This window comes from Candidatus Paralachnospira sp. LCP21S3_A2, from assembly GCF_052118925.1.
Lineage (GTDB): Bacteria > Bacillota > Clostridia > Lachnospirales > Lachnospiraceae > Lientehia.
The window spans coordinates 1-57,671 of sequence record NZ_JBQKGG010000004.1 but is presented as its reverse complement, the minus strand read 5'-3'; the positions used below and the strand labels follow the sequence as shown (position 1 = coordinate 57,671).

General features: G+C 51.8%; 56 protein-coding genes, 1 tRNA gene and 2 pseudogenes (1 of these 59 running past the window's edge). 5 read left to right on the top strand and 54 right to left on the bottom strand.

The window, feature by feature from the left end; translation table 11 throughout:
* The 16 genes from dnaJ to ACTQ3K_RS04895 form a co-directional block, all read right to left on the bottom strand.
* Window positions 1-589, bottom strand: partial view of a molecular chaperone DnaJ gene (dnaJ, locus tag ACTQ3K_RS04970; RefSeq protein ID WP_441566140.1) — the 5' portion only. 566 nt of this gene lie to the left of the window's left edge; the window shows 589 of its 1,155 coding nt (coding positions 1-589); it begins with the start codon at window positions 587-589; the stop codon falls past the left edge of the window.
* A gap of 97 nt (window positions 590-686) precedes the next feature.
* Window positions 687-2,558 carry a molecular chaperone DnaK gene (dnaK, locus tag ACTQ3K_RS04965; protein ID WP_441566139.1) on the bottom strand — a complete coding sequence of 624 codons (1,872 nt, stop codon included), beginning with the start codon at window positions 2,556-2,558 and terminating at the stop codon, window positions 687-689.
* 35 nt (window positions 2,559-2,593) lie between these two features.
* On the bottom strand, window positions 2,594-3,214 hold the full coding sequence (grpE, locus tag ACTQ3K_RS04960; protein ID WP_441566138.1) for a nucleotide exchange factor GrpE: 621 nt from the start codon (window positions 3,212-3,214) through the stop codon (window positions 2,594-2,596).
* A gap of 15 nt (window positions 3,215-3,229) precedes the next feature.
* Entirely contained in the window at window positions 3,230-4,285 is a 1,056-nt protein-coding gene (hrcA, locus tag ACTQ3K_RS04955; RefSeq protein ID WP_441566137.1) for a heat-inducible transcriptional repressor HrcA, read from the bottom strand.
* 480 nt (window positions 4,286-4,765) lie between these two features.
* Window positions 4,766-5,968 carry a radical SAM family heme chaperone HemW gene (gene hemW, locus ACTQ3K_RS04950; protein WP_441566136.1) on the bottom strand — a complete coding sequence of 401 codons (1,203 nt, stop codon included), beginning with the start codon at window positions 5,966-5,968 and terminating at the stop codon, window positions 4,766-4,768.
* Entirely contained in the window at window positions 5,969-7,780 is a 1,812-nt protein-coding gene (gene lepA / locus ACTQ3K_RS04945; protein WP_441566135.1) for a translation elongation factor 4, read from the bottom strand.
* An 87-nt stretch (window positions 7,781-7,867) separates the two neighbouring features.
* The gene (gene brnQ / locus ACTQ3K_RS04940) at window positions 7,868-9,220 is read right to left on the bottom strand and encodes a branched-chain amino acid transport system II carrier protein (protein ID WP_441566273.1); all 1,353 of its coding nucleotides are present in this window, start codon (window positions 9,218-9,220) and stop codon (window positions 7,868-7,870) included.
* A gap of 63 nt (window positions 9,221-9,283) precedes the next feature.
* Window positions 9,284-10,564 (bottom strand): nucleotidyltransferase domain-containing protein, encoded by a 1,281-nt coding sequence (locus ACTQ3K_RS04935; RefSeq protein ID WP_441566134.1) that lies wholly within the window; start codon window positions 10,562-10,564, stop codon window positions 9,284-9,286.
* 158 nt (window positions 10,565-10,722) lie between these two features.
* A tRNA-Leu gene (locus ACTQ3K_RS04930) sits at window positions 10,723-10,803 on the bottom strand.
* Between the two features lie 71 nt (window positions 10,804-10,874).
* On the bottom strand, window positions 10,875-11,291 hold the full coding sequence (locus tag ACTQ3K_RS04925) for a CBS domain-containing protein (RefSeq protein ID WP_441566133.1): 417 nt from the start codon (window positions 11,289-11,291) through the stop codon (window positions 10,875-10,877).
* Window positions 11,292-11,384: 93 nt separating this feature from the next.
* On the bottom strand, window positions 11,385-11,579 hold the full coding sequence (locus tag ACTQ3K_RS04920; RefSeq protein WP_441566132.1) for a small, acid-soluble spore protein, alpha/beta type: 195 nt from the start codon (window positions 11,577-11,579) through the stop codon (window positions 11,385-11,387).
* 141 nt (window positions 11,580-11,720) lie between these two features.
* On the bottom strand, window positions 11,721-11,909 hold the full coding sequence (locus ACTQ3K_RS04915) for a PspC domain-containing protein (RefSeq protein WP_441566131.1): 189 nt from the start codon (window positions 11,907-11,909) through the stop codon (window positions 11,721-11,723).
* Window positions 11,910-11,936: 27 nt separating this feature from the next.
* Window positions 11,937-12,704, bottom strand: coding sequence for a hypothetical protein (locus tag ACTQ3K_RS04910; RefSeq protein ID WP_441566130.1), 768 nt, complete (start codon window positions 12,702-12,704; stop codon window positions 11,937-11,939).
* Entirely contained in the window at window positions 12,701-13,540 is an 840-nt protein-coding gene (locus tag ACTQ3K_RS04905) for a DUF1700 domain-containing protein (RefSeq protein WP_441566129.1), read from the bottom strand. Before ACTQ3K_RS04905 ends, ACTQ3K_RS04910 begins: the two co-directional genes overlap by 4 nt.
* Window position 13,541: 1 nt before the next feature.
* A complete protein-coding gene (locus ACTQ3K_RS04900) occupies window positions 13,542-13,856 on the bottom strand; it encodes a PadR family transcriptional regulator (RefSeq protein WP_441566128.1) in 315 nt (104 codons plus the stop codon).
* A gap of 286 nt (window positions 13,857-14,142) precedes the next feature.
* On the bottom strand, window positions 14,143-15,000 hold the full coding sequence (locus ACTQ3K_RS04895) for a rhomboid family intramembrane serine protease (RefSeq protein ID WP_441566127.1): 858 nt from the start codon (window positions 14,998-15,000) through the stop codon (window positions 14,143-14,145).
* Between the two features lie 424 nt (window positions 15,001-15,424).
* On the opposite strand from ACTQ3K_RS04895, the gene ACTQ3K_RS04890 reads away from it, so the two are divergent.
* Window positions 15,425-19,675, top strand: a complete 4,251-nt coding sequence (locus tag ACTQ3K_RS04890) for an acyl-CoA dehydratase activase-related protein (RefSeq protein WP_441566126.1) — start codon at window positions 15,425-15,427, stop codon at window positions 19,673-19,675.
* A gap of 172 nt (window positions 19,676-19,847) precedes the next feature.
* Here ACTQ3K_RS04890 and ACTQ3K_RS04885 read toward each other — a convergent pair whose 3' ends face one another.
* The 10 genes from ACTQ3K_RS04885 to rsxC all read right to left on the bottom strand — a co-directional run bounded on the left by ACTQ3K_RS04885 (window position 19,848) and on the right by rsxC (window position 29,184).
* Entirely contained in the window at window positions 19,848-20,957 is a 1,110-nt protein-coding gene (locus tag ACTQ3K_RS04885; RefSeq protein ID WP_441566125.1) for a hypothetical protein, read from the bottom strand.
* A 4-nt stretch (window positions 20,958-20,961) separates the two neighbouring features.
* Window positions 20,962-22,416 (bottom strand): DUF3502 domain-containing protein, encoded by a 1,455-nt coding sequence (locus tag ACTQ3K_RS04880; RefSeq protein ID WP_441566124.1) that lies wholly within the window; start codon window positions 22,414-22,416, stop codon window positions 20,962-20,964.
* Window positions 22,417-22,645: 229 nt separating this feature from the next.
* Window positions 22,646-23,809, bottom strand: a complete 1,164-nt coding sequence (locus ACTQ3K_RS04875) for a hypothetical protein (RefSeq protein ID WP_441566123.1) — start codon at window positions 23,807-23,809, stop codon at window positions 22,646-22,648.
* 286 nt (window positions 23,810-24,095) lie between these two features.
* Complete coding sequence (locus ACTQ3K_RS04870; protein ID WP_441566122.1) at window positions 24,096-24,392, bottom strand: hypothetical protein; 297 nt, start codon at window positions 24,390-24,392, stop codon at window positions 24,096-24,098.
* 435 nt (window positions 24,393-24,827) lie between these two features.
* On the bottom strand, window positions 24,828-25,316 hold the full coding sequence (locus ACTQ3K_RS04865; RefSeq protein ID WP_441566121.1) for a Gx transporter family protein: 489 nt from the start codon (window positions 25,314-25,316) through the stop codon (window positions 24,828-24,830).
* A gap of 29 nt (window positions 25,317-25,345) precedes the next feature.
* The gene (locus tag ACTQ3K_RS04860; RefSeq protein ID WP_441566120.1) at window positions 25,346-25,711 is read right to left on the bottom strand and encodes a NusG domain II-containing protein; all 366 of its coding nucleotides are present in this window, start codon (window positions 25,709-25,711) and stop codon (window positions 25,346-25,348) included.
* A 34-nt stretch (window positions 25,712-25,745) separates the two neighbouring features.
* Window positions 25,746-26,495 carry a hypothetical protein gene (locus ACTQ3K_RS04855; protein WP_441566119.1) on the bottom strand — a complete coding sequence of 250 codons (750 nt, stop codon included), beginning with the start codon at window positions 26,493-26,495 and terminating at the stop codon, window positions 25,746-25,748.
* Window positions 26,496-26,510: 15 nt separating this feature from the next.
* Window positions 26,511-26,909, bottom strand: coding sequence for an FMN-binding protein (locus tag ACTQ3K_RS04850; RefSeq protein WP_441566118.1), 399 nt, complete (start codon window positions 26,907-26,909; stop codon window positions 26,511-26,513).
* A gap of 2 nt (window positions 26,910-26,911) precedes the next feature.
* Entirely contained in the window at window positions 26,912-27,838 is a 927-nt protein-coding gene (locus tag ACTQ3K_RS04845; RefSeq protein WP_441566117.1) for an RnfABCDGE type electron transport complex subunit D, read from the bottom strand.
* Window positions 27,835-29,184 (bottom strand): electron transport complex subunit RsxC, encoded by a 1,350-nt coding sequence (gene rsxC / locus ACTQ3K_RS04840; protein WP_441566116.1) that lies wholly within the window; start codon window positions 29,182-29,184, stop codon window positions 27,835-27,837. The genes ACTQ3K_RS04845 and rsxC overlap by 4 nt, the downstream gene beginning before the upstream one ends.
* An 85-nt stretch (window positions 29,185-29,269) precedes the next feature.
* Here rsxC and ACTQ3K_RS04835 point away from each other — a divergent pair, with 85 nt between their 5' ends.
* Window positions 29,270-30,295 carry an FAD:protein FMN transferase gene (locus tag ACTQ3K_RS04835; protein ID WP_441566115.1) on the top strand — a complete coding sequence of 342 codons (1,026 nt, stop codon included), beginning with the start codon at window positions 29,270-29,272 and terminating at the stop codon, window positions 30,293-30,295.
* A 42-nt stretch (window positions 30,296-30,337) separates the two neighbouring features.
* Here ACTQ3K_RS04835 and ACTQ3K_RS04830 read toward each other — a convergent pair whose 3' ends face one another.
* The 20 genes from ACTQ3K_RS04830 to ACTQ3K_RS04735 all read right to left on the bottom strand — a co-directional run bounded on the left by ACTQ3K_RS04830 (window position 30,338) and on the right by ACTQ3K_RS04735 (window position 51,239).
* A complete protein-coding gene (locus ACTQ3K_RS04830; protein ID WP_441566114.1) occupies window positions 30,338-31,081 on the bottom strand; it encodes an RnfABCDGE type electron transport complex subunit B in 744 nt (247 codons plus the stop codon).
* A 15-nt stretch (window positions 31,082-31,096) separates the two neighbouring features.
* Window positions 31,097-31,675, bottom strand: coding sequence for an electron transport complex protein RnfA (locus ACTQ3K_RS04825; RefSeq protein WP_441566272.1), 579 nt, complete (start codon window positions 31,673-31,675; stop codon window positions 31,097-31,099).
* On the bottom strand, window positions 31,675-32,370 hold the full coding sequence (gene rsxE, locus ACTQ3K_RS04820; protein ID WP_441566271.1) for an electron transport complex subunit RsxE: 696 nt from the start codon (window positions 32,368-32,370) through the stop codon (window positions 31,675-31,677). The genes ACTQ3K_RS04825 and rsxE overlap by 1 nt, the downstream gene beginning before the upstream one ends.
* Window positions 32,371-32,381: 11 nt before the next feature.
* The gene (locus tag ACTQ3K_RS04815) at window positions 32,382-32,972 is read right to left on the bottom strand and encodes an FMN-binding protein (protein ID WP_441566113.1); all 591 of its coding nucleotides are present in this window, start codon (window positions 32,970-32,972) and stop codon (window positions 32,382-32,384) included.
* A gap of 2 nt (window positions 32,973-32,974) precedes the next feature.
* The gene (locus ACTQ3K_RS04810; protein WP_441566112.1) at window positions 32,975-33,907 is read right to left on the bottom strand and encodes an RnfABCDGE type electron transport complex subunit D; all 933 of its coding nucleotides are present in this window, start codon (window positions 33,905-33,907) and stop codon (window positions 32,975-32,977) included.
* 102 nt (window positions 33,908-34,009) lie between these two features.
* Window positions 34,010-34,231: a hypothetical protein gene (locus ACTQ3K_RS04805; RefSeq protein WP_441566111.1), complete on the bottom strand. Its 222-nt coding sequence runs from the start codon at window positions 34,229-34,231 to the stop codon at window positions 34,010-34,012.
* Window positions 34,232-34,312: 81 nt separating this feature from the next.
* Window positions 34,313-35,128: a hypothetical protein gene (locus ACTQ3K_RS04800; protein ID WP_441566110.1), complete on the bottom strand. Its 816-nt coding sequence runs from the start codon at window positions 35,126-35,128 to the stop codon at window positions 34,313-34,315.
* A gap of 231 nt (window positions 35,129-35,359) precedes the next feature.
* A complete protein-coding gene (locus tag ACTQ3K_RS04795) occupies window positions 35,360-36,562 on the bottom strand; it encodes a S41 family peptidase (RefSeq protein ID WP_441566109.1) in 1,203 nt (400 codons plus the stop codon).
* A gap of 68 nt (window positions 36,563-36,630) precedes the next feature.
* Complete coding sequence (locus ACTQ3K_RS04790; protein WP_441566108.1) at window positions 36,631-38,097, bottom strand: murein hydrolase activator EnvC family protein; 1,467 nt, start codon at window positions 38,095-38,097, stop codon at window positions 36,631-36,633.
* Window positions 38,098-38,113: 16 nt separating this feature from the next.
* Entirely contained in the window at window positions 38,114-39,022 is a 909-nt protein-coding gene (gene ftsX, locus ACTQ3K_RS04785) for a permease-like cell division protein FtsX (protein WP_441566107.1), read from the bottom strand.
* Complete coding sequence (gene ftsE, locus ACTQ3K_RS04780) at window positions 39,012-39,710, bottom strand: cell division ATP-binding protein FtsE (protein WP_441566106.1); 699 nt, start codon at window positions 39,708-39,710, stop codon at window positions 39,012-39,014. The genes ftsX and ftsE overlap by 11 nt, the downstream gene beginning before the upstream one ends.
* Before the next feature lie 97 nt (window positions 39,711-39,807).
* Window positions 39,808-40,896 (bottom strand): PucR family transcriptional regulator, encoded by a 1,089-nt coding sequence (locus ACTQ3K_RS04775; RefSeq protein WP_441566105.1) that lies wholly within the window; start codon window positions 40,894-40,896, stop codon window positions 39,808-39,810.
* 269 nt (window positions 40,897-41,165) lie between these two features.
* Window positions 41,166-42,128: an ABC transporter ATP-binding protein gene (locus ACTQ3K_RS04770; protein ID WP_441566104.1), complete on the bottom strand. Its 963-nt coding sequence runs from the start codon at window positions 42,126-42,128 to the stop codon at window positions 41,166-41,168.
* Between the two features lie 296 nt (window positions 42,129-42,424).
* Window positions 42,425-44,266 carry an aminopeptidase P family protein gene (locus ACTQ3K_RS04765; protein WP_441566103.1) on the bottom strand — a complete coding sequence of 614 codons (1,842 nt, stop codon included), beginning with the start codon at window positions 44,264-44,266 and terminating at the stop codon, window positions 42,425-42,427.
* Complete coding sequence (gene hemL, locus ACTQ3K_RS04760; RefSeq protein WP_441566102.1) at window positions 44,253-45,533, bottom strand: glutamate-1-semialdehyde 2,1-aminomutase; 1,281 nt, start codon at window positions 45,531-45,533, stop codon at window positions 44,253-44,255. The genes ACTQ3K_RS04765 and hemL overlap by 14 nt, the downstream gene beginning before the upstream one ends.
* A gap of 14 nt (window positions 45,534-45,547) precedes the next feature.
* Complete coding sequence (gene hemB, locus ACTQ3K_RS04755; protein WP_441566101.1) at window positions 45,548-46,531, bottom strand: porphobilinogen synthase; 984 nt, start codon at window positions 46,529-46,531, stop codon at window positions 45,548-45,550.
* The gene (hemC, locus tag ACTQ3K_RS04750) at window positions 46,519-48,945 is read right to left on the bottom strand and encodes a hydroxymethylbilane synthase (RefSeq protein WP_441566100.1); all 2,427 of its coding nucleotides are present in this window, start codon (window positions 48,943-48,945) and stop codon (window positions 46,519-46,521) included. Before hemC ends, hemB begins: the two co-directional genes overlap by 13 nt.
* On the bottom strand, window positions 48,927-49,400 hold the full coding sequence (locus ACTQ3K_RS04745) for a precorrin-2 dehydrogenase/sirohydrochlorin ferrochelatase family protein (protein ID WP_441566099.1): 474 nt from the start codon (window positions 49,398-49,400) through the stop codon (window positions 48,927-48,929). Before ACTQ3K_RS04745 ends, hemC begins: the two co-directional genes overlap by 19 nt.
* Window positions 49,401-50,663 (bottom strand): glutamyl-tRNA reductase, encoded by a 1,263-nt coding sequence (gene hemA / locus ACTQ3K_RS04740; protein WP_441566098.1) that lies wholly within the window; start codon window positions 50,661-50,663, stop codon window positions 49,401-49,403.
* Window positions 50,664-50,849: 186 nt separating this feature from the next.
* Complete coding sequence (locus ACTQ3K_RS04735) at window positions 50,850-51,239, bottom strand: hypothetical protein (RefSeq protein ID WP_441566276.1); 390 nt, start codon at window positions 51,237-51,239, stop codon at window positions 50,850-50,852.
* Here ACTQ3K_RS04735 and ACTQ3K_RS04730 point away from each other — a divergent pair.
* From ACTQ3K_RS04730 to ACTQ3K_RS04720, 3 genes and pseudogenes are all read left to right on the top strand, one after another.
* Window positions 51,207-51,341 (top strand): spore coat associated protein CotJA, encoded by a 135-nt coding sequence (locus ACTQ3K_RS04730; protein ID WP_441566270.1) that lies wholly within the window; start codon window positions 51,207-51,209, stop codon window positions 51,339-51,341. The two genes, ACTQ3K_RS04735 and ACTQ3K_RS04730, sit on opposite strands and share 33 nt — an antisense overlap.
* A complete protein-coding gene (locus ACTQ3K_RS04725) occupies window positions 51,338-51,577 on the top strand; it encodes a spore coat protein CotJB (protein WP_441566097.1) in 240 nt (79 codons plus the stop codon). Before ACTQ3K_RS04730 ends, ACTQ3K_RS04725 begins: the two co-directional genes overlap by 4 nt.
* Window positions 51,578-51,579: 2 nt before the next feature.
* A pseudogene (locus ACTQ3K_RS04720) lies at window positions 51,580-51,675 on the top strand (manganese catalase family protein); the annotation flags it as partial.
* A gap of 60 nt (window positions 51,676-51,735) precedes the next feature.
* Here the strand turns inward: ACTQ3K_RS04720 and ACTQ3K_RS04715 are convergent.
* The 8 genes and pseudogenes from ACTQ3K_RS04715 to ACTQ3K_RS04680 form a co-directional block, all read right to left on the bottom strand.
* A complete protein-coding gene (locus ACTQ3K_RS04715) occupies window positions 51,736-52,785 on the bottom strand; it encodes an N-acetylmuramoyl-L-alanine amidase (RefSeq protein ID WP_441566096.1) in 1,050 nt (349 codons plus the stop codon).
* Window positions 52,786-52,788: 3 nt separating this feature from the next.
* Window positions 52,789-53,055: a phage holin family protein gene (locus ACTQ3K_RS04710; protein ID WP_441566269.1), complete on the bottom strand. Its 267-nt coding sequence runs from the start codon at window positions 53,053-53,055 to the stop codon at window positions 52,789-52,791.
* Window positions 53,056-53,076: 21 nt separating this feature from the next.
* The gene (locus tag ACTQ3K_RS04705; RefSeq protein ID WP_441566095.1) at window positions 53,077-53,406 is read right to left on the bottom strand and encodes a hypothetical protein; all 330 of its coding nucleotides are present in this window, start codon (window positions 53,404-53,406) and stop codon (window positions 53,077-53,079) included.
* A gap of 33 nt (window positions 53,407-53,439) precedes the next feature.
* Window positions 53,440-53,817, bottom strand: a complete 378-nt coding sequence (locus ACTQ3K_RS04700) for a hypothetical protein (RefSeq protein ID WP_441566094.1) — start codon at window positions 53,815-53,817, stop codon at window positions 53,440-53,442.
* A 19-nt stretch (window positions 53,818-53,836) separates the two neighbouring features.
* Complete coding sequence (locus tag ACTQ3K_RS04695) at window positions 53,837-54,259, bottom strand: hypothetical protein (RefSeq protein WP_441566093.1); 423 nt, start codon at window positions 54,257-54,259, stop codon at window positions 53,837-53,839.
* Between the two features lie 10 nt (window positions 54,260-54,269).
* Window positions 54,270-56,201, bottom strand: coding sequence for a hypothetical protein (locus ACTQ3K_RS04690; RefSeq protein ID WP_441566092.1), 1,932 nt, complete (start codon window positions 56,199-56,201; stop codon window positions 54,270-54,272).
* Window positions 56,202-56,216: 15 nt separating this feature from the next.
* Window positions 56,217-57,434, bottom strand: a complete 1,218-nt coding sequence (locus tag ACTQ3K_RS04685) for a siphovirus ReqiPepy6 Gp37-like family protein (protein ID WP_441566091.1) — start codon at window positions 57,432-57,434, stop codon at window positions 56,217-56,219.
* Between the two features lie 23 nt (window positions 57,435-57,457).
* Window positions 57,458-57,671 (bottom strand): annotated as a pseudogene (locus ACTQ3K_RS04680) (hypothetical protein); the annotation flags it as partial.

Genomic DNA, 57,671 nt, shown 5'->3' with positions numbered 1-57,671 from the left:
AGTTCTGGACATTCCGCACCATGCCGAACATGGACTGCTGGGTGTAGACCACCTGGCCCTTGCCGTTGCACTTCGGACAGGTCTCCGGCTGAGTTCCGGGCTTTGCACCGGTTCCGTGGCACTGAGCACACTCATCCTTTGTGGTGATCTCCAGCTCCTTTTCACAGCCGAACAGCGCTTCCTCAAAGGTAATACGAATACTGGTCCGCAGATTGGCTCCCCGCATGGGGCCGTTGTTTGCCCGGCTTCTGCTTCTTCCTCCGCCGAACAGATCTCCGAAGATATCTCCGAAAATATCTCCCATATCCGCACCGCTGAAATCAAAACCGCCGAAGCCGCCGGCTCCTCCTGCTCCGCCGTCAAAGGCTGCATGACCAAACTGATCATACTGACGCCGTTTTTCCGGATCGCTTAAAACCGCATACGCCTCACTCGCTTCCTTGAACTTTGCTTCTGCCTCCGGATTTCCCTGGTTGGTATCCGGGTGATATTTCTTTGCCAGCACACGATATGCCTTTTTTAATGCTGCCTCGTCAGCATCCTTCGGGACACCGAGCACCTCGTAATAATCTCTTTTATTATCAGCCACTTGTTCCACCTCTCCAAAATCTCCCCGGACACACCAAAAGATTCAAGGCGCCCCCTTTCGGGGGCTGCCCTGAATCCCTGGAAAAACGGAAGAGTTTTTATACCTCTTTGTAATCTGCGTCTACAACGTCATCGTCTGCTGCCTGGCCTGCTCCTGCACCGGCTTCAGGACCTGCGCCCTGTGCGCCCTGTGCTCCCTGTGCACTCTGAGCCTGCTCATACATCTTGGCGAAAAGCGCCTGAGCACTGTTCATCAGTTTCTCTTTGCCGGACTTCAGTTCATCAAGCTGTGCGTCAGAGATCTCACCGTTTGCCGTTGCATCCACAACAGCCTTCAGAGACTTGATATCCTCTTCCACTGCGCTCTTCTGAGCAGGATCGATCTTGTCTCCTGCTTCCTCCAGTGCCTTCTCGGTCTGGAATACCATGGAGTCTGCTTCGTTTCTTGCATCAATGCCCTCTTTACGCTTCTTGTCCTGAGCCTCGAACTCAGCTGCTTCCTTTACCGCCTTGTCGATATCAGCCTCGGACATGTTGGAGCCTGCGGTAATGGTGATGTGCTGCTCCTTGCCGGTACCAAGATCCTTCGCAGATACATTTACGATACCGTTTGCATCAATATCAAAGGTTACCTCGATCTGAGGAACGCCTCTTCTTGCAGGCGGGATTCCGTCAAGACGGAACTGGCCTAAGCTCTTGTTGTCCTTTGCGAACTGTCTCTCACCCTGAAGCACGTTGATGTCTACGGCTGTCTGATTGTCGGCAGCTGTGGAGAATACCTGGCTGTGCTTTGTAGGGATCGTTGTGTTTCTCGCGATCAGCTTCGTTGCAATGCCGCCCATGGTCTCGATCGACAGGGACAGGGGAGTTACATCCAGAAGAAGGATGTCGCCTGCACCGGCGTCGCCGGCAAGCTTGCCGCCCTGAATGGAAGCACCGATAGCTACGCACTCATCGGGATTCAGATTCTTGGAAGGCTCCTTGCCTGTAAGCATCTTTACCTTTTCCTGAACCGCAGGAATACGGGTGGAACCGCCGACCAGAAGAACCTTTCCAAGATCGGAAGCATTCAGGCCTGCATCACGCAGAGCGTTCTGAACAGGGATTGCAGTTCTCTCAACCAGATCGTGAGTCAGTTCATCGAACTTTGCTCTTGTTAAGTTCATATCAAAATGCTTCGGTCCTTCACTGGTTGCAGTGATGAACGGAAGGTTGATGTTTGTGGTGGTTGCGGAAGAAAGCTCTTTCTTTGCCTTCTCGGCAGCTTCCTTTAATCTCTGAAGTGCCATCTTATCCTTGGACAGATCCACGCCCTCGGCCTTCTTGAACTCGGAGATCATGTAATCAACGAGAACCTGATCGAAATCATCGCCGCCTAAGTGGGTATCGCCGTTGGTGGACAGAACCTCAATGACACCGTCACCGATCTCGATGATGGAAACATCGAAGGTACCGCCGCCCAGGTCGTAAACCAGGATCTTCTGTTCTTTCTCATTATCAAGGCCGTAAGCCAGAGCTGCTGCGGTAGGCTCGTTGATGATACGCTTTACATCAAGGCCTGCGATCTTTCCGGCGTCCTTTGTTGCCTGACGCTGTGCATCATTGAAGTAAGCAGGAACCGTAATAACTGCTTCCGTTACTTTCTCACCAAGATAGCTCTCTGCATCTGCCTTTAACTTCTGCAGGATCATGGCGGAGATCTCCTGAGGAGAATATTTCTTTCCGTCAATGTCTACCTTATAATCCGTTCCCATATGTCTCTTGATGGAGGCAATGGTGCGTTCGGAGTTGGTTACAGCCTGACGCTTTGCCGGCTCGCCGACCAGTCTCTCACCGGTCTTTGTGAATGCTACGACGGACGGAGTTGTACGAACGCCCTCTGTATTTGCGATAACAACCGGCTTTCCGCCTTCCATAACTGCCACGCATGAATTTGTTGTACCTAAGTCAATACCAATGATCTTTCCCATAATAATTTCCTCCTGTATTTAAAAGTCTTTGTTTTTTAATTTGCCACCTTTACCATGCTGTGGCGAACCACGCTTTCCCGGTAAAGATATCCTTTCTGGAATTCCTCCACGACGATGTTCTCGCCAACGTTCTCATCCTCCACATGCATTACTGCATTATGGAAATTGGGATCAAATTCCTGCCCCACGGCTTCAATGGGCTTCACATCCATTTCGTCCAGGGTCTTAAGAAGCTGTTTGTATATCTTATCCATTCCCTCTGCAAAGGGAGTCTGGGCTTCTTCCTCACTCAAGGTTCCGAGTCCCCGTTCAAAATTATCAATGACGGGGAGGATCTTTTCGATGACGCTCTTTGCACCGATCTCATACATGGCATTCTTTTCCTTTTCTGTCCGTTTCCGGAAATTCTCAAACTCTGCCATGGACCGTACCAGCTTGTCGCTCAGTTCCTCGATCTGGAGATCCTTTTTATCTTTTTTGTCTTTCTTTTTGAAAAAGCTCTTCTTTTCGGCCTCCGCATTCTTTTCTTCCTGTCCTGCGTTCTCCGTTTCGGTTTCTCCGGCTTCTGCTCCTGCTTCCACGTTTTCCGCTTCTGCCGCAGTTTCCTCCGCTGTCTGTTCCTGTTCCTTTTCCAGTTCCTTTTCTGTATCTGCCACGACTGTTCCGCCTTTCTATTCTTCTTTTTTTAACATGGTGTCCAGCTGTCCCATCACCGTCTGAAGCGTGCTTACAACCTTTTCATAGTCCATACGCTTCGGTCCGACGATCCCGATGGTTCCCTGCAGGCCCTCGCCCAGATCATATGTGGCAGTGACCACACTGCAGTCCTTCATGCTCTGAACCGGTGTCTCGTCTCCGATGTACACCTGAATACCCTGCTTTCCGTCCTCATTGAGCTTGTCGGTCAAGAGATTGGTTAACTGTTTCTTTTCCTCAAACACCTGAATGATATCCTTTGCTCTTCCGCTGTCGGAAAGCTCCGGATATTTAAAAATATTGGTAGCACCGCTGGTATAGATCTGAAGATCTTCCTCATCGGCGCGGATTGCATCTGCCACAGCGTCCAGAACCTTTCCGATGATCTCGGTATGAGTTCCTGCCTGCTGTTTGATCTTCGCGATGACTCCCAGATTGATCTCTTCAATGGTCAGGCCGTTTAAATTGGTGTTGAGCATCAGGTTCAGGGAGAGAACATCTTCTTCGCTTAACGATTCCTCCACATCGAACATGGTGTTCTTAATGATATTTCCTTCCACCACCACCACCGCCAGCAGCCGGTGTTCCTCAACTCTGGAAAGCTGAATGAACTTTACCTTGTTGCGGTTATAACGCGGCGCGGAGATCATCGACGTATAGTTGGTATTGGCGGCCAGCACCTTTGCCATCTGCTGGAGTACCCGTTCCATCCGATCCAGACGTTCTACAAAAAAGTCCTGGGTCTGGGGAACAGCCCGTTCCGCCTGATCCGGTTCGTCTTCCGATTCCCGGAGCATATGATCCACATAAAGACGATAGCCCTTATCGGTAGGGATCCGTCCTGCCGAGGTATGCGGCTGAACGATCAGTCCCATTTCCTCCAGGTCGGCCATCTCGTTTCGGATCGTTGCAGAAGAAAGCTGCAGGTCGGAGAATTTGGAAATGGTACGTGAACCGACCGGTTCTCCGGTCTCCTGATAGTTCCGAATGATCGCATGTAAAATTTTTTTCTTCCGTTCATCCAGTTCCATTTCTCACGCCTCCTTCGCTTTCTCTGTTAGCACTCAACTTATTAGAGTGCTAACATCCATGTCTATAAGATAGCACTGGACGTCTTCTTTGTCAACAACTTTTTTCATTTCTCCATTTTTTTCATATTTTCTTCACATTTTTTCTTTTAGCGCAGGATTGTTATAGTTTTAGCCAGTATTTTGATAGTATAAGCAGGAAAAATCCCCTATACTAAAACTACCAACACTTTTCACCATACGGTCACCGCAGAGTTCGCCCTCTGCCGGCCAAAATAGAAGGGGGAAACGCAAAAACTTTTCAAAAAAGTTCTTGCAATATTCCAAACAACGCAAAAGGCGCTGCACAGCTTCCTGTTTCGCCATTCAGGATTGTGCAGCGTCTTCTTTTCTGTTTTATACGGATTTTCTCCGTCCTATGCTTATACCGGCAAATGCTTACACCGGCGATTCCTGTGGACAGGATTTTTCCATAGCTTACGCTCAGTTTTCGTCCAGCAGAAACTCTGCCAGCACATAGTTGCTCACATCGATTCCATGCTCCGTAAGTCTCCAGAACCGTTCGGTTCCATTCTGATACGCTTCCAGCAGACCTTCACCGGACAGTGTTCTTAACGTCTCTCCGTAAACAGCCTCCATGGTTATTCCGAACCGCTCCAAAAACCTCTGTTCGGATACGCCGCACATCATGCGCAGCCCCAGGAACAGAAATTCTTCCATGGCGCGGGGCCTTGTGACCTGCTCCTCCAGGCTCCGTATCTCCGAAAAGGGTCTGGACAGATATTCCTCCCGGTCTGACGTATTATGAAACCGTTTTTCTTCTACATAAGAAGCCGCCGAAATTCCGAAGCCCAGATACGGCGTTCCCGTCCAGTAGCCGATGTTGTGACGGCAGGCATATCCCGGCTTACTGTAATTGGAGATCTCGTAATGGTCATAACCGGCTTTTCCCAGAAGCTCCTCCGTGATCCGGTACATGGTCCGCTCGTCCTCCTCCGACGGCAGAGGCCGGATCGCGGCATCTTCCCGTCCTTCGGCACGCGCCTCAGCCTGCTTCCCGTACGTTTCATAAAAGGGTGTTTCCTCTTCGATAATAAGGCTGTACACAGAAAGATGCTCCGGCGAAAGGGCCAGAACCGCCCGCAGGCTTTCTGAAAAGCTTTCCACGGTCTGTCCCGGAAGCGCTGCCATAAGATCCACATTAAGATTCTCAAATCCGGCCCTTCGGGCAAGCGAAAAGCTCTCTTTAAATTCCTCCCAGGTATGGATCCGTCCCAGCATGGAAAGCTCCTTATTATGAGCCGACTGGAGCCCGATGCTGAGCCGGTTCACCCCGGCCCGCTTATAGATCTGCAGGGCTTCTTTTGTAAGCGTCCCCGGATTAGCCTCCATGCTGATCTCTGCGTCCGGCGAAAGAAAAAACCGCCGCCGGATCCGGTTCAATGTTTCTTCTATTAAAAGTGGCTCGATGAGAGAGGGCGTCCCTCCGCCGAAAAAGACACTGGAGACCAAAGTCTCTCCGTTCACGGACTCTTCGATTTCCTCCCACAGCCGTTCCATATACGCCTGCTGGACCTCCCGTCCGGCCGGTGCCGAGACGAAATCACAGTAGCCGCATTTTCTTACGCAGAACGGAATATGGATATAAAGCTCCAGCTCCGTTTGGCCATTTCTGTTTTCATTCATTTATTCATCATCCAGCTTGAGAACGCTCATGAAGGCCTTCTGAGGGATCTCCACATTGCCCACCTGGCGCATCCGCTTCTTTCCCTCTTTCTGCTTCTCCAGAAGCTTCCGTTTTCGGCTGATATCGCCGCCATAGCACTTTGCCAGCACATCCTTTCGCATGGCCTTTACCGTCTCGCGGGCGATGATCCTGTTTCCGATGGCCGCCTGGATCGGGATCTCAAACAGATGTCTCGGGATCTCCTCCTTGAGCTTTTCACACATCTTCCGGCCACGCTCATAAGCCGTATCGGCATGGACAATAAACGACAGTGCGTCCACGGCTTCTTTATTGATCAGAATATCCAGCTTCACCAGCTCTGACTGCTCATAGCCCTTCAGCTCATAATCAAAGGACGCATAGCCGCGGGATCTGGATTTTAATGCATCGAAGAAATCATAAATGATCTCATTGAGGGGCAGCTCATAACGCAGCAGCGCTCTGGTATCCTCCATGTACTCGGTTCCCAGGTACACACCACGGCGCTCCTGGCAGAGCTGCATAATCGCGCCAATGAACTCAGTCGTCACCATGATCTCCGCCTTTACCACCGGCTCCTCCATATATTCGATCTCGGAGGGATCGGGAAGATTGGAGGGATTGGTCAGCTCCATGATCTCACCATTTGTCTTATGCACCTTATAGACAACGCCGGGAGCCGTGGTCACCAGATCCAGGTTATATTCCCGCTCCAGACGCTCCTGAATGATCTCCAGATGCAGAAGGCCAAGAAAGCCGCAGCGGAAACCGAAGCCCAGTGCGATGGAGGTCTCCGGCTCAAACTGGAGGGAGGCATCATTGAGCTGCAGCTTTTCCAGCGCATCACGCAGGTCATTGTACTTCGCCCCGTCGGCAGGATACAGCCCACAGTACACCATGGGCGTCACCTTCTTATATCCGGGAAGGGGCGCGTCACAGGGACGCTCCGCGTCGGTGACCGTATCGCCGACTCTCGTATCCCGTACATTCTTAATGCTTGCCGTAATATAGCCAACCATTCCGGCTGCCAGCTCATCACATGGAATAAACTGTCCTGCGCCGAAGTAGCCCACCTCCACGGTTTCAAACTCCGCACCGGTCGCCATGAATCGGATCCTCGTTCCCTTTTTTACGGTTCCCTCCTTGACCCGGCAGAATACGATGACTCCTTTATAAGGATCATAAACCGAGTCAAAGATCAGCGCCTGCAAAGGCGCAGCCTGGTCGCCGACGGGCGCCGGAATCTTCTCCACGATCTGTTCCAGCACCTGATCGATGTTGATTCCTGCCTTAGCCGAAATCTGAGGCGCATCCTGTGCCTCGATCCCGATCACATCCTCAATCTCGTCGATGACACGCTGAGGATCTGCACTGGGCAGATCGATCTTATTGATCACCGGGAATACCTCAAGATCATGATCCAGTGCCAGATACACATTGGCCATGGTCTGAGCCTCGATTCCCTGTGCCGCATCTACCACCAGCACCGCGCCATCGCAGGCCGCCAGGCTTCGTGATACCTCATAATTAAAATCCACATGACCGGGAGTGTCAATAAGGTTGAAAATATACTCCTCCCCGTCCTTCGCCCTGTAAACAGTCCGCACTGCCTGGGACTTGATGGTAATTCCGCGCTCCCGCTCCAGATCCATATTATCCAGAACCTGCGCCTGCATTTCCCGGCTGGTCAGAAGCCCGGTCATCTCAATGATCCTGTCGGCCAGGGTAGACTTGCCGTGGTCTATATGGGCAATGATACAAAAATTTCTGATTTTACTCTGGTCAATCGCCATGCTGTTCCTCCTGATTCTCTTTCACCTGTCTCCGGTAATTTTACAACGGAACGCCGTTTCCTGCAAGCGTTTTCCCTGTGGAGTATCCTATCCTTCTGCCTGCTTTGTAATCCTTCGAACTGCCAGCCCGATACCCAGTCCCACTGCTGCCGGTAAAAGCCAGCCAAAACCGATGGACGAAAACGGCAGGAACCGTTCTCCGAATGCGATCAGTCCCTCTGCATGGAGGACGGAGACTGCCGCTCCCGGCAGTGTCCGGATAAAATCAAAAGCCGCCGCAAGCCCGGTACAGACAGTCACGGCCTGATAAACCCTGCGATCGTTTTTGAATGCTCTTCCGAACAAGGTCAGCAGGATCAGCGTCACCGCCAGCGGATATAAGAACATAAGGACCGGAAGCGAAAAGGAAATGATCTTTTCCAGTCCCAGGTTTGCAATCAGGAACGAAAGTATCCCGAACGACACCACCCAGGCCCGATAGGACGGACCGCCGGGAAACATTTTCTGAAAGGTCTCCCCGCAGCTTGTGAGAAGACCGACTGCTGTTTTTAAGCAGGCCAGCGCAACCGTTGCCACCAGGATCAGCCCCCCTGCCTTACCGAAATACCGACTGGCGATCCCAAGCAGGGCTTCGCCGCCGTTTCCGCAGCCCGGCAGGCTTCCGCGGCTCTGGGCCCCTGCCACGGCCACCAGCACATAGATTCCCGCCATGAGCAGCGAGCTGAATACACCTGCCTTCACCGTATTCTTTGCTACTGCGTCTGCATCCTCCACACCGAGGCCGCGGATCGCATTTACCACAATGATCCCGAACGCCAGACCGGCCAGCGCATCCATGGTATTATATCCCTCTAAAAATCCCTGAAAAAATACAGCGTTCTGATAATTGCCGAGCGGCACTGCCTCTCCAATGGCTCCCATGGGACTTATGACCGCCCGAAGCATTAAAATCCCCAGAAAGCCCAGAAACAGCGGATTTAAAATTTTTCCCACCCAGGTCAGGATCTTTCCCGGCCGCAGGGAAAAGAACAGTACCGCCAGGAAAAACAGAAGGGAAAACACCGCCAGCCAGATCCCGTGGCTGCCCTCCGGCAGAAGCGATTCCAGTCCCACCGTAAAGGAGACCGTCGCACACCTGGGAATGGCAAAAAACGGCCCGATCGTCATATACAGCAGGCCGGTAAATACGATCCCCCAGCCCTTTCCCACCTGGCTGCTCATTTCCAGTACGCCGTCCTTCCGGCTGATCCCCAGTGCCGCCACACCAAGAAGCGGAAGCCCCACTCCGGTCACCAGAAATCCCAGTGTCGCCGGGAGCAGGTTTCTTCCCGCCTGCTGCCCCATATAAACCGGAAAGATCAGATTTCCGGCACCGAAAAACAGGCCGAACAGCATACTGGCCACCAGAAGGAGCTCTTTGCGGTTCAGAGTCCGTTTCATAGTTCCACACCCTTTCTTCTTCATTTTTCAACATCCGGATCGTTTTATAAATCCACGTGGTTCTTAATCCCGATACTGCCGCCAGATCCTCCATTCCCGCAGAAGCTGTCCCGGATGGCGGAACATACCCCGCACGGTGCGGTAAATGGGAAGTATCCATCGTAACGATTTATGATGATAAAAAAACGGATGATATTCCTGTAACTGTTCCTCCGAAAGAAAGATCCGGTTTCTGGCATAGCGCTTTTTCGCCTGCTTCTGATCTCCGCCGGTTTCCATCTGCAGCCGGCTGATCGTTCTCATGATCCGGTTATCCATGGTTCCGTATGTTCCGCAGCCCAGCATATAATAAGCCATCTCCCAGTCCTCCGCCTCCGCTTCTCCCGTCTCCAGAAGCAGATGCTTTGCGCAGCGCCGAAGCGCCTTTTCAAATTCGCCAAGTCCCAGCTTTTCCGCCTCCGCTTCCACATAATTCCAGTCCATGAAACCGCCCTGCCTCTGGAGATACACTGCTTCATCCGCCAGTGTCCGGATTCCGCATCCGCCTCCGTCATAATGCTTCCAGGCATGGGCGGTTATAAACAGATACTGATCTTCCACGGAATACTCATACCGATGAGGATTTTCTTCCCTTCTGACTGCCCGCTTCCAGGGATTCTTATAATAAGACAGAAACGGACTTGTCCGGTCAAACAGCGTACGGTGCATCTCAAAATTAAATATGGGCTGTTTCTGAAAGGCATCATGATTTCCCGTCAGACCTTCCACTTCGTAACCATGCTGCTTCATAATCGTGCAGAGAATCTTCTGCGCTTCCAGAAGCCCCTGCTCCTTATCTGCTTCCGTCTTTCCTCTGAGGCAGTAACCGCCCGCCGGATCCGGCTCCACATAGCCATACAGAATATCATTGTTGCACATGTAGCGCATTCCCGGTTTCGGGTAATCATCCTTTAGCAGAATCCCTTTTAACGGCAGATAGGAAATCCCATGGGCCTCCAGTGCCTCCAGGATCTGCTCCCGTTCCACATCAAACTGCAGTTCCCGGTACATTCCCATGGTTCCTGCCTGCTTCCACAGACCTCGAAGCGTCTCCGGCAATGCTTCCTCATGGGGCTTCACCGCCGGCCAGAGCGCTGCCTCCACATTGCTCCGCTTTGCCAGCTGCCAGATCCGTTTCCATTCCTCGCCGTCCCAGGAAATCCCGGCAGCCTCTCCGTTTAATGCACAGCGAAGCAGCAGCAGAAGCTCTTTCCCCGTCTGTCGCATCTGTTCCTGCATTCCCGCTTTCTCTGCGATTCCATTCGTTTTTTCTTCTGCCCTGTTCTCTCTTCCTTTTTCCTTCATGGCCTCTCCTTCAGGCTGTTTCCTGTCGTTTTCCGCGCACTCCTTTAACCACACAGACTGCTGCAGCAGGCACACGGTTTCTGTCCCTCCTGATGATGAAAAAGAAAAGCCCCAAGGATATCTCTCCCCACCGGGTTTCTCCTCAGAGCCTCTGTTCCTGCGGATAACAGGACTTGAACCTGCACGTCATGGACACCAGAACCTAAATCTGGCGCGTCTGCCAATTCCGCCATATCCGCGAAAAATTACTGCGCCGGTAACATGCCGACGCAGTAACATCTTATCATTTCCGTCTCTAAAAGTCAATGGATTACGCTTCCGGCTTTCCGCTCATCTGTCTGTAAAAATAGCCGATGATATCCTTGCGCTTCACAATTCCGATAAAGATATTTTTATCGTCCACCACAGGAACAAAATTCTGATTCATAGCCTTTTCCATCAGATCTTCCATGCGCGCATCAGCAGACACTGCCGCCGTCTTCCGCTTTCTGCCGATCCCGGAAATTCTCACATTCTCCGCCTCACTCATATTCAGATCCCATTGTTCTTTCACATACCATAGAAGATCACCTTCCGTGATCGTTCCCGTATAATGTCCCTCCCGGTCAATGACCGGAACTTCAGAAAACCGGTGATATTCCATCTTCTCTATGGTCTGTCTGATGGTAAAATCATCAAACACATATTCTACTTCACTTTTGGGCGTTAAAAAAAACAGTATATTCATAGTATCTCCCTTCTGCCTCCGGCAGCTTTATCGTTATCATGGTATCATATTTCCCGCCGTCTTTCCAGCAAATCCGGGAGATTTTAGAAAGCCTTAAGATTTTTTCAGTTCCCGTTTCTTTTTCGTCATCATGCCGCCGATCCGCCCTGATTCCTTTGCCGAAAGGCATCGCCAGCCGCCCCTTATCACTTTGTCATAAACGCCGATCTCCGCGGCAATCTCCAGCTTCAGCTTCTCCTCCGGTGTTAAATCCGAAAGATCCAGCGGCCCCTCTTTTTTCTTTCCCATATAACAGACAATGCTCCTTTCTCCCTTTCCGGGTTACTAAGAGCATTGCCTGTTTCTGAAATTCCATTCACAGTTCCGGAGGCTTTCCGCCTCCGCCTGATTCGTTTCTTTGCTTCAGCGGTGCGTTCTGTCAGACCTGTATTATGACGGGTCGGACGGCATCAGCACTGCCGCAATAAAGTAGGCCAGGATCCCGGCGCCGGTGCAGCCGAAGATCGCCCAGATCACACGGATAATGGTCGCATCGATATTAAAATACTCGCCGATTCCTCCGCATACACCTAAAAACAGTTTGTCTCTTGTTGAACGGTATAATCGTTTCGGTTCCATAGTTTTCGTCTCCTTTATGTTTCTATTTTATCGCATTTCCTCTTCAAAGGAAAGGGTAATTGCTCCAAGATCACAGGAAAGCTCCAGATCCTTTTCTCCAATGTCATAATGTTCCTCGCCCAGGACAATTCCTCCCAGCTCACTGCTTCCGGCAGAAATACTTCCCAGGCTGCAGTCCATCTCCACCGAATAGTCTTCCTCCGAACCGGCCAGCGTTCCGTCTACGGTTCCCGTGGCCGCATGGATCTTCGCCTTCGTTCCAATATCCAGAAGCTCAAAAGTCGCACTTCCGCTTTCTACCTCAGCCTCCAGTTCGTCACAGGCCAGCGTCCCGCTCTGAAAGGCTCCGGCTTTTACCCGGATCTCCACCTGTTCAAAAACGGCATCCCGTGGGATCGTTACATGGACCTCACCCAGTGCCTTCTTTAAATAAATGCCCTGTCCGTCCACATAAAAACCGCCAACCAGCGAGCCGCCCTTTTCTTCCTCCTGTCCGGAGGTAATATGCCAGGTTCCGTCCTCCACATGGCTGTCGATCCGGCTTCCTTTGCTGTATCCCACAACAGAAAACGTATCTCCTTCCTCCACCGAAAGGCTCCCGGCCTCCACCTCAAAGGAAAGATTCCGGATCGCGCCCTGCACCGTCTCATTCCGCGTTTCGATCTGCTCCGGTGTTGTCTTCGGTTCCCAGAACCGAATCCGAAATCCCATGGCAAAGCTTACGGACATGAGCAGCAGCCCCAGCAGGCCGAGGGCCAGAGATGTCCACAGACAGACTTTTGCAAATCGTTTCATGCCGCCTGCCCTCCTCTCCTGAGCCGTCTTCCGAAAAAGCCAAACAGATTTCCGATCATGTGAATCAGCGCCGGAATGGCCTTTCCGCAGAACCATACCGACAGAAGAAGTGCCAGAAGGCCCACCGCCAGAAGTACAAATCCGCCTCCGCCGATCATCATGCCGGCCGCCGGAACGGTAAACAGCTTTCCGATCCCTACGCCTACCAATACGACTCCGCTGAACAGAAACGCCGCTGCGCTGATGATCACCGCCAGCAGGATTCCTCCCGCCGTGCAGAGGATCCCGAGGGAAATCCCTCCTGCCAGACAGAACAGGCCGAAGCCCACAGGCACAGCAATGATCAGGCCGCAGAGCATCAGAAATACCACGATCGGATTTCGATGCCTTCGCCTCTTCCGTCCTGCTTCTGTATTGTCCTGTCCGAATGTCTCCGAACCGCCGGTTCCCGCATATTCCTCTGTTTCAACATTCCGGCCATGCTCCGGAGTTTCTCCGAATCCGCTTTCCCGGCCGCCGTTTCCCTCTGTACCGATCTGCTTTCTTTGCACCATCTCCGGCGGGACCAGCTCGCCGCCCGGCATTTTATAACGGTCATGCTCCACGCCATGCTCGGTGTATTCGGTTTCCTGCTCCTCAAAGCCGCCGTTCACTCCGGCCCGGATCATGGCCGCCAGCCGCTCCAAGCTTCCCAGCTCCGCGATCACCTCGGCTTCCTTTTCCGGTCCGGCGTCCTCGAAGTAATCCTCATAATACTGAAGCGCTTCCTCCCGCTCCTCCTCGGACATATCCTGAAGAAGATATGCCAGTTCTTTCATATAAGTTTTCCTGTCCATCTTAATCCTCCTCAAGAATCGCGGAAATCTTTCCCGAATAGCTTTTCCACTCGCCGCGGTAAAGGGCAAGCTGGGCACTGCCCTTGGGCGTTACCTTATAATAGCGCCGGTTTCTGCCGCCGAACTCCCGGTCATAAACCTCCAGACAATCGTCTTTCTGGAGACGCCGCAAAACCGGGTAGAGGGTCGATTCCGAAATCTCAATGGCCTCCCGCACCTCCTGGGTGATCTTGTACCCGTAGGTTCCCTCGGCATCTCTGGAAACCACCGACAAGACGATCGCGTCCAGAAGCGCCGCTCCTGTGTTGAATACCATGTCATCAGCTCCCGTGTAAACAAGTATTGTTATTTGCTGTTTTATATTATATGTCGTATAATATAGTTTGTCAACAGGTATTTGAATCGAATTTCGCGTCCCACCCAGGCCAGCCAACCGGCACATATATAAGCTGCCTCTGTCTGGCCTGGGCAGTGGATCCGCGAAATTCCAAAGCATAATCCATGCCGGGTTCGGGACATTCCATCCGCAGATATGCAGATAAAAACCGGCGCACCGCGGTTTCCCGCAGCGCGCCGGCGCTTATTTACATTCGTCTGTACATTTATGCCTGATGGATCGTTCCGGACTGGTTTCCGTCCTTATTGGAGGTCACATGCTTATGGGTATAGAGATGATCCTGGCAGTATTCATAGTTGCCCTCGCACTTGGAGCAGAACCGGAATTCCAGATTCGGATCGTCAAACTCCGTCCGGCCACAGACGGCACAGCGGTGACGGGGATGCTTTTCGGAGGCCCGTGCCTGATTGACCTGCTGACGATACACTGCCTTCCGCTTCACCTCTTTAGGGCTTACCCGCTTCATATCACGGCTTCCCAGGAAGAAGAGCAGGAAGTTGGCAATGGATAACAGGATTGCCACTCTGGTGGCCCAGTTTCCGACAATCAGCTCATAGACGAAATAAATCCCATTCAGGATCCCCAGCCATTTGGCCTTTACCGGAATAATGAAGAACAGTAAAAACTGCATATCCGGGAACGTTGCCGCAAAGGCAAAGAACAGCGACCAGTTCAGATAGGCGGTTCCCATGATCAGCGTGTAGCCGGAAATCCAGTAGATGATCAGTGCCGCCAGCACATGGCCCAGCACGCCGATAAAGAAATACAGGTTAAACCGGAATGCGCCCCAGACGCGCTCCAGCGTTGTTCCAAGAGAATAATAAAGCCACATGGCAATCATAAAATAGAGAATATCCGTATCAGGCGGATAGATCAGAAAGGTCACGATCCTCCAGATCTGTCCTCTCATAATCTGGCTGGCATCCAGAGACAGATACTGATAATACATGGGATTGACCTTCATGATCACAAATCCAACCCCGTACAGGATCATGATATAAAACATCAGATTGGGAATGGCATACTTCCCGAACTTCCGTTCCAGCTTGCTTATCCAGTTCATTCTTAAACTCCATTCTCCGCTGCCGTCGGCAGCTGTTTGTCTCATCCATCCCGACAGGACTGTTTCTGCCGGAAACAATTCTTCCTTATTATAAAAAGAATCCTGTAGTTTGTCAAATCTAAGCAGCCCAGTTGCTGTTTTTTTCACAGATTTCATTTTTTATTTACTTTCCCTTTTCTTTTTCCTGCTCCCGGCGTCTAATAATGCTGTATTGGTTCTTTCCAGAAGAATTCTCCGCAATTTTTCCCTTTTAACGATTTCTTAACATTCTTTTAACACTCTTTTCCTTAACCCAATTCTTGCTTTTCCCAAAAGAACATACTATAATAGCATGTGGCTTACGCCACCCTGAAACAGATTTCAGGCTTTAACCTTCGCGGTCCGTATCGTGGATCGCGCGATACCAGAGAGAAAAGGTGTTTTTATGTCTAATTATAATAAGCTGGGAATTGATATTGGATCTACAACCGTAAAGGCGGCCATTCTCACTCCCGACAATCAGGTACTGTTTTCCGCCTACGAGCGCCATTATGCCAACATCCAGGAAACACTGGCATCGCTTCTTCGCCGGGCATTGGAGCAGCTTGGCCCCATGGAGGTGCACCCGGTTATCACCGGCTCCGGCGGACTTACCATCTCCAGACATCTGGAGGTGCCGTTCGTGCAGGAGGTTGTGGCCGTTGCCACCTCGCTCCAGGATTATGCCCCCCGGACAGATGTAGCCATCGAGCTGGGCGGCGAGGATGCCAAAATTATTTACTTTACCGGCGGAATCGACCAGCGCATGAACGGAATCTGCGCCGGCGGAACCGGCTCCTTCATTGACCAGATGGCCTCTCTTTTGCAGACGGATGCCGCAGGCTTAAACGAGTACGCGAAAAACTATAAAGCAATTTATCCCATTGCGGCGCGATGCGGGGTATTTGCCAAATCGGATATCCAGCCCCTTATCAATGACGGTGCAACAAAAGAGGATCTGGCTGCCTCTATTTTTCAGGCAGTTGTAAACCAGACCATTTCCGGCCTGGCCTGCGGCAAGCCCATCCGCGGAAACGTGGCATTCTTAGGCGGCCCGCTCCATTTTCTTTCCGAGCTGAAGGCGGCTTTTATCCGTACCTTAAAGCTGGAGGGTGATGCTATCATCGCACCGGAGCATTCTCATCTGTTTGCCGCCATCGGCGCAGCCATGAATCCAAAGGAAGACGTTTCTACCTCGCTGGAAGCGCTCTGCGAAAAGCTTACCCACGGCGTCAAGATGGAATTTGAAGTAAAGCGTCTTGAGCCCTTATTTAAAAACCAGGCCGACTATGATGCCTTCCTTGCCCGCCACAGTGAGCATAACGTAGCGACTGCCGATCTGGACAGCTACGAGGGCGACTGCTTTCTGGGCATTGATGCCGGTTCTACCACCACCAAGGTAGCTCTGGTGGGTGAGGACGGTTCTCTGCTGTATTCCTTCTATTCCAATAACAACGGCAGTCCCTTAAAGACAACGATCCGCGCCATGAAGGAGATCAGCGAACTGCTTCCTCCAAGCGCATCGATCCGCTATTCCTGCTCCACCGGTTACGGAGAGGCCCTGATCAAGGCGGCCCTGATGCTGGATGAGGGCGAAGTTGAGACTGTGTCCCATTATTATGCCGCCTCCTTCTTTGACCCGGAGGTAGACTGTATTCTGGACATCGGCGGCCAGGATATGAAGTGTATTAAGATCAAGAACCAGACCGTGGACAGCGTCCAGCTAAACGAAGCCTGCTCCTCCGGCTGCGGCTCTTTTATCGAGACCTTCGCCAAATCCTTAAATTACAGCGTTCAGGACTTTGCAAAGGAAGCGCTGTTTGCCAAAAACCCCATCGACCTTGGAACCCGTTGTACGGTATTCATGAACAGCAACGTTAAACAGGCTCAGAAGGAGGGCGCCGAGGTTTCCGATATTTCCGCCGGACTGGCCTACTCCGTCATCAAAAATGCGCTGTTCAAGGTAATCAAGATCACCGATGCCAGCGATCTCGGCAGGCGTGTTGTGGTTCAGGGCGGAACCTTCTATAACGATGCCGTGCTGCGCAGCTTCGAGCGGATCTCCGGCTGTGAAGCCGTCCGTCCCGACATTGCCGGCATCATGGGTGCCTTCGGTGCTGCCCTTGTGGCAAGGGAACGTTATACCCCCGGAAGGGAAACCACCATGCTTCCCATGGAAAAAATCCTGAACCTTACCTATGATACAAAAATGGCCCACTGCAAGGGCTGTACCAACAGCTGCCTGCTCACCATCAACCGCTTCCCCGGCGGCCGTCAGTATATCTCCGGCAACCGCTGTGAACGCGGCCTCGGAAAGCAGAAAAACAAAGAAAATATTCCAAACCTGTTTGATTATAAGTATAAGCGGGTGTTCGGCTATGAAAGCCTGACCCCCGACACGGCCACCCGCGGCATCATCGGGATTCCCCGTGTCTTAAATATGTATGAAAATTATCCGTTCTGGGCGACGTTCTTCAAGGAGCTGGGCTACCAGGTGGTGCTCTCTCCCCAGTCCACGAAACGGATCTATGAGCTGGGCATCGAATCGATCCCCAGTGAGTCGGAATGCTACCCGGCGAAGCTGGCCCACGGACACGTTTCCTGGCTCATCCGTCAGGGGATCCGGTTTATCTTCTACCCCTGCATTCCTTACGAGCGCAATGAGACACCGGACGCTCAGAACCATTACAACTGCCCCATCGTAACCTCCTATGCGGAGAACATCAAGAACAACGTGGAAGAGCTGGCTGATGAGCATGTCCGTTTTCTGAATCCGTTCATGGCGTTCACCAACGAGGAAATCCTGGAAAAACGGCTGGTGGAGGTATTTACTGAGGAAGAGCATATCCCCGCCGCTGAGATCAGCGCCGCTGCAAAGAAGGCATGGGCCGAGCTTCTGGCTGTCAAGGAGGATATCCAGAAAAAGGGCGAAGAAACGCTGAAGTATCTGGATGAGACCGGACGCCGCGGCATCGTCCTGGCCGGTCGTCCCTACCATGTGGATCCGGAGATCAACCACGGAATCCCGGAGCTTATTACCTCCTACGGAATCGCTGTTTTCACTGAGGATTCGGTATCCCATCTGGGACAGGTGGAGCGCCCGCTGATCGTCATGGATCAGTGGATGTACCATTCCCGCCTGTACCGTGCGGCAAACTTTGTGAAAACGAGAGATAACCTGGATCTGATCCAGTTAAACTCCTTCGGCTGCGGCCTGGACGCCGTAACCACCGATCAGGTCAACGATATCCTTACCGGCTCCGGAAAGATCTACACGGTCTTAAAGATCGACGAGGTCAGCAACCTGGGCGCCGCAAGAATCCGGATCCGTTCCCTGATCTCCGCGCTCCGCGTGCGGGAAAACCGCCATATCGAGCGGAAGATCGTTTCCTCCGCCTATAAGCGTGTGGAATTTACCAAAGATATGCGGAAGAATTACACGATCCTCTGTCCGCAGATGAGCCCCATCCATTTCAACATTCTGGGGCCTGCCCTTTCCTCCTGCGGCTACCATGTGGAGGTGCTTCAGAACCACACAAGAGCGGCGGTCGATGTGGGATTAAAATATGTAAATAATGATGCCTGCTATCCGTCCCTGATCGTCGTGGGACAGATCATGGAGGCTCTGCTGTCCGGAAAATATGACCTCAACAAGACAGCCGTGTTCATGAGCCAGACCGGCGGCGGCTGCCGTGCCTCCAACTATATCGGCTTTATCCGCCGAGCCCTGGAGCGTGCAGGTATGGCACAGATCCCCGTGATCTCTTTAAGTGCCCAGGGGCTGGAATCCAACTCCGGCTTCACCTACTCTCTGCCTATGCTCACCAAGGCCATGCAGGCGATCGTCTATGGCGACATCTTCATGCGGGTTCTGTATCATATGCGCCCTTATGAGATCACCCCAGGCTCTGCCAATGAGTTACATAAAAAATGGGAACAGTTCTGTATCAATGATCTGACCACAAAGCATGTATCCATGAGCCGGTTTAAAAAGAATGTCCGCGCCATCATCCGCGACTTCGATAATCTTCCGATCCATGAGGACTGGAAAAAGCCCCGTGTCGGCATTGTCGGCGAGATCCTGGTAAAATTTTCACCGCTGGCCAACAATAACCTGGTGGAGCTTCTGGAATCCGAGGGAGCCGAGGCTGTGATGCCTGACCTGATGGATTTCCTGCTGTACTGCTTCTACAACACCAACTTCAAGGCTGCAAACCTGGGCTTCAAAAAGTCCACCGCCCGTCTCTGTAATATGGGAATCTCCTTACTGGAGCATTTCCGCAAAACGGCCCGCGAAGAGCTCAATGCCAGCCGCCACTTCCTGCCTCAGGCAAGGATCGAAAACCTGGCAGACCTGGCAAAGCCCTTTGTTTCTCTCGGAAACCAGACCGGCGAGGGCTGGTTCCTCACCGGAGAAATGCTGGAGCTGATCCACACCGGCACCAACAATATTGTCTGCACCCAGCCTTTCGGCTGCCTGCCCAACCATGTGGTCGGCAAAGGTGTTATCAAGGAGCTGCGCCGCCAGTACCCCGGCTCTAACATTATCGCCGTGGACTATGACCCCGGTGCCAGCGAAGTAAACCAGTTAAACCGAATCAAACTGATGCTGGCCACCGCGCAGAAGAACCTGAAAGCGGAAGAATCGAAGAAATAGATTCTATTTCCATAAACAACCATAAAATAAGACGTCCGTGAGTGATATGCTCATGGACGTCTCGTTTTGTATACAGGAACTTCTGAAGAAGATCCTAGTTCCCTATATTGTCATCCTGCGTCTTAACGCAGACATGTTTAGCCATGATTCTTCACACCCTCTCCGTGCATCCTTACTTTCCCGGCCTTTCCAGCTTCTGTATTTCAATCTCGTCAGACAAATAGCTCTCTACCGTTGTTTTTGCTGCTCCCGGGATCGATTTCTCACAGCTTTCTCCAATCAGAACATCTCCATACCTTGCCTGGATAATAAAACTATCGTCATTAAGAAAGGCCCGTATTTTTTCAAATTCATCCATTTGATTCCATCGATATAAACCGCCGGTTTCGTAAGTTCCCAACGATACTGTTTTAATCGCATTGTCCCAGTAATCAAGCCAAAATTCTTCTTCCTGTTCCAGATCTCTCCGTTCGAGAATCTTTGTTTCCCCTGTTTTCAGATTTTTCTCACAAAGAATTTCCTCTTTCGGATCTTCCTGATACTGGATATAAACCAGAAGCTCCTCCGACAGCATCGCCTGCATCTGATAAAGATTTTCTGCTTCCAGCCTTTTCGCTCCTGTCTCCGGATCAATCACATACAGTGCCCGCTCCCGGCGATCAACGTAATACAGATGATCCTGATATTGTCCTATCAGTCTGTCATTGGGAATTTCCTGTTTTACGGCTTCTGTCAGCTCCCTGATTTCTCCGGATTCCAGATTTACCTCTAAAAGCTGGGTTGTCACTGCGGTTAAATATCCTTCTTCATCAAGTGTATCATCATTTGGAATTGCATATAATTTATGGTTCATGGCAATCATCGGACTTACCGTAATGTTATGCCCGAAATTTCCAATCTTTCTTTCATTTTTTCCATCCATATCTGCGGAGTACAAATCATGATTTTCCCCACAGTCATAGTACAACCTTCCATCATGATACAAAATCCAGTTTGCTCTTCCTCCGATTGAAACAGCGGCACATGCGGTTGTTTCATGCTTACAGGACGGTTCTGCACAAAGCGGAACATACTGATCTGTGGCCGCATCATAAAACATAACAATCCCACTGTTATCTAAAACAAGGACTCCCTCTTCTCCCGTACAATAGTTTCTCTGACATACAACGATTTTTCCCTCCATGACACCACGATTTCCCGATTCTGTTTTTGAACCGCAGCCCGCCAGAATTCCAATAATCAGAACAATTCCAATTAAAAGACTGATTTTTTTATTCTCCATGCCCTCACTTCCCCTCCAGCTGCCGGTTCATCTCGTCCAGTATCTTCTGGATCCCGGCCTTCTCCAGTTCCATTTTTATTTCCTGCCTTTTTTCCTCTGTATAGCCATTTCCGAAAAGAACCGGTGTATACTTGTCATATACATTCATAACCTGCTGTAATTCACTTTCCATATTACTCAAATCCAGACGTTTTCCTGCCATCTTTGTTACCGGAAGCGTTTCATAAATATTTCTCAGTTCCTCTTCCCGATTCTCCGAATCCACGCCTGACGGCGTAAGAATCAGATTATTGCCAAACCATTGACGGTTCGTAAACGGTACCTGACCATAATCATACGGTTCTGCTTTCCCGGATCCCTTTTGATAATCCACCTGCTCTTTCCCATATGCCAGCGCATCTGATAATTCCCGGTCTGTATAAACAGCTGAAAGAAACTCCGCGGCTTCTGTTTTATGCCTGCTTCCTGCCGCAATGCCGGTTACATATCCCCATCGGCTGAATACATTATCTCCCTCCGAACAGGCCACCGCTTTCAGAGGGATCTCCGCTCCGCTGCAACAGCCTTGTTTTACCCGTAATTCCGCTGACTCTGCGCTGTAGCTGTATTCCCTTATCAGCAAAAACTGCCCTTTTTCATAAAAATCTTCAGATTCCCCGACGCTTATACACTCTTCCTGAAACAGCTTCGACAGCATCTCCATATTCTTTTGAACCTCTGGAATATCCAGAGTATTGACTGCCCGCGGTGATTCTCCTCTTGTGTCTATGGAAATCAAACTGCATACGGTATCCTCATATCCAGGTACGCGAAACGGTCTCCAGGTTTCTGTTGCCCGAAACGCTTTCTCACCATTTTCTGTCTCTTTCTCCTTAATGAATTGAATCAGATCACAGATGTTTTCCATTTCCATATGATCTTCCACCGTGATGTCATACTTATCTAAATACTTTTCATTAAACACATAGTACTGTTTAAAATTTTCCCAGGTGTTCAGCAATCCGTAAACCGTTCCGTTCACACGCATCACATTCCAGATCCTCTCCGGATAGATTTCCGAAAATTCCTGATCACTTTCCAGATAAGAATCCAATGGCTCCAATAATCCGCTTCTGACTGCCTCTTCATAAAAATCCATATATCCAACAAGCGATGGCATACCAATCAGATCCATTGTTTCCTGTCCGGCTTTATCAAAATAAAATCTCATATATGCTTCATAATCAAACAGTTCCGTTCCGAAATCAGTTCCCAGTGATGACACATTATAAACATTTATTCGATACGCCAGTCCCTTTTTCTTCAATAATTCATTCACATTTTCCTGCCATTCCTCCGGCTGTTCACAGTCATACACACACCAGGTAAGCTCTGTCGTCTCTTTTCCGCAGGATGTCAGGCCAAAAAGATTTATCCCGGTTAAAACACATATTATAAAAAACCGTTTTATTCCTCTCATTTTTCACCTTCTCTACATTTATTAATCGATTTCTATATTGTATCCTGAAAGGCTTGGAATCGTAACCATTAACGTACCTTGACAGTTCCAAAATAATTTGATTAAATCCCACAGGGATATTTTACCCATTTTTGAGAATGACTCTTGTTTACAAGGGAACTGATACAAGGTTTTGCAGCATTGAGCATTTTTATATGCTCATAAATAATTCAGGTTCAGTATTCAAATTTTATTCTAGAAAAAAATAATTCAGCATCAGCTCATAATTCTTCTTTCCTGAAATAAAATCATCGACCGAAATCTTGTACCAGCCCTTTCCGTCTTCTTTCGTTTCATAAAAACCGCCTATCATCTCCCTGTTCTCTTCCTCAAACAGGAATCGTGGCGTGAACAATTCTTGTTTTACAAACGAAAACAGCTCGGTCTTTTTTCCGCTTTCCGTCTCGTATAAATTCCAAACGCCCTGCTTATATTCGGTATTATCCCATTCTATGTAAAGATATCCTTTTTCTGTCAGAATTCCGGGTCCCCATAATCGATAGGAGGTTAAACACGTTTTCTCATTTGTTTCCAGATCATACAGCCAGTAATGTTTTTCGGCTTCCGGATTCTCCTGTTCCTTTACTCCATCATAAAATACAGCCTTTCCGTTTATCCAGCATGTATCCAGGCAGTCGGAATCAAAATCCATCGTTTCCAGCTCTTTCGTTTCCAGATCCAGACAGTAATAACCCCTTTCGACATCCGAATAATCTGTGCCTCCTCCATCCAGCATAAAGAACAGCTTCCCATCATAAATTTCTTTGATATACCAGACAGCAGTACTGTCCATGCCGCCCTCTGCCCGAAACATCGTTTCCCGTTTTCCGGTTTCTAAATCAACCATGGCAATTCCGCTGCTGCTTTTATAATCTCCGGATCCGGTTCCCTGGGATAAAAACTGCTGAAGCGGCATATAGATCTTTCCATTATACAGAAACATACCGTCCGGTACGGTACTTAATTCGGCCAGTTCCTTTTGGTTTTCTCCGTCCAGATCAGCGCTCATTAAAGATATTTTCCCGTTTTCCTCATTCAATTCTGTATAATATAATTGGTTGTCATACAGCAACGGATTACTTCCAAGCCTTGAAAAAATCCTGGAAAAACAGGTTTCTTCGGAATCATGCGTACAATTAGGCCTTGCACATAATGGATACGTTATTTTCTGAGAAATATCATAAAAATACAGCTTATCCACATTTCCGGAAAAAAGGATTCCTGTTTCCGACTGCGATTCGATCCCATTTGTATGTACTGCCTTCCGATGTGCTTCCTCTGTTCCGTTTTTTCCGCAGCCTGCAAGGCAAAAAAGTGCAATCAGGAAACAACTCCATCGTTTTCTCATCGCCATGATCCCTCACACCCTCTCCGTGCATCCTTACTTTCCGGGCCTTTCCAGCTTCTGTATTTCAATCTCGTCAGACAAATAACTTTCTTATCACTATGGACTTATGTTTTCATAACCATTTTAAAATACCATTGGAATTATATTTTCTTTAACCCTGTGACTTTACACTGAATTATTCTAATTAAACCATATACGAAACAAATCACTTCCTAACTAAGTATCCACCATATTTGAAAAAAATAATCCCATATATATTTAAAATCAAATACTGCCACACATCCAACACTCATTATTGTAAAAAAACTTGAATTAAAAAATATCCTCCAAATTGTATAATGGTGACTTTTTCCCATATAATTGACTTCATAACCACCAAAAGGCCAATAATATAACCACTTCCAACTATCGCACATATTATACTACCTAGTTTCTGTCCTAAAATACGATATTTCGTTAATATTTCACTTCCAGATGCCAATTCAAATCCTATTTTCTTATTTGTTAAATAAATAATTATAGAATAAATTAATAAAACACATGCCAAAAACAAATCCAAGAAATATATTCTTTTTTTTACTCTATTCATATAAATCCTCCCCTTTCTAACGGAGGCGAACAACTCATAAAATTGTTCGTCTCCATTTATTTCAATTACATCATCTCTAGTTTACTTGAGATTTGTAATAAGTGCAAAAATATCATTTGCCTTTTCTTTCTTTATTTCAAATCCGGCTGTACCAATTGGAATTCTCTGCTTATCTATCGCCTCTCACTTACGATCTTTTTACTGCCTCTTTTGCTGGTATTGTATCTTCTTTTTAAACAATCCGCGCAATTAAATTATTATTTTTATAGTATTTTTATGGATAAATAAATCCTGTCGTGTTTCTCCGGCAGGATTTTGTAATCCTTTTATTTTGTCTTTCTTATATATCAACACTACCAAAGTATTCATACTTTGTCAACCAGTATTTGTGCAACTTTTTCATCATTACCAAATCAAACAACTGTCATCCAAACCTCACAGCTTCGGCAGCCGTTTTACCGCCTCTGCCCCGGCGGCTCCCACGGCCAGTCCGGCGGCGCTGCCGGAAACCAGCAGAACGGGAAGATAGGAAAAGACCGCAGTGTTTCCCAGGGCAAAGGCCGCCGCCGCGATCTGCCCGAGGTTGTGCATAACGCCTCCGGCGAGGCTGACTCCCAAAATTCCGATCTTTCCGGTTTTTTTTAATAGAATCATAACCAGAAGGCTTAAGCTGCATCCAGTGAGGCTGTAAAGCATCATATTGGGATTTCCGAAGGTCAGCCCCGTAAGGAGCACGCGGATCACCGATACAAAAACAGCGCTCAGATTCCCCATCTGGTACAGGGCGACCACCACCACCACGTTCGCCAGCCCCAGCTTGATTCCGGGGACGGGAACGGGAATCACAAGAACGCTTTCTATGTAGCTGAAGATAAACGCCAGGGCGATCAAAAGCCCGTAACGCGCGATCTTTGAGGTTCTCATGGTGTCTCCTTTCCCGGCAGATCCGACGGTTACTGTGCAACCGCATCCACACTGCCGTGCTCGCCGCCCTCGATGGTGACGGTTAATTTGTGGGGCAGGCAGATGATACTTTCTCCCTGATAGGAAATGGCTTTCTGGTTGACGCAGAGCCTGTCGGGGCAGTCTGCCTCTGTGACCTTTGCTTTTCCGTCCTGAATTACCAGGAGATTTGTTCCGCGTCCCGTGTCGATCAGCTCCGATCGGGGTTCGGAAAGGGCGTAGCGTGCCGTTTCGGTTCCGTCCACCGTCACCACCACCTCTGCCCCGGGCTTTCTGGTAAGCCTCATAAACAGCCAGAGGCCGACAGCCAGGACAAGGATCCCGGCGGCCAGCCAGAGTGTATATCGTTTCTTCATCTCATTCTCTCGATTCCAGTATGACAGTCCCGTATTACAATACGGTCATTACCATGTAGATGATGCCCATGGTCAGGAAGTGGACCGGAAGCCTCTTCATATACGGCAGCGGAGATGAATACAGAAGCCTCTGACGCACTGCCATAAAGGCCACCAGCGCCAGAACTGTTCCAGCCAGTCCGCCGATGATCTCCGGAACTCCGCCCAGAACAAACGGCGAATAAAGCACCGTCATGGGAACCAGGGTCCAGAGGCTTTCATCAGAATCGCTGCACTTTAAGATCCGGTTTGTGAGGCCAAGGCCAAGACCAGCCAGAATAAAACCAAATGCCGGTTTTAAATAAGCACCGGACACAGCCGCACCGTCTGTGATCAGGGAACCGAACAGGGTTCCGCTTCCGAGAAGCTCCCGGAAATACGCTGCCAGCATGAGCATTCCGTATGCAACTGCCCCCTGAAGCACCAGATTATTGACCGATTCATTTCCTCCCATGAGGAATACATAACGAACCACAAAAAGGGCAAGAACCGCAATGCCGATAATGGTCATGGTGTCCAGCTGTACACCTACATACAGAAAGGAACCGACAATCGCCGCTGCGGTAAGAAAGCCACTGAGGATTGAATTCGTCCACTGGCCGCCGCTGACGGGAACGCTTCGCAGGACACAGCCCACACAGGATGCTGCCAGAAGCATGATCCCGACGATGACCGCCTGCTGCATGGAGGCGGTAAACATGATGAATGCCACCGCAAAAGGTTCCACAGGATATTTTGCTTTCATTCTGATCCCTCCCGTCTATTTCGAAGCCTGTTCCATGGCGTCTTTCACCGCCGCCATGATACCCTTGGAGGACATGGTCGCGCCGCTGACTGCGTCCACATTATAGGTCTGTGCGTCAACGATCTCCTGGGGGATCTGTTCCATGGCCGGTTCACAGATTCCGGCACTCTCGCTGTGTTCTACGACTTCCACCGATTCGATGGCCGTATCGGAAAAGGTTACTTTCACTTTGATTTCACCGTTGTTGCCCTGTCCGGTTCCGGTGTACTCACCGGCATTGTAGCCATTGGCTCCGGGTACGGTCTGAGAGGAACCGCCTCCAGCCAGAAGCTTCGTCTCCAGAACAACAAAAAATGCAATGAACAGCACGACAACCAGTGTCGCCACACCACGGTATTTATTTTCTGTTTCCATAATTATTCCTCCGTTTTCTTCTTAGGCGCCACACCGTAGATATGGGGCTTGATGAACAGCTCAATGAAGTACGACAGGATATTCACTGTCAGGATCGCAAAGCATACACCCTCAGGATAGGTCGGGCTGAAGATCCGGATCAGCGCCGTCAGAAGTCCGGCGATGATTCCAAACAGGACCTTTGCACGGGAAGAGCTCAGGGTATAGTCGGTCAGCATATAGCAGCCGCCCAGGATCAGTCCGCCTCCGAAGAGAGACACCAGAGGATTCATACCGGCGATAGATGTAACCGCCACGGTCACTGCCAGGTAAACCACGGTGATGATCCAGTCCAGATCCTTTCGGACTGCCAGGAAGACAAAGCCCAGTAACAGAAGCAGGGCACTCGTCTCACCTAACGCACCGGGAATCCGTCCCAGAAACATATCAAAAACAGAATAAGTAACCGCCTCTCCGTGTTTGGCCATGGTAAGCACCGTTGCCGAGGAAACCGCATCCGGGCCGGGAGCCACATAGCTCATGAGCTTGGAGGGATACACCACCATGACAAACAGACGGCCCATCAGAGCCGGATTGGCAAAATTGCTTCCGATCCCTCCGAAGCACTGCTTTACAACGATGATTGCAAAGGCAGAGGCCAGGATCGCCACCCATACCGGAGTATTGGATGATAAATTGAATGCCAGGAGCATACCGGTGACTACCGCACTGTAATCCATACGGACCGGCAGATGGTTAAGCTTCTCCCAGAGTGCTTCGCATGCCACACAGGTTGCCACACAGGCGAGTGTCAGGAAAAAGGCTCCGACACCGAAGAAGTATACGGCTCCGATGAATGCCGGAACCAGCGCCAGGCAGACATCTTTCATGATCCGTTCCGTGGTTTTCGGGGTCCGGATATGCGGATTCAGATATGTTTTTTCCATCATTTCTTCCCCCTTTCCCGAATCATGGCACGCACATCATTTCGCGCTTTTACGGTATTCTGGCAGAGATTGCGCTTTGCCGGACATACATAGGAGCAGCAGCCACAGCCGATGCATTCCGTTGCATACAGCTTTTCGCACCGTTCTGTATCTCCGTTCCGGACTGCGAAATCGATCTTCCAGGGCGTCAGTCCTGCCGGGCAGGCCTTAATACAGGAACCGCAGCGGATACAGGGCGTTTCCTCCACTCCGTCATTTTTCAGAAGTAAAAGACCGCCGCTCACCTTGGTCACAGACTGGGGCAGCTCCTTGCATTTGATCTGATGGCCGATACAGCCGCCGGTCATGGGGCCGCCCAGGATCACCTTATTGTCAAGCTCCGACGGGCCGCCGCATTTCTGAAGCAGCTCTCTGAGCGGTGTTCCAAGCGGAACCAGGAAGTTTCCGGGTTTTTTCACCAGGCCGGTCACGGTGATGCAGCGGGTAATACTGGGTTCTTTTCCGAACACGGCATCCCCCATGGCCTTTGCCGTCTGAACATTGGAAACGATCACGCCTGCGTCCGCCGGAAGCCCTCCGGCAACCAGTTCTTTTCCTGTGGCTGCCTCAATGAGCTGGCGCTCGCCGCCCTGCGGATATTTTGTCGGAAATACCAGAACCTCGATGGGAACCTGTTTGTCACCGATCAGCTTCTTTAAATGCTCCGCACAGTCTTTCTTATTATCCTCCGTACAGATCAGCGCTTTCTTCGCGCCGCCCGCCTTTACCAGTGCATGGACACCGTTTAAGATCTCCATGCCATGCTCCAGCATCATGCGGTAATCGCACGTTAAATAGCTTTCGCACTCGCAGGCATTTACCAGGATATATTCAATGGGCTTATCAGTCTTATACTTCACATGAGCGGGAAAGCCGGCTCCGCCCATACCGGTGATCCCGGCGTCTTCCATGATTCCGATGAGATCCTCTTTGGAATACGCATCCAGAGACATCCATTCCTTTTTATAAGGAAGCTCCGGAACAGCCGGCTGCTTTTCGTCCGGCTTGATGATCAGGACCGGTACCTCCATGGGACCCTTCTGCTCTGTGCGGATCCCGGTTACAGTACCGCTTACACTGGCATGAAGCTTCACTGCTGTGAAATTCTTCGGCTGCCCCACAAGCTGGCCCCGCTCCACATGATCTCCCACCGCCACAAGCGGCTCACAGAGACTGGCACCGGACTGGGACATCGAAAGCTCGATGACCTCCGGAATAAAGGAAACAATCGGCTTACTCTTACTGAGTGCCTTATCTGAGCCGTCCGTGGGATGGACGCCGCCCGGAAACTTTTGTTCCTTGCTTCTCATTCTTTCCTCCTTGCCTATAAACTCTCCGTTTTCCTGTCCGGAAAAATATGCTATACTGATCTCAGACTGCATATAGGAGGTTTATATGATAAATAATCGGATTACCCTTCGCCGGCTGATCCTGCTTTCTGCACTGATGCTGGTCTGCACCTGCATTTTCAGTGCCTGCGGCCGGAACCGGCAAAGCTCTGTATCAAAAACGACATTTTTATTAAATACTCAGGTCACCGTCACCCTTTACGGGACCGATGACGAGTCCATCATCGAGGACTGTTTTTCGTTATGTAAATCTTATGAGGATCTGTTCAGCCGTACCGAGGAAGGCAGCGAACTGTATCGGATCAATCACAGGGAAACGGACGAACTGTCGGACGACACGTTATCGCTGATCCGTACCGGTCTTTCCTACAGTGAACGCTCCGGCGGCGCCTTTGACTTAACCATCGGCTCCTGCTCCTCCCTCTGGGATTTTACCTCGGAAACGCCTATGGTCCCCGATCCGTCCGCTCTTGCAGAGGCCTTGACCCATGTAGGATTTCAGAAGGTTTCCCTTGACGGAAACCGGATCTCCTTTTCCGATAACGGAACGATCCTGGATCTCGGTGCCATTGCCAAGGGCTATATTGCCGACCGCCTGAAGGACTTTTTGCTGGAACAGGGCGTTACAAGCGCCACCATCAGTCTCGGTGGAAATATCCTCTGTGTCGGTGCAAAGCCGGACGGCTCTGCCTTTAAGATCGGGATCCAGAAGCCCTTTGATGAACAGGGGCAGCCGCTCCTGATCGCAGAAGTAAACGACTGGTCCGTCGTCACCTCCGGTGTCTATGAGCGGTGCTTTGAACAGGACGGCGTGTTTTATCACCATATCCTGGATCCGTCCACCGGCTATCCCTGCGATAACGGGCTTCTCTCTGTGACGATCCTGAGTCCGGCCTCCGTGGACGGAGATGCCTTAAGCACCACCTGCTTTTCGCTGGGCCTCGACCGGGGCATGGCGCTGATCGACAGTCTAGAAAACACCTATGCCGTGTTCATCACCGACGATTATGAAATTCATTATTCTGCCGGTCTTACTGATGCCATTTCCATCACAGAAGCAGCTGCCCAATGACCTTATCCTCAAAAATCCCTTTTCGGGATTTCCCTGCGCTTCTTACACGATTGCCTTCATCGGGCACTTCTCCGCACAGGTTCCGCAGCCCGTACACTTCGTTTCGTCGATCCGTGCTACGCCGCTCTCCAGAGAGATGGCTCCTGCCAGACAGTTCTTCGCACAGACACCGCAGCCGATACATGCATAACGGCAGACCTCTTTTGCTGCCTTTCCTTTATCCAGGTTTGAGCAGGCCACCATATGACCTGCCAGCTTGGGAACCATGGCAATAACATGGCGGGGACACTTCTCGGCACACTGTCCGCAGCCCACACACTTCTCATCATCCACAGTCGCCAGACTGTCTTCCACATGGATCGCACCAAACTTACATGCCTTCTCGCAGAGACCGCAGCCGATGCAGCCGTACTTACAGATCTTCCGCCCCTTTTCATTCAGGGTCGCATGGACCAGATCGCCCTTGCACTGTACAAAGGCCTTCCGCTGTTCTGCTGCTTTGACCTCGACACCAAGCACTTTTCCGATGGCTTCTGCCGCTGCAGCACCGCCTACGGGACAGGCATTGGGCTTCGCCTCACCGGTGAAGATCGCATGCGCCAGTGCATCGCACCCGGCATATCCGCAGCCGCCGCAGTTATTTCCAGGCAGGCACTTTCGAATATTCTGTTCTTTTTCATCTACCGTGACGGCGAAGAATTTTCCGGCAATGCCAAGAAGAACGCCGATCACCAGTCCTGTGATCCCGACCACCAGAGTGGCCGCTATGATTCCACTCATATCCATATCTTCTTTCCTCCTTTAGAATTTCAGATCGCTGAAGCCCATAAAGGCGATGGACATGAGCGCTGCCGTGATCAGAACAATGGGTGCACCCTGCAGGTTCTCCGGAATATCATTGTCGGCAATTCTTTCACGGATTCCGGCAAGAATGATAATGGAGATGGTATAGCCGAGAGCTGTACCAAAGCCGCATACGACACTCTGTGCCATGTTGTACTTGTTCAGTACGTTTTTCAGTGCCACACCAAGCACCGCACAGTTGGTTGTGATCAGCGGAAGATAAACGCCCAGCGCCCGGTAAAGGGCCGGGATAAATTTTTTCAGGAACATTTCCACTACCTGAACCAGCGCTGCGATTACTAGGATAAAGACAATGGTCTGAAGATATTCCAGATGGAACCGCACCAGGATCTGATAGTATAACAGGTTTGCCACCGCCGAGGCAATGGTGATAACAAAGCATACGGCGCTTCCCATTCCGGCTGCCGTTCTTGTATTGGTAGATACACCAAGGAACGAACATAAGCCCAGGAACTGGCTCAGCACCACGTTATTGAGGAGCGCAGCCGAGATCGCAATAAAAATCAGTTCTTTGATCATGCCTTCTCCTCCTTTCCGTTTTCAGAGATACAGCCGTGGCATGCCATGCAGTTTCCGTTGCAGCCGGCCTTGGGCTTTCCTCGTTTATTGGTTGCCGATTTCAGTCCCAGCTTATTCTGGATGGCCGCCAGAGCCGCCACGACCAGGAATGCTCCGGGAGACTGTACCAGGATCCCGATGGGAGCAAACGTTGCGTTCGGACGGAGAATATTCACACCGAACATGGTTCCTGCACCGATCAGCTCTCTGCAGATACCGATCATTCCGAGTGCCACAGTAAAACCGAGCCCCATACCGATGCCGTCACACATGGACAGGAAAATCCCGTTCTTGGACGCAAAGGATTCCGCCCGTCCTAAAATGATACAGTTTACAACGATCAGAGGTATGTAAACACCGAGGGAATCATACAAGGTAGGCACATAGGCCTCCAGTAAAAATTCCACTACGGTTACAAACGTCGCAACCACTACGATATAGGCCGGCATACGTACACCGTCCGGAATGATTTTCCGAAGCGCCGAGATCATCATATTGGAAAGGATCAGAACCGCTGCGGTGGAAAGTCCCATGCCGATACCGTCAATGGCGGTCTTCGTAACTGCCAGGGTCGGACACATGCCAAGCGCCAGCACAAAGATGGGATTCTCTGTCACAATTCCCTTAAAAATCTGTTTTGAACCATCTTTCATTTTCATGTTTCTCACTCTCCTTTCGCACAGTATGCCGCGAATGCCATACCGCCGTTGGCCGCATTGACCACTGCGTTGGAAGTGATCGTTGCACCGGAGATCTGGTCAATATTATCATTTAATACAAATTCATCCGTTTTTGTCTGAAACTGATCCTTGAACTCCGGCTCATCTGCCAGGGCTCCCAGTTTTGCGGTCTCACTGCTGGTAAGGATATCAATTCCCATGGTCGTACCGTCTACAGCTTCGCCATATGCCATCGTGATCTCCCCCTGGGAGCCTGCGAAGTCGAGGGTCATTACATAGCCTAAAAATGTTCCGGAACCATCCACAGCCTTTAAGCACTCCGTCACAGTTACACCGGAGATCCCTGCCGCCTCCAGAATAGACTCGGAATCCTCCACATAGCCGTTGATGGCATCATCCTCCTCAAAGGACTGTGCCTCTGAAAACACGCTCTGATAGGCCTCTTTCTTTTCCCGCGCCTGGCGTTCCGCGATGGGTCCCTTCGTGATCTGGTAAGCCACACCGAGAAGCAGACCGGAGAGCAGTGTGATCACAAAAAGGATCAGCGCATTTTTCACGATTGTTTTTACACTCATCTCTACGCCTCCTTTTCTTCTACCGGCTGCACTTTCGGTGCAAAGAACTTATCGATCAGAGGTACCAGAAGATTACAGAAGATCACCGCATAGGAAACGCCCTCGGTATTGGTCCCGAGAAGCCGGTAAATACCGGTCACAACGCCCAGCAGCACGCCGTAGATCACCTTTCCGGCAATTCCGACCGGACTTGTTACACGGTCTGTTGCAAAGAAGAACGCGGCAAACAGAAGTCCGCCGCCCAGGAGCTGGCTGAGCAGATAATGAGGAGAGGTATTCCCCCCGAACAGACAGACAACTGCCGTGAACACAGCCAGATAAACCACAGGCGTGATCACCGAAATCTTTCTGGCCACAATAAGGAACAGTGCGCCGATCAGCAGCGCCAGAACAGACGCCTCACCGATACAGCCTGCCTTTGGATTATAAAGAAACATCTGCCACAGATCGGTCGTACCGCCGCTTCTCATGACGGACAGCGGCGTAGCCATGGACATTCCATCCACCACATATGTCGTCATCACATCTTTGAAACTGATCAGCAGGAAACAGCGTGAAACCAGAACCGGGTTGATAATGTGGGCGCCATAGCCGCCGAAGCAGTGCACCACAATCACCGTGGCGAAAATCCCGCCAAGGATCGGAACATACAAAGGAACCTCTGCCGGCAGACAAAGACCCAGCAGAAGTCCGGTCAGCAGCGCCGTTCCGTCCATGGTCGTAATTGAACGCTTCATGAGCCGTTCAAAAAAATATTCCGAAGCCACGGAAGCAATAATGGACGCCAGCAGTACACGGATCGCGCGGAAGCCGAACGCATAGCACCCGACGATCACAACAGGCAGCAGCGCAACACAGTAGTTTGCTGTAATAGCCCGCAGGCTTTCGGGGGTTCTGTAACGGGATTCCACAGCCGGTTTAAAAAAAGCCTTCACCGTTTAACACCTCTTTCTTTTGAATTTTCTGCATACGAATTGCTGTATACATTATACTTATTCCCATTATAGCATCGGGGGATTTTTTTTCAATAATTGTTACTAAATGAACAATATAAGTTTTTTTTTAACAATATCTAAAATTTTTATGAATTGGGTAGCTTTTTCGTTAAAATATAAACACAAGGACTGTCCCTGCTCATTCCGCAGACGGAATGTTTCCGCGCCAAAATAAAAGAAACTGTCCCCGCCTCCTCCACCCACACCGAAATATGTAATATTTTTGATGATCGCAACACAAAGCCAGAAACTGCTTTCCATCATGTGTTATCCCCGCCACATGACAGAAGCTGTTCCTGGCTTTTTATTTCGACTTATCTTTTCTTGATATTGTTACTGCTTCTCTTATGCCCGTTTCTTCTTTATTACAACAAAGGCTGCTGCCCCGGCACTTACCAGCAGTAAAAACAGCCACAGAGCCGGTACTGCATGATCGCTGGTATCCGGCGTTTTTCCGCCTGTCGCGGGCTGTGCCGCTGCCGGCTTTGTTCCTGTTCCGGGTTTTTCAGGATTGGTTCCACCGCCGGGAAGCTTTGCGATCAGAGTCGCTTCTTTCTTGATTTCCTTGACTGCCTGCGCATCTGCAAAATACTTTCCGCAGTCTCCGCAGTACCAGTATTCAATGTTGCCTTCCGTATCCTTGGTGGCTGCATTGGCATTGACATGCTTCAGCATACCGTGATTTGCGCTGTTCAGTTCTCCGTACTCTGCGCCGCAGATCTCGCACACGGCTTTCTTTGTGCAGGTCGCCGTTCCACCCTTATGGATGCACTTATAACCACACTCGCTGCATACACCGTCTTGCCACTCATGATCTTCTTCTGCGACTGCAGCCGCACCACAACAATTATATTTCTTCTCATGCTTGGTCTCGGTCGTTGTCCACACAGCTTCACCGGTATGGTTTGCTGCATCCAAATCTCCATAGGCAGTTCCGCATACACCACATTCTGCCTGTTTCGTGCAGGTTGCCGTTCCGCCGGAGTGGCTGTCACATTCTACGGTTCCGCCATCCGCTGCAAAAGTGCCTGCAACGGTGACCGTTCCATGGTTTACAAAGGTAGTTCCGCTTCCCACCTTTAAGGAAGTTCCCTCCGGGATCAGAAGCTCCATATCAGAAGCTACCTCTGCATCACCCGGAAGCAGGGCATCTCCGATCACCTTACCGGATTTTCCGTTGAACAGCACGCTGTTCGCAATGCTGTCAGAGCCTTCGGTGAATGCCTCCTTTCCGATTTTTTCTCATTCTGTCAATAAGCTCACGTGAAACATACAAAAAAGCGTACAAATTGCACAAAAATACTCCCACGGCTCCACCCATGTCCGGCACAGGCAACTTTGATATGTGCCAGTGACGGATATGGGTGGAACCGCGGGAGCTTTTATTTGAATTTATTGCTGTCCGAGCACCTCCAGTGCTTTCTCCAGCTGACTGTCGGTCTCGCCGCTTTCGGCCTCTACCTCCACATCGGGCGTGATGCCGATGCCATGGATGCAGGTTCCGTTGGGTGTGTAGTAATTGGCAGAGGTGATCTTCATGGCAGTGCCATCCGTAAACGGAATGATGTTCTGGACGATTCCCTTTCCGAAGGTTGTGGTGCCGATGATGGTCGCCAGCCCGTCATCCTTCAGTGCGCCGGTAACGACCTCGGAGGCACTGGCGGAATTGCCGTTTACCAGGACTGCCATAGGGCCTTCGTACGCCACATCGGAATTGGCGCTGCTGACTACTTCTCTGTCATTTTTATCTCTGGTGGAAACGATGGTTCCCCCGGAGATAAAGTCATCGGCGATCTTCACTGCCTGATCCAATAATCCCCCGGGATTGTTCCTAAGATCCAGGATCAGGGACGTCATGCCTTGGCTCTTGAGGTCGGCAAGGGCTTCTGAAAACTGATCATAAGTCACGCTGTCAAACTCGGTTATCTGGATATAGCCGGTCTGGTTTTCCAGCAGCTTCCATTCCACCGTATCCATTTGAACAGAACGGCGCTCCACCTCCATGGTGATATAATCCTTAATGGAGGGACGGTATACCTCGATCTCCACCGTAGTTCCTTCTTTGCCGCGGATCTTGGAAACGATATTGTCGGAGTTCGTTTCTCCGGTAATATCGGTGCCGTCCACCTTGGAAAGCACATCATCTGCTGCCATGCCGGCTTCTTCTGCGCCGGAGCCCCGGAACACCCGGAGTACCGTACAAAGTCCGGTCGCAGGATCCTGGCTGAACTGGATTCCGATTCCCACATAGGCACCGCTGGTGGATTCCATCAGCTTCTTGTATTCCTCTGCCGTATAATAAACCGTATAGGGATCTCCCAGACTGGAAACATACCCCTTATAAATCCCGTCCTTCATGGCCTCTTCATCCATGTCATATAAAAACGTCTGGTTGAGCTGTCCCTGTAAAATATTCAGCTTGCTTTCGATTTCCTGATAGTCAAGCCCGGCATTTTCTTCCGTCTGGCCGTTGGACCCTGTCCTTGATGCCGACAGAAATGTCGTGATTCCCCAGATGGAAACGGCGGCAATCACAAGACTCACAACAACGCCTGCCAGCACACCTTTCCAGAAATGATTCCCCTGCTGTTCCATGAATCCTCCTTTTCATGGTCTCCTGTTATCCAGGAGGCCCGGTTCTTTTTCTCTTCTGTCCCGGCCTTTTATGGCGGTGATACATAATTCAACGGGTTCTGTGAATATTTGGAGCTGCTGAATCCGCCGACCCGCACTTCGAAATGAAGATGGGCTCCGGTGGACCATCCCGTACTTCCCACAAGACCGATGGTCTGTCCGCGGCTCACGCTCTGTCCCTCCGAAACAAGCAGCTTCTTACAGTGCATGTATACTGTATAAGTACTGTTTCCATGATAAAGAATTATCCAGTTGCCTGCCGAAGTACTGGTTCTGGCAATGACAACCGTTCCCGATTCCGCTGCCACAATATCTGCTCCCGCCAGCGCACCGGACGGTTTTGCAATGTCAATTCCGTGATGATTGCTGAGTGTTCCGTTTGCTTCTCCGGTCAGCGGATCATCCCGGCCGCCGTAACCGGATGAAATCCGGGAACAGGACGGAACCGGCCATAAAAAGCTTCCCGATGTGGCTGCCTGGGTGGGCTTCACAGTCGGCGCGGCAGTTGTCGCCTTTGCTGTGGTGGCTGCCGCCGTTTCCTTTGTTGGCGCTCCGGTGGCTTTTTCCGTGACCTTTTCCGTCGGTCCTGCCGTCTCAGACGTTGTCTCCGCAGAAGCCGCTGTCATGGCTTCCCCGGAGCTTTCTGCTGCCCGTCTGGCTTCCTCGGCCTCCTTCTTTCGAATGGCCTCCTCCATATTCTGGAACTCTTCCAGCTCCTCTTTTAATGCCTCATCGTAATCCGCAAGCAGATCCGAATGATCGGCAATCTGGAGATTCAACGATGAAAGCTCTTCATTTTTGGCTTCCTGAAGGCTCGCCAGCGACTCCCGCTTGGCCTCTGCCCGGGCACTCATGGTTTCCAGATCGGCCTGTGCGGTCTGAAGCTGCTCCGACTTTTCGGCGATCAGGTCCTTTGTCTCCTGATACGCAGTCAGCATAGTTCTATCATATTCGGATATTTTGGAAATATACTCTGCCTGAGAAAGAAACTCGCTGAGGGAAGCGGAATCAAACATCATTTCCAGAAAATAGGTATCACCTTTTTCGTACATATACTTGATCCGCAGCTTCATGTCCTTATACTGGCCTGCTTCCGTTTCCCTGGCTGCCTTCAGCTCCGTTTCGGTCCGGGCGATGGCTTCTTCGGTATCTGCCATCTGCGCTTCCAGACTGCTGACACTGTCCTCCACCGAAGACAATTCTTCATTTAATGCCGTCAGATATTCTGCCGCATCGTTTTTTTTCTGTTCCAGCTCCGACAGCTTATCTGCCACCCGGTCCTTTTCCTCCTGAATGGCATCGATCTTATCCTGCTGATCCGCAAGCTCACCTGATGCCCGCACCATCGGCACCATGCCAAACACCAGTGCCGCGATCAGTCCCGCAGAGATCACCCGGCTGCGAAAGCTCTGGGACTTCCATCTGCAGGAATGCTTCGGTTCTGAGTTCTGTGGCTTCCGGCTGTTTTTTATTCTGACTCTCCGTTCTTCTGTCATGCTCCGGCCGTCCTTCCTATGCCCGCAGATGCTTCCTGATGGAAAATGCACTGCCGAACAGCCCAATTCCAAGCCCCAGTCCCAGAGCAACCGGAATCAGAACCTGGAAAACCGTTCCCACCGGAAGAAGGGTTAAAAGTCTGGACAGGATACTGAGCCTGCTTATGCAGAACCGCACGGCATAGCCGTAAGCATAATACACGATCAGCAGGGGAATTCCGGCTCCGATAAGACCGATGATGATACCCTCTACCACAAACGGTGCACGGATCAGAAAGTTGGTGGCGCCGATCATTCGCATGATCTTGATCTCATCCTTTCTTGCATTGATGGTGATGGCGATGGTATTGCTGATCAGGAATACCGCCACACCAAGAAGGATCAGAATAATGCCCATGGACACATAGCCCACCACATTGTTGATGCTGGCAAGGCCTGTGGCCGCCATCTCGGAATAATTCACCTTTCTGACACCGGTAATGGATTTTAGATAATCCACAAACTCCTTCTGGTTTCCGATATCTTTTAAATAAATCTCATAGGATGCGGAATTGGCCAGCGGATTGTCCTGGGCGAAGCCCTCTGCCAGCTCCGGCATATCTGCAAAATACTCCTGCTTATAGTTTTCCCATGCCTCCTCGGCCGAGATGTAATTCATACCGGCCACTTCCTGTCTGGCAGCGATCACATCTCCGATGGATTTAATTTCCTCTTCTGACAGTCCTTCATCAAAAAACACCGTGACGCCGACTGTATTCTCCATGGATTTTACCATATACTGAACGTTGACCACGATGGAATAAAACACGCAGAACAGGAAGATACAGGCTGCCATGGTGCCGATCGAGGCCAGGGTAAACAGCTTGTGCTTCCGGATACTGCCGAACCCCTGTCTGATGCAATACCAAAGTGTGCTAATCCTCATTGCCGTACCCGCTTTCCTTTCTGTCTGTCACGATCACCCCATGCTTCATGGTGATGACCCGCTTCTTCATCCTGTCCACGATCTCCTTACTGTGGGTCACAACGACTACGGTGGTTCCCATCTCATTGATCTCTTCCAAGAGCTTCATGATCTGCCAGGCGTTCCCCGGATCCATATTTCCGGTTGGCTCGTCTGCCAGAAGGATCTCCGGCCGGTTCACCAGGGCACGGGCAATCGCCACCCGCTGCTGTTCTCCGCCGGAAAGCTGGCTGGGCAGCGACTTATACTTGGAGGACAGTCCCACCATGGACAATACCTCCGGCACCCGCTTCTTGATCTCTCTTGTGGGAGTCACGACCACCCGCTGGGCAAATGCCACGTTTTCATAAACATTGCGGTCCTTTAAGAGGCGGAAATCCTGAAAAACAACGCCCAGGCGCCGTCTGTACCTGGGTATCATCTTCCGCTTCATCGATGTCAGTTCCGTGTCTCCGACGCGGATCGAGCCGGAGCTGGCCTCAATTTCTTTCAAAAGAAGGCGGATCAGTGTCGTTTTCCCTGATCCGCTGTTTCCGACGATAAAAACAAACTCACCCCGGTCAATCTTCAGGCTGATATCGCGGACCGCCTTTGTTTCGCGGTCCGTCGCTTTATCGTATGTCTTGTTCACATGTTCAAATTCAATCATAAAAAGCCTCAATTCCGGTAAACCTTTTGTGAACAGAAATTTCCTGTTCCACAGGGAAACACTCCAATGCGGCCTTCCGGCCGGTCAGAAATTTTCCTTAATTATCCAGTGTCTCGATATAGTTCATGTACTTGACAACCATCAGGGCGATCTTGAAGGTAATCGCATCCTCAAATACACGAAGATCCAGTCCGGTGCTCTTCTGCAGCTTATCCAGACGGTACACCAGCGTATTCCGGTGGATATAAAGCTGTCTGGATGTCTCCGATACGTTCAGGTTATTCTCAAAAAACTTATTGATGGTAACAAGCGTCTCCTCGTCCAGATCATCCGGCGATTTTCCGTCAAAAATCTCTTTGATGAACATCCGGCACAGTGAAACCGGAAGCTGATAGATCAGACGGCCGATGCCCAGGTTGTTGTATGCCACAATGTTCTTCTCGCTGAAGAAGATCTTTCCCACATCAAGAGCCATCTTCGCTTCCTTATAAGAACGGGATACCTCCTTGACCTCGCCCACAATGGTTCCGTAAGCGATATGGACGTTGGACATGGCCTCGGTGCTGAGCATATCGAGGATCATCTTCGCTACTTTTTCCATATCCTCGTAGCCCTCATTGGCCTTTAATTCTTTCACAAGAATGATGTTCTTCTCATCTACTGCCGTGATAAAATCCTTTGCCTTGGTGGAGAACATGCTCTTCACCGTCTCCAGCGCCGCCGTATCATTTTCGGTCTGAGTCTCGATGACAAAAACCACGCGCCGCACATTGATATCGATATGGAGCTTCTTGGCGCGGTTGTAAATATCCACCAGAAGCAGATTATCCAATAACAGGTTCTTGATAAAGTTATCCTTATCGAAGCGCTCCTTGTAGGCCACCAGCAGGTTCTGGATCTGGAACACCACCACCTTGCCTGCCATATAGGCATCATCCCCGGCTCCTCTTGCCAGAAGAACATACTCCAGCTGATGCTCATCAAACACCTTGAAGAACTGGTAGCCCTGGATCACCTGGCTGTCCGCCGGGCTCTCCACAAAGGCCAGAACGGAAAACTCATATTCCTCCGCATCAGGGAAGGTGGTGGCCAGTACCTTTCCCTCGGTATCACAGATACACAGCTCGATCCGCATAATTCCCTTCAGGCCATCAATTGTATTTTGCAAAATCTGATTTGAAATCATAATATCACCCCAATATTTTTTCGTTTTTCATGTACGAAATCACTAAAATCAGTTCTGTTTCGGTACACCCTCATTTATTTTAATGCAAAATGCGAAAAAAAAAAAGAGTTTTTTGGAGGTTTTTTGTATTGATTTCTGTCCAATTATGATACAAAGCCAAAAACAAGCACGAAACAAGCCGGTCATCTTCCCCCTTTCCGGTTATTTTCGGTCAAAAAAAGGGGGCTGCATCAGCAGTTCCCCCTCTGTTCGTTCTTGTTTTGTGGAAATTACCCAATGGAATTCCCCGTCTCCCGGTCAAAGAAATAAAAACGGGAATCCGGCGCCGGGATATTCTTCAACTCTTCGCCATCCTCCGGCTCTTCTGCCATATATCCCATGAACACCCGGCTTCCGATCGTTCCGGCCTGCTCCAGCCGTTCGATCCATTCCGGCGGTACATCGACACTGAACTCCTCGCCGATGGCTTCCACCGCTGTCTTTCCCTGATGAATCTCCACCTCGCTTACCATAAACCGGTCTCCGTTCATGTACTGTGCCACAAACCGGTTTTTCGGTTTCTTCAGAAGCTCCTCCACCGGCCCCTGCTGCTCGATCCGTCCACGGCGCATCACCACGGTCCGCGCCCCCAGCTTTACGGCTTCTTCAGCGCTTTCTGTCACATATAGCAATGTCGTTCCGGTTTCCTTATGAAGACTCTTCAGCCGCTCCCTTGCCATCTTTCTGGACGCTGTATCCAGGCTTCCCAGCGGATCCAGAAGAAGAAACGCCTCCGGTTTATGAACGCTGGCTCTCGCCATGGCAACATACTGCTTCTGAAGCGGATTTAATTCCCGCGGATAACAGGACAACAGCTGATCGACCTTATAGAGCTTTGCCGTTTCTTCCACCGCCCGGCGGATTTCCTCCTCCGGTGCCCCGTGAAGCTTCAGGGCAAACCCGATATTATCATAAACTGTCATTCCGGGATACAGGGTATAATGCTGGAAAATCATTCCCATATTCCGTTTTTTCGGATTTCCGTTTTCCACCAGTTCTCCGTTGATCCGAAGCTCTCCACTGCTTAACGGCTCCATGCCTGCGATCATACGAAGCACTGTCACCTTTCCGGAACCGGACGGTCCTGTCAGCACCAGAAATTCTCCATGGCTGATCTCCAGATCCAAATCCTTGATCGCCTCTTTCCCATTTGGGAATGTTTTTCTCACCTTCCGGAACGAAATTTCTGCCATCGTCAGCCTCCTTTTCTTCTGCTGGCGTCAGCCTCACCATTCTGCTCACAGGGAATCAGCCGACAAATCCATCATAGCTTATTGCGGCCTAAAAAACTATAAACGAATTAAACAAAAAGCTTTTTTGCCCTTTGGCAACTTTGTATACCGGCCTGTGGAACTGTTGGAGGAGTTCCCTGTTTTTTACCGTTTTCTGTCGTTTTTGCCGAAATTTCAGCTTTATTTCAAACAATCCGCAGCTTTTCGGCCTCCGGTTTCTGTCTGTACCTCTGCCGCCGCTTATCCTCTGCCGCCGCTTATCCTCTGCCGGTTTCCTTTTTAAGCCATTCCCGTTCCTGCTCATCCAGATACGGAGACAGTGTATCATAAACCCGCTCCTGATACGTCCTCAGACGCCTTACATCTTCGCTGCTCATATCTTCATCGCAGACTGCCGACTCGTCAATAGGTGCCAGGGTAAGGAACGAAAAGCCGAGGAACTGCCCATACTCTGTTTTTTCCCGTTTTTCACACAGAAGCAGATTCTCCGTCCGGATTCCGAAGGCTCCCGGTTCATAATAGCCCGGCTCATCAGAAGTCACCATGCCTGCCCGGAATACGGCGCTCTTTCCGCGCCACCGAAATGCATTGGGACCTTCATGAACATTGAGCAGGCAGCCGACACCATGACCGGTTCCGTGCCGGTAATCCAGCCCCAGCTTCCACAGCGGCTCTCTGGCAAGATAATCCAGATTGATTCCGGTGCAGCCCTCCAGGAATACGGCCTCCTGCAAAGCAAGCATGCCCTTCAGGACTGCCGTATACGTTTTTTTCTGCCATTCTGTCACCGGCCCAAGTGCCACCGTTCTTGTGACATCGGTGGTTCCCTCCAGATACTGGCCGCCACAGTCCAGCAGAAACAGTCCCTCCGGCCGAAGCTCCGTATCCGATGCTTCTGTCGCACTGTAATGAACCACCGCCCCGTTCTTTCCGTACGCAGCAATGGTCTCAAAGCTGGGACCGAAATAATGCTCCTGCTCCTGCCGGAGCTGCTCCAGCTTTTCCGAGGCGGAACGCTCTGTGATCCGCTCCGTTCCGATATGGGTCTTTAACCAGTATAAAAATTTTGTGAGGGCGATCCCGTCCTTTCGGTGAGCCTCCCGGATCCCCAGGATCTCTGCTTCGTTTTTGACGGCTTTCATGAGCACCGCCGGATCCGGCCTGCTCTGGATCTTCTCCGCCCCGGAAAGACAGGCTGCCAGTGCATCGCTGATCTGATCAAGATCTGCCAGCACGGTCTTATGCCCTGTGAGCTCCGGAAGCTCTGAAAAAACAGCCTCATAGGGCCGCAGCTCCACGCCGTCCCGGCGAAGTGCCGCCTCCAGTTCCCCGGAAAATGCCTGCTTCTTTCCATATAAAAGCACCTGGTCCTGATCCAGATACAGGTAGCTTAAAAACACCGGATTGCAGGGAATATCCGAGCCGCGCAGATTTAAGCTCCATGCCGTTTCATCCAGTGCGGAAACCACATGGCAGTCTGCTCCTGCTTCCTTTATGGCCTCCCGCAGTCTGGACAGCTTCTCCCTCCTTGTTCCTCCGGCAAGCGTTTCCGGCAGCTCGTACACCGGCTTCTTTGGCAGCGGCGGCCGATCCTTCCAGACCATTCCCGGAAGATCCCGGAAGATTACCTGCGCATGTCTGGCAGATGCCATGGCACGAAGCTCCGCTCCCATTCCCGCGCTGACCGTCACCCCGTCATAGGCAAGCGTTCCCCGGTCGGGAAGTCTTTCCCGGAGCTCTTTGAGCAGCTCCGGCACGCCCGGTTCTCCCATTTTATAGAGCGTGATTCCCGTTCCGAAAAGCTCTGTCTCCGCCTGAAGAAAATACCGGCCGTCTGTCCAGAGTCCTGCCCAGTCCTTTGTGACTGCCAGCGTCCCCGCCGAGCCGGTGAACCCGGAAAGATAGGCGCGCGCTTCATAATGTGCCCCCGGATATTCCGAGCCGTGGGCATCTGCTGTCGTCACCAGACAAAGATCGACCTGTTCCGTCTCCATCACATGACGCAGAGCCGCCAGACGGGACAGAGCCGGCTTCTCCCGGCTGCCGGTTTCGTTCTCCGCATCGGCTGCTGCTTTGACAATCTGATTAGTTTCCGGCATAATAAGCCTCCACAACCTCAAGGGTTTTCTGAATATCCTCGTCAGTGTGCATTGCCGACAGGAACACAGCCTCAAACTGAGACGGTGCCACATAAATGCCATGGTCCATCATATAGGCGAAATATCCGGCGAAAGCCTTCGTATCGGAGGTCTTCGCGCTCTCATAATCCACCACTTCCCGATCTGTAAAGAATATACAGGATAAGGATCCCACTCCGGTCACCTGGCAGGCTGCTCCATGGCGTTTTACGATATCGGAAAGTCCAGCCCGGAGCTGATCACCTTTCTTATTTAACTCGATGTAGATCTCCGGGTGATCCTTTAAAATATGGAGTCCGGCCAGTCCGGCTGCCATGGCAACGGGATTTCCGCTCAGAGTTCCGGCCTGGTACACGCTGCCCACCGGAGAAACCATCTCCATGATCTCCCTCCGTCCGCCGTAGGCACCCACCGGCATTCCGGCTCCGATGATCTTTCCGAAGGTGGTCAGATCCGGCTGTACGCCAAAATAGCCCTGCGCCCCGTCAAACTGAAGGCGGAAGCCTGTGATGACCTCATCAAAGATCAGCAGCGCGCCCTCCCTGGTGCATATGTCACGAAGTCCCTGAAGAAAGCCGTCCTTCGGCACCACCACACCCATATTGGCTGCCACCGGCTCCACGATCACCGCCGCAATCTGATTCGGATTTTCCGCAAACAGCTGTTTTACACGTTCCAGGTCATTGTAAACAGCCGTCATGGTGTCCTGGGCACAGCCCGCCGGAACACCGGCGCTGTCGGGAACGCCGCTGGTCATGACTCCGGAACCGGCCTTTACCAGCATGGCATCACAATGTCCGTGATAACATCCCGCAAACTTCACGATCTTGTTCCGTCCCGTATAGCCTCTTGCCACACGCAGAGCCGACATGACCGCCTCCGTTCCCGAATTGACCATACGGACCAGTTCGATGGACGGCACCGAGCTGCAGATCAGCTCCGCCATCTCCACCTCATCGGGACAGCCTGCGCCAAAGCTTAATCCCTTTTCTGCCGCGCGGACAGCTGCCTCCCGGATTGCCGGATGGTTCTGTCCGAGGATCATGGGGCCCCAGGAGCCGATATAGTCAATATACGTTTTTCCCTCCACATCGGTGATAAACTCCCGGTCTGCCGATGCGATGAACCTGGGATTTCCTCCCACCGCCTGATAGGCACGGACGGGGCTGTTGACACCGCCCGGAATCACCTTTTTCGCCCGTTCAAATAACTGCTCTGATCTGTCCATATTCCTTCCCGATCTTATCCGATCAGTCCCTCCTCCATATAATGTGCCAGTTCTTTTGCATAATAAGTCAATAATACGCCTGCGCCCGCCCGGTAAATGGATGTGGCTGTCTCACAGACGATCCGTTCTTCATCAATCCATCCGTTTTGAGCCGCCGCCTTGATCATGGCATACTCGCCGCTTACGCTGTAAGCCGCCACAGGAACCTGCACCTGCTCCCGCACCCGCGTAATCACATCCAGATAAGAAAGCGCCGGTTTCACCATAACAAGGTCAGCACCCTCCTCCACATCAAGAAGGGCCTCCTTGACGCCCTCCCGCACATTATGATAATCCATCTGATAGGTTTTCCGGTCGCCAAAGCTGGGAGCCGAATCCGCCGCCTCCCGGAACGGGCCGTAAAAAGCAGACGCATATTTCACCGCATAGGACATAATCGGTGTCTCCACATAGCCATTGTCATCCAGTGTTTTCCGGATCGCGGCCACGCGGCCGTCCATCATATCGGAAGGAGCCACCATGTCTGCCCCGGCCTGCACATGGGACAGCGCCGTTCTGGCAAGAAGCGGCAGGGTCGCGTCATTATCCACATCATGACCGCAGAGCGCTCCGCAATGTCCGTGGGATGTGTACTCACACATGCATACATCCGTGATATAATAAAGCTCCGGAACCTCCCGCTTTGCCACAGCCAGAGCTTTCTGAATGATCCCGTCCTCTGCCCATGCCGCACTTCCCAGCTCATCCTTGCGATCCGGGATTCCGAACAGCATGACCGCCGAAACACCGGCATCCTTCACTTCCTCCAGTGCTGCCGGAAGCAGGTCCGGACTGTAATGATACTGGCCCGGCATGGAAGGGATCTCCGACCTGATTCCTGTTCCTTCCACCACAAACATCGGATAGATCAGGGAAGCCTTGTCCATTCTGGTCTCCCGCATCATCCGCCGCACGATCTGATTCCCCCGCAGTCTCCGGGGACGTTTTACCATATCCATCTTCCTTCCTCCGTTCCTTTTTTCAGTGTTTCTGTCATGCTGTCAATCGTTGCCTGTTCCGATACCATCGTCCGGATTCCAAGCTTCTCCGCCTCGTTCCGGGTCTGTTCCCCGATGCAGAGGCCTGTGATTGTTTTCATGTCCAGCTCCGGGAACTGTGCCGCAAACCCGCGTACCGTAGATGCGCTGGTAAAGGTCACCAGATCTCCTGCCCCGGGTGCATTCACGGCTCCGGCCGCTGTGATTGTATCATAAAGAGCAATCGTCTCATATAGAATTTCCGCCTCGTCAAGGGGCTTCAAAAGGGTCTCTGTGCCAATTCCTGCCCGTGGGATCAATAAGCGTTCTCCCGGCTTCATGGCATCTGCCAACGCCTTTCCGAGGGCCTCCCCGGTATAAGTCTCCGGCTGAAGATCCGCCAGAATGCCATGGGTCCTCAGGGCCCTGGCTGTCGCCGGACCGATCACTGCAAATTTCACAGCTCCGAGACTTCGGATATCCCGTCCCAGCTCCAGCAGCCGGTCAAAGAAGCAGTCCACTCCCTCGGCACTGGTAAACGCGATCCAGGACGTCCCCTCCAGATGCTCTGCCATTTCCGTGATCTCCGGACTGCTCTTTATGGGAACGGTTTCAATAGCCGGAAGAGGAACCACCTCCGCCCCCAGTGCCGCCAGGCGATCGATCAGACGGCTGCTTCGTTTTTTCGGTCTGGTCACAAAGATCCGTTTTCCGGATAACGGCCGTTCCTCCGCCCAGAAAAACTGCTTCGACAGCGCACAGACTGCTCCCACCACAATCAGCGCCGGTGTGTTCAGTCCGGCCTGTTTTGTTTCCGCCTCCAGCGTTTCCAGATCCGCCGTCACCGACCGCTGAGCCGCCGTTGTTCCCTGCTCGATGACCGCCGCAGGCGTGCCGGGATCCATACCTGCTCTTATAAGTCCCCTACAGATATCTCCCAGAGCGCCAAGCCCCATGTAGAACACCAGCGTTCCCGAAAGCTTCGCCAGTGTCTCAAAATCGGGAAGCCCTTCACAGCCCCGTTTTTTGTGGGCCGTGATCAGATGAACCGACGAGCCGTAATCCCGGTGGGTCACCGGGATCCCCGCATAGGCCGTCACTGCCGATGCTGCCGTAACGCCGGGAACCACCTCAAAAGGAATTCCCATAGCTTCCAGACGCTCCAGCTCCTCGCCGCCCCGTCCGAACATAAAAGGATCGCCTCCCTTGAGCCGAACCACCTGTTTTCCCTCCATGGCCTTTTCGCAGAGGATCTGATTGATTTTCTCCTGTGGAACCGGGTGATGGCCAGCCTCCTTCCCCACAAAGATCCGTTCCGCATCTGCGGGGATCATGGCAAGAATTCCAGCTCCCACCAGCCGGTCATAGACCACCACCTGCGCCTGCTCCAGAACTGCCTTTCCCTTTAAGGTAAACAACCCCGGATCCGAAGGGCCTGCTCCCACCAGCCAGACCTTTGCACTCTTCGGCACATGATTCCGAAGCCGGTTTGCCAGCCGGATCCCGAGACGTTCTGCTTCACAGATAAGTCCACAGATGGTTCCTGTCTCAGCCGTCCGGTTCTCACCCTTCGTTTTGTCCGCTTCTTTCGATTCTTCCTGCTGTGCTTCTTCATAATACAGCCCACGCAGTGTCAGCCGGTCTCCGTGACACCGGGCATAAGCCGCAATGGGGGATGAGCAGCCGCCGTCCAGCGTCCGCACGAAGCTCCGCTCCGCCAGGGCACAGGCCTCCGCCTCCGGATCACGAATACAGTCCAGATATGTGTAATCCTCTCCGGCCCGTCCCTGAACCGCCAGGATTCCCTGTCCCGCCGCCGGGATCATCTCCTCCGGCTCCAGATATTCGCTGATCCGATCCCCCAGTCCCAGGCGGATCAGTCCAGCTGCCGCCAGAACGATGCCGTCATACTGTCCCTCGTCCAGCTTCCGAAGTCTGGTGAGGACATTTCCCCGAAGCAGAAGAAACTCCGCATTCGGATACCGCTTCTGTAACTGAAGCCGCCGTCTTGCACTGGAGGTTCCGATCCGAAGTTTTCTTCCCTGCTCCGGTTCCCCGTTCCTCCATACCAGCACATCTCTCGGCTCTCCCCGCTCCGCATAAGCCACAATCGGATAACCATCCGGCTGTTCCATCGGCATATCCTTTAGGCTGTGAACAGTCAGCTCCACAGTCCCGTCTTCCAGTGCCCGGTCCAGCTCCCGGACAAACAAGCCCTTTCCGCCGATCTGATCCAGAGGCTTATCCAGGATCTGATCCCCGGTGGTCTTCATGGTCACCAGTTCAAAGGAAAGCTCCGGGTGAGCTGCTTCCAGTTCCCGGATCAGAATCATGGTCTGTGCCACAGCCAGCTTACTTTCCCGGCTTCCGACCCGGATCACTCGTCTTTCTTCCAATTTATTTCATTCCTTTCCATCAACAACTGCACCGCCTCTGTTAGGGCTTTTGCCTTTTTATGGTCCCTGCCTCCGGCACAGACGCCAACAATCATTTCCTCTTTTCTGGCCAGCCCCGGAAAATAAAAATCACATTCTTCCTTCCGGTCTGCCGCATTGACCGGAATCCCCCGCTCCCGGCACCAGATCACGGCCTGATGATTCGCGTCCCGGTCGTCAGCCGCCGTTACCACAAGAAACGCTCCTTCAAGATCCCTGGCCTCCGCCTGTTTTTGCTTCCAGAAGATCTGTCCGTTCTCCGCCATCTCCCGAAGCGGTTCGGAAATCTCCGGTGCGATCACCGTTACCTCCGCGCCGTACTCTGCCATGGCACAGGCTCTCCTGGTCCCGATGGCCCCGCCGCCAATGACAATGACGCTTCGTCCTTCCAGTTCAATAAAAAGTGGAAATCTCATTTATAATTCCTCCGCTGACCGAAGCAGTCCCTCCAGCAACGGTTTCCATTCCTCCGGCTCCATGTTCTCCCGAATCCCGTAGCACAGCTTTGCCGTCACCTTGGCCGCCGTTTTTTCGATGGCCTGCTCCAGCTCCGCTCTGGTTTCTGCCTCAAGGCCCTGCTGCTTCAATTTCTTCCGCAGTCTGGCCGCGGTATCCGCCCCAGCCATAGACGCAATGGATTTTACTACCGGCACATACTCCCGAAAAGCATACCACTGCTCATATTCCCGCTCATACTTTTCCAGAATTTTGTCTGCCTCGGCGGTCTGCCGTTCATCGCCCTCCTGCTTCAGGCTACTGAAGCTGTCCATATCATACAGCCGCACCGGCAGTTCCTCCCGGATCCTCGGATCAAGATCCCGCGGGATTGCCAGATCCACCAGTACCAGTTCATGCTCCGGACAGGCTTCCTTCATAAGCTCCGCCGTCAGAGTATAATGGGGGCTTACGGTAGCACTCACTGCCAGATCTGTCTCCGGAAGCACCTCATACCGCCTGTCATAATCAATGACCCGGCAGCCCGCCGGAATCACCGCTTTCTTCTTTTTATACTGGCGCAGTGTCATGAAAACCTCTCCGCCAGCCTTCACCAGCTCCGCTGCCGCCAGCCGCCCAATCTCTCCGTTTCCAATGACCAGGCAACGCTTTTTGTCCACCTGGATTCCTTCCGTTTTCAGAAGACTCATCATGGCTGCTGCCACTGACCGGTCCACATTGGAAAACAGCACCCTGCTCTTTACTTTTTTTGCTCCGGTCACCGCCGTACGGAACAGAATTTCCAGTGCTGTATCCAGCGCCTGCTGCTCCCTGGCCATATCCACCGCCCGCTTAACCTGGCTGATGATCTGGTCATCACCGAAGATCTGAGAACGAATTCCGCAGCAAAGCTCCATCAGTCCGTGAACGGCCTCCATGCCCTCTGAAACCTGAAAATACTTCTTATATTCGGAATGAGACTGGCACTTTTCCGCACAGAGAAGAATCGCCGGATCCAGCTCATCAAAGGCTTCCGTCTCACCGCTGATCCAGTATTCTGTCCGATTACAGGTAGAAATGATCACACAGCCGGTCAGTCCAGGATTGGCTTTGGACGCCTGAAGCGCCCGCTCCACCGCCGAAGCCGTCATGGAAAACCGCTCCCGAACCTCCACCGGCGCTTTCCGGTAATCGATCCCTGCCATCTTTATCCTCACGTATAGTTCCTCTTTTCTTATACTCATACTTATACTCATACCAGTATATTCTCTTTTTCCAACATCATAGCACGTTCTGCTACGGTACACAAGATGCCTTTCGCACCACTCGCTCCCCCGCTCATATACTAATACTAACCTAATAATCCGAAAGGAGTTTCCTCTATGGATCGATATTACAGGCGCTGTGCCGACTGCCGGCGCATGAATCTCTCACAGTCTCCGGGGTGTGGCTGCGGCTCCTCCCAGAGCTCCGGCTGCTCCGGCTGTGGCTCTTCCCAAAGCTTCGGGCATCCCGGCTGCAGCTGCGGTTCTTCCCAGGCTTCTGAACGCTCCGGCTGCAGCTGCGGTTCTTCCCAGACTTCCGAACGTCCCGGCTGCAGCTGCGGTTCTTCCCTGGCTTCTGAACGCTCCGGCTGCAGCTGCGGTTCTTCCCAGACTTCCGAACGTCCCGGCTGCAACTGCGGTTCTTCCCTGGCTTCCGAACGCTCCGGCTGCAGCTGCGGGCAGGAATCGGCCGCTTCCTACAATATCTGCCGCCCCGGCTCCGCTCCCTCCGAGCAGAACGCCATGGTCGGCATAGGTTACGTTCCCTGGCAGCAATGGGAATGCACCTATCCCCTGGACCGGGCTCTGTTCTCCGGAACAATTTTCCCGTCCCTCGACAAACCATTTCTCATCGGGAGGTGTGCAGTCAGATCATGAATGAGCTTATGAACCAGATCCGCCAGTACGGCTTTGCCCTGGACGATACCCAGCTTTACCTGGATACCCACCCCGACTGCCAGAAGGGGCTTGCCTACTATGAACTCATGAAACAGAAACGTAATGAGGCTGTGAAAGCCTATGAATGTCAGTTCGGTCCCCTGACTGCCGATGCCGTAAAGGACGGCTCCTGGTCCTGGATCAAGGACCCCTGGCCCTGGGAAGGAGGCTGTTAAGTATGTGGAATTATGAAAAACGGTTACAGTACCCCGTCAACATCAAAACCCCCAACGCAAAGCTGGCCGGGGTGATCCTCAGTCAATACGGCGGCCCATATTCCGGTACCAGAGAATAATTCGAGAAGTGCCGAAAAAGCTAGGTTTTAAGCCATTTTTTACCCTCTGCTCACATAATCCTTACTTACCCATCCGATGTGAGTGCCTGCCACCGGATTGCTGATTCGGATATGGTAGTACCCGGACTGCTCTCCCATGACCGACACCATGTTGCCATCATATAACTTGGGATAGCTTGCCAGCCGGCTATAGCCCTTGCCGGGGCCTGTCCTTACGATCAGACCGACCGGATCCACGTCATGCACTCTGCCAGCCCACTCGGTGTAGCTCTGCGCCAGAGCTGGTGTCGAGGCGGGCTGTGATCTCTCAGTGATAGCAAGATAATGAGCGTTTACATAGCCCACGTTACCCTTGATCAACACCTTTGCCCAGCCGTTTGTGTACATCTCTACCACATCGACCTCATTACCCTCGGACAGCTCCGGCCATGCCGCCAACCTGTTGGCATCCGCGTTGGGAGCCGTCCGTACATTGAGATGATCGCCTGCGGCCAGGTTTGTCACTCTCGCATAGGCGTAAGGGCTGTACTGTTTGGTCGCAGTCGCAGCAGTACCCGTCTGTGCACCTGTATTCTGGCCGGAGAGCCGCGCTTTCACGTCTGCCCTAAACTTCTCCATGCTCTTACCAAACCGCCGGAAATACGGCTCAGGATCGCTGTGATCGGAGGCGATGCCCTTGTCGTGTGCTTCACAGTGCCCCAGAATCCGATCTACACTCAGTCCGTACTTTTTGCACAGCTCCGCATATTTGTTTACCGCGTTTTCCCAGACTTTGGCAAATTCTGAGGCTGTGGACAGCTCACACAGCTCGTAGCCGATGGCGTGGGCGTTGCCATATTTGTCCCCGATATGCCAGCAGACCATGGTCTCCGGAGCGAAATTGTAGACGCCGGTATCATCGATAAACCCGTGTGCAAATTTCTCTACTCCGGGCTTGTTCCAGCGAGTATACCAGCCGCCTCCAGCTCCGGACTGTGCCCGGATGATGGTCGGATAGACCGCAGGGCTGTGGACGATCAGGTATTCCACCTTTTTGATCTTTTTACCCTCTTTGTAACAGTCGTTGTTTGTACAATACAGATTCGGCATTGCTTAGTCCTCCTTGTGATCAATCAGATTTTTAAATGCCTGATGTAAACCGGTGCTTGCCAGCCCCGAAAACAGTCCACCCAGCAGGATCTGCGGCGTAATCCCCAGGTTGATCCATACGTTGAGCGCCACACCCAGAGCACCCATGATCAGCGGGATATACTTGTTGATCCCATCGGACGGGATCATGTGCTTGATAATGTAGCCGATGCACAGGCAAACCCCCACAATAATCGGTACTGCAAATTCCGTTAAAAATGTGATGTCCATCATGTTTTATCCTCCTCTACTCTACTTAAGATACTGTGCTGCCAGGATGATTGCCCCGGTGACAAGCGCCCCAGCAACCACTGATACAATAGTGGTCAAGATTGTTTTCTTGACATTTTTCCAGCTGTCCGCCGGTTCCTGCTCCAGAGCTTTCAGGCGTTCGCCCTGCTCCGCCTGCTCTTTGGCCATTCTATCCATACTGGTTGCCAGACGGTCCACCGACATGGCAAGACTCTGGATCGTCTTGGTCTGGTTCTCCAGGTTGCCGATCCGGACATTCTGTCGATGCTCTTCATCTTCGATCCGGTGAGCAAATTCTTCGTGTTCGCGGCGGGTAATATAGTCCTCCATTGGATTCCCTCCTTCCTGTGCGACGTCGCACGGTTATACCTTTTCCCACACCAGCCTCAGCGCCAAGGTTGCCGTTGTCGCCTGCGTTTTATCCAGGAACACATAGTAAACTTTTTCACTTCCGTTGTAGCCGAAATCCGTGATCCGCACATCGTTGTACTCGCGTCCGTAGTTGTAGATATTGGTGAGCACATATCCCGTCTTGTCCCCGACAAAAAGATAAGACTGTCCGATTCCCTTCATCGTGATACTTTCAATGATTCTCCGCCCGTCAAGATGTTCTTTTAATGACACCTCTTTCCCACTGCTGTCTTTGCTGTACCGTACCTGCTCCGCTGTCGTTTTGAACATGATCTGGTCAAAGTCCGTTCCGTTGTCCACCATATAGTCTGCTTTCTTTTCTGTCGCCATCTTTTATCCTCCTTTTGAGTTAATAAGTCTTGATCCAGCACCGGCCTGATACGTGACCGGACGGCTGAGTGCTCTGTGTGATCACCTGGGTGCCTGATGTGCTCGGGTCTGTCCAGGACGCTGTCCCATCAGCCGACCAGCCAAGGACCTGCCCGGATTTCCCTCCGGATGGGATGTGCTTGTTTCCGCTGGTTGTTGGATGGGTGTACTTGGTGTCCGGCGGGACTCTCCATGTCCCGTCGCTCCGGAGATACCTGGCGTCCGCTCCGGCGGCAGGCGCCGGGACAAAGCCGGCTGTTCCTGCTTCCGATGCAGATGCCCCGGTCATGGCGTCATGACCGTGATCCGACTTCGCCGCGCCGATCTCTGCCGGCGTCGGCTTGTCATTTTCGTGGTACACCCGCTTCCCGTTAAAGGTAAGCTCTTTCCCAAAGATCTTCATTTCTATCCTCCTATCCGGTCACAATGCACCGGTACGCGCCTGTCGCAGGTGCTGTGGCAAAGAGCAGCTTGACCTGTGTGGTGCTGATGATCTGGACATCACAGTATACCTTGTTGTACGGGCTTGCCGTCTCCCGGACCATGACCGTGACATCCTGCGTTCCCAGGCCGTGGGTGACTGTGATCTCCGTCGTACTTCCGTCTCCCACATTGACCGCATATTTCTTCGGCCGCGCATTCCAGGCGTTTTTTTCGGCGTCGCTTACAAACCGGTGCGTGGCATCCTGGGTGATCATACTGGCCTCATGAGTTGACGGATGGGTATAGACCACCGTCTCTGTGCCGTTGATCAGCACATTGCCGTTGGTGGAGGACTTGGCCGTCTTTGTTGCGTCCGTCCTGGCATGCGTGGACTGGCTGTGATCATAGGCGATCTTACCCCGGTCTCCGCGGTATGCGGTGGAGGAGGTCTCGCCCAGGGCGATGGTCTCCGATATGACCGCATAAGCTGTTCCGCTCCAGCGGTATGTTTTTCTGGAGGTTAAATCCACATAGATCTTCCCGGTCTCGCCTGCGATCTCCGTGGTCTTGCCGGAGTCGCTGTAAAACTTTCCGCCGGAAAGATAGCCTTCAATGACATCATCCACATAGGACGGGAGCTGGGAGGCGGGGACCTGTCCATTGGCGTCCAACTCTGCCAGACCGTTCTTGGCACCCTTAAGACTGGTGCTTAGTTTTCCGTTGAGGGCTGTCTTCACCGCTGTCGATACCGGCTTGTCCTTATCCGCCGTGTTATCCACATTGCCGAGTCCAACCTGTGACTTTGTCACCACGTGAGGGTTCGATCCGTCGCTAATATGGGCGGTCAACGCCCAGAGTGCCTCCATAGCCGAAGCAAAGACTTCTTTGCTCATAAGGCCGTCTGCCGATTCAGTTGCCAGCGGGATCGGATCCGTGCCTCCGGTCAGATGCTCCGAGGCGTGTGCCGCATAAGGATCCAGGTCCATGATCTGGACATATTCCGCCAGGACAACCGTTCCGGCCGCCAGTGCAGGAACCCTGAACTGCGTCGTAGACACCTCGGTCACAATATCGTTGCTCTGCCTTGCTCCGTTGATATAGACAGCCAGGAGCCCGGCACCTGTCCGGTAGGATCCCTTGGCCAGTGTAAAGGTCGTCTGGTTTTCCGCTGCCGTGAAACGCTCCGTCTTGACCACGTAGGTCTCCATGACATCACCGGCCGATAAGGTTCCGTCTGCTGTCACAGACAAGCCGGAGCCTACTTTAATGCCGCCAAGCCTGGTCTCTGTTGCGATCGGCGGGGTAAAGGTACTCGGTTTTCCGGTTACGTTCTCCCAGGCGATGGTGTCCTGCCCACCAACCTGCAGCCAGGTGTTTGCCGCATTGTCCAGCCAGATCTTCTTCGTATCCGTAGCAATATATAAAATCTTGCTTCCGGTTGCGGTTCCTTTGTCTGCATCCGTCCCGACCTTGATCTCACGCGGCGTAAAGCCCAGCTTCTCCACGATCTTTGCCTTGGTCAGTTCGTTTAAGATGGTGGCGGCGGACTTATTCTCCACATTCCCCAGGCCAAGATCTTTCTTGGTCGTTCCGTGGGGGTTCGTCCCGGATCCCGGATGCGTGTAGACCTTGGTCTCTGCTCCATTGATCTTGATATATCCGTTTGTTCCGGAGGCTTCTACTTTGGTCGCTCCCTCCGTGATCCCGTCCAGTTTCAGCTTCAATGCTGCAGTCAGGGTTTCGCCTGTATAGACATACAGGGCATTCCGCCATTCCGTCCCCGTCCAGACATACAGGGTTTTGTCCACTGTATTAAAGTACATCTGCCCGGGCACCGGTGATGCCGGTTCTTTGGCCAGGTTCTGGATCCGGACATTCTGCAATTCGTTTTTATTGAGATTCAGATTAATCAAAAAATCCATTTATCGATTCTCCTCTCAGTTCAGATGGGCGGTTCCCGCAAACGCCGCCATAAAAGTGACCTGTACCGTGTTCCGGTCCAGGTATTCCACATCTCCCATGACTACACTCCCCGCGCTGTCTGCTACCGTGACGGACGGATGCTTTCCAAGGTTATGCTGGATTGTCCAAACCTCCGCCGGCTGGAGCTGGGTATGGGTATAGGTGAGGTCGCCGCCTCCACCGCCTCCGGAGCTTGTTCCGGACGAGATTCCGCTGCTTGTGGATTCCGGAACGCCCATGGTCGGTACTGCCTCGTATCCGCTGGCATCCTGTGCTTCTTCTACTTCGGTGATCCGCTCTGTCAGCGTAAGTCCGGTGTCCTCATCGATCACCGTCACGATGTCGCCCAGATCCCAGCGGCGTTTGTACCACTCCGAGGTAACCGTCACTTCAAAATTTTCCTGCGGCGTAAGCTCCGACAGTTTTGTCCGTCCGCGGTCCTGCAGTCCGGCAGCACCCTCTACGTCCCTGGCATCCACAAAGATCTCCCGGCGTCCGGTTCCGGTGTTCCCGGCTCCCTCCACATAGATCGTTCTTGCCGCTCCCTCGCCATGCCCAGCCACATAGGCCGTGGTCTTGGCCATGCTGTCGTTCAAGGTGTATTCTGCTTTCTGGATATTGCCGTAGGAGCGCCTGAACACGGTCGGCGGGTTTCCGGTCTGCCCTGCGGACCGGTCAATACCTTCCCGGATTTCAAAGACATACTGCTGTTTATCAAGATCCGGATAGATCCCGATGCCAAGCCCGGACATGGCCGCAAGCTCCACCAGCGCATCCAAAAGATTACCATAGGTGTTTTGGTAGGAAATCCTGTCACCGCGCCCCTGTGACGCCTCCAGCGTAAGCCCTGCGATCTGTCTGGCCGGATTCGTGCAGGATACCGCATTTTTCCGCACCAGATCCACCAGGATGTCTTCCACTGGTGCGTTGTACTCGGCATAGTCCTGTCCTGCGTCCGGAAGGATAATCCGATCAGTCAGCCACCAGAGCAGCGAAAACCCCTTGACCGTCACCGTTCCGTCATCTGCGGTCTTGATATATTTGATCACTCCGTTTTTTCGCGGATCGCTGTCCCAGATGATCAGGTTATCTACGGCGATGTACGGAGCCATCTGCGGCAGGGTGAGTTCAAACTGGCCGTAGGTCTTCCATCGGGAGGTGTAGATCATCTCCGGTTCCTGTTCTTCTGTCAAGTACCGGAAACCTTTGAAAAATTTTACTGTGTGCGAATCCATATACTCCCTGCCACCGCCTCTCCCGGTTCTGCCTGCTGGATGTAGATATTCCGCCAGCCGGTGCCCTGCTGCCTTGCAAACCAGGCATCCCACTGCCTCTGATACTCCGCTACCATGTCCTTATACTCGGTCATGTTCTTAGGCCGGATTGCCCCGCAGACGCTCTGATCGGCACGCTCATCGGTGACTGTGATT

Coding starts and splice junctions, on each gene's coding strand:
- dnaK (WP_441566139.1), bottom strand. CDS start 2,558: ATGGGAAAGATCATTGGTATTGACTTAGGTACAACAAATTCATGCGTG.
- hrcA (WP_441566137.1), bottom strand. CDS start 4,285: ATGGAACTGGATGAACGGAAGAAAAAAATTTTACATGCGATCATTCGG.
- hemW (WP_441566136.1), bottom strand. CDS start 5,968: ATGAATGAAAACAGAAATGGCCAAACGGAGCTGGAGCTTTATATCCAT.
- lepA (WP_441566135.1), bottom strand. CDS start 7,780: ATGGCGATTGACCAGAGTAAAATCAGAAATTTTTGTATCATTGCCCAT.
- brnQ (WP_441566273.1), bottom strand. CDS start 9,220: ATGAAACGGACTCTGAACCGCAAAGAGCTCCTTCTGGTGGCCAGTATG.
- ACTQ3K_RS04935 (WP_441566134.1), bottom strand. CDS start 10,564: ATGAAGGAAAAAGGAAGAGAGAACAGGGCAGAAGAAAAAACGAATGGA.
- ACTQ3K_RS04925 (WP_441566133.1), bottom strand. CDS start 11,291: ATGAATATACTGTTTTTTTTAACGCCCAAAAGTGAAGTAGAATATGTG.
- ACTQ3K_RS04920 (WP_441566132.1), bottom strand. CDS start 11,579: ATGGGAAAGAAAAAAGAGGGGCCGCTGGATCTTTCGGATTTAACACCG.
- ACTQ3K_RS04915 (WP_441566131.1), bottom strand. CDS start 11,909: ATGGAACCGAAACGATTATACCGTTCAACAAGAGACAAACTGTTTTTA.
- ACTQ3K_RS04910 (WP_441566130.1), bottom strand. CDS start 12,704: ATGAAACGATTTGCAAAAGTCTGTCTGTGGACATCTCTGGCCCTCGGC.
- ACTQ3K_RS04905 (WP_441566129.1), bottom strand. CDS start 13,540: ATGGACAGGAAAACTTATATGAAAGAACTGGCATATCTTCTTCAGGAT.
- ACTQ3K_RS04900 (WP_441566128.1), bottom strand. CDS start 13,856: ATGGTATTCAACACAGGAGCGGCGCTTCTGGACGCGATCGTCTTGTCG.
- ACTQ3K_RS04895 (WP_441566127.1), bottom strand. CDS start 15,000: ATGAACTGGATAAGCAAGCTGGAACGGAAGTTCGGGAAGTATGCCATT.
- ACTQ3K_RS04890 (WP_441566126.1), top strand. CDS start 15,425: ATGTCTAATTATAATAAGCTGGGAATTGATATTGGATCTACAACCGTA.
- ACTQ3K_RS04885 (WP_441566125.1), bottom strand. CDS start 20,957: ATGGAGAATAAAAAAATCAGTCTTTTAATTGGAATTGTTCTGATTATT.
- ACTQ3K_RS04880 (WP_441566124.1), bottom strand. CDS start 22,416: ATGAGAGGAATAAAACGGTTTTTTATAATATGTGTTTTAACCGGGATA.
- ACTQ3K_RS04875 (WP_441566123.1), bottom strand. CDS start 23,809: ATGGCGATGAGAAAACGATGGAGTTGTTTCCTGATTGCACTTTTTTGC.
- ACTQ3K_RS04870 (WP_441566122.1), bottom strand. CDS start 24,392: ATGAATAGAGTAAAAAAAAGAATATATTTCTTGGATTTGTTTTTGGCA.
- ACTQ3K_RS04865 (WP_441566121.1), bottom strand. CDS start 25,316: ATGAGAACCTCAAAGATCGCGCGTTACGGGCTTTTGATCGCCCTGGCG.
- ACTQ3K_RS04860 (WP_441566120.1), bottom strand. CDS start 25,711: ATGAAGAAACGATATACACTCTGGCTGGCCGCCGGGATCCTTGTCCTG.
- ACTQ3K_RS04855 (WP_441566119.1), bottom strand. CDS start 26,495: ATGAAAGCAAAATATCCTGTGGAACCTTTTGCGGTGGCATTCATCATG.
- ACTQ3K_RS04850 (WP_441566118.1), bottom strand. CDS start 26,909: ATGGAAACAGAAAATAAATACCGTGGTGTGGCGACACTGGTTGTCGTG.
- ACTQ3K_RS04845 (WP_441566117.1), bottom strand. CDS start 27,838: ATGATGGAAAAAACATATCTGAATCCGCATATCCGGACCCCGAAAACC.
- rsxC (WP_441566116.1), bottom strand. CDS start 29,184: ATGAGAAGCAAGGAACAAAAGTTTCCGGGCGGCGTCCATCCCACGGAC.
- ACTQ3K_RS04835 (WP_441566115.1), top strand. CDS start 29,270: ATGATAAATAATCGGATTACCCTTCGCCGGCTGATCCTGCTTTCTGCA.
- ACTQ3K_RS04830 (WP_441566114.1), bottom strand. CDS start 31,081: ATGGATATGAGTGGAATCATAGCGGCCACTCTGGTGGTCGGGATCACA.
- rsxE (WP_441566271.1), bottom strand. CDS start 32,370: ATGAAAGATGGTTCAAAACAGATTTTTAAGGGAATTGTGACAGAGAAT.
- ACTQ3K_RS04815 (WP_441566113.1), bottom strand. CDS start 32,972: ATGAGTGTAAAAACAATCGTGAAAAATGCGCTGATCCTTTTTGTGATC.
- ACTQ3K_RS04805 (WP_441566111.1), bottom strand. CDS start 34,231: ATGATGGAAAGCAGTTTCTGGCTTTGTGTTGCGATCATCAAAAATATT.
- ACTQ3K_RS04795 (WP_441566109.1), bottom strand. CDS start 36,562: ATGGAACAGCAGGGGAATCATTTCTGGAAAGGTGTGCTGGCAGGCGTT.
- ACTQ3K_RS04790 (WP_441566108.1), bottom strand. CDS start 38,097: ATGACAGAAGAACGGAGAGTCAGAATAAAAAACAGCCGGAAGCCACAG.
- ftsX (WP_441566107.1), bottom strand. CDS start 39,022: ATGAGGATTAGCACACTTTGGTATTGCATCAGACAGGGGTTCGGCAGT.
- ftsE (WP_441566106.1), bottom strand. CDS start 39,710: ATGATTGAATTTGAACATGTGAACAAGACATACGATAAAGCGACGGAC.
- ACTQ3K_RS04775 (WP_441566105.1), bottom strand. CDS start 40,896: ATGATTTCAAATCAGATTTTGCAAAATACAATTGATGGCCTGAAGGGA.
- ACTQ3K_RS04770 (WP_441566104.1), bottom strand. CDS start 42,128: ATGGCAGAAATTTCGTTCCGGAAGGTGAGAAAAACATTCCCAAATGGG.
- ACTQ3K_RS04765 (WP_441566103.1), bottom strand. CDS start 44,266: ATGCCGGAAACTAATCAGATTGTCAAAGCAGCAGCCGATGCGGAGAAC.
- hemL (WP_441566102.1), bottom strand. CDS start 45,533: ATGGACAGATCAGAGCAGTTATTTGAACGGGCGAAAAAGGTGATTCCG.
- hemB (WP_441566101.1), bottom strand. CDS start 46,531: ATGGATATGGTAAAACGTCCCCGGAGACTGCGGGGGAATCAGATCGTG.
- ACTQ3K_RS04745 (WP_441566099.1), bottom strand. CDS start 49,400: ATGAGATTTCCACTTTTTATTGAACTGGAAGGACGAAGCGTCATTGTC.
- hemA (WP_441566098.1), bottom strand. CDS start 50,663: ATGAGTATAAGAAAAGAGGAACTATACGTGAGGATAAAGATGGCAGGG.
- ACTQ3K_RS04730 (WP_441566270.1), top strand. CDS start 51,207: ATGGTCGGCATAGGTTACGTTCCCTGGCAGCAATGGGAATGCACCTAT.
- ACTQ3K_RS04725 (WP_441566097.1), top strand. CDS start 51,338: ATGAATGAGCTTATGAACCAGATCCGCCAGTACGGCTTTGCCCTGGAC.
- ACTQ3K_RS04715 (WP_441566096.1), bottom strand. CDS start 52,785: ATGCCGAATCTGTATTGTACAAACAACGACTGTTACAAAGAGGGTAAA.
- ACTQ3K_RS04710 (WP_441566269.1), bottom strand. CDS start 53,055: ATGGACATCACATTTTTAACGGAATTTGCAGTACCGATTATTGTGGGG.
- ACTQ3K_RS04705 (WP_441566095.1), bottom strand. CDS start 53,406: ATGGAGGACTATATTACCCGCCGCGAACACGAAGAATTTGCTCACCGG.
- ACTQ3K_RS04700 (WP_441566094.1), bottom strand. CDS start 53,817: ATGGCGACAGAAAAGAAAGCAGACTATATGGTGGACAACGGAACGGAC.
- ACTQ3K_RS04695 (WP_441566093.1), bottom strand. CDS start 54,259: ATGAAGATCTTTGGGAAAGAGCTTACCTTTAACGGGAAGCGGGTGTAC.
- ACTQ3K_RS04690 (WP_441566092.1), bottom strand. CDS start 56,201: ATGGATTTTTTGATTAATCTGAATCTCAATAAAAACGAATTGCAGAAT.